A 57671-nucleotide genomic window follows, 5' to 3' on the forward strand; every position below is an offset into this window, starting at 1 on the left:
CATTCCCAGTCGCTCCTGTTGCTCCGGTGGAACCCGTCGCCCCAGCATTCCCAGTCGCTCCTGTGGCTCCAGTAGAGCCCGTCGCCCCAGCACCCCCAGTCGCTCCCGTTGCTCCGGTGGAACCCGTCGCCCCAGCATTCCCAGTCGCTCCCGTAGCTCCGGTGGAGCCCGTCGCCCCAGCATTCCCAGTCGCTCCTGTTGCTCCGGTGGAACCCGTCGCCCCAGCATTCCCAGTCGCTCCTGTGGCTCCAGTAGAGCCCGTCGCCCCAGCACCCCCAGTCGCTCCCGTTGCTCCGGTGGAACCCGTCGCCCCAGCATTCCCAGTCGCTCCCGTAGCTCCGGTGGAGCCCGTCGCCCCAGCATTCCCAGTCGCTCCTGTTGCTCCGGTGGAACCCGTCGCCCCAACATCTCCAGTCGCTCCTGTTGCTCCAGTAGAACCCGTCGCCCCAGTTGGTCCACTCGCAGGTCCAGTCGCTCCTGTTGCTCCCGTTGGTCCTGTTAATACAGGAGCTGACAAAATGTTATTAAGTTTAGATTCTAAGAGCATCTCCGTTTTGAGGGCCATCTTTAATGTATTTTGTACACTATTATCGATTGATAACAGATCGCTAATCGTTGCTGGTATTGTTAATCCTGGTAAAGTACCAATCGCATATTGTATTTTTTCGGCTTCAGCGTTAATGACATGCCCGAGGCTAAGTTCTTCTATGGCAATTGATGCTAACAATAAGTTTAATGCATCTTCTCTTGATAATGTGATAGTTGGTGTTATGTTTGGAAGATTTGCTTGCGACATATTTAACCACCTACCTCTACGTTTATATTATCTCTCGTAGATTTATCATATGTATTATTATTGGTTAAGTTCGAAATTATTACATATATCCACATTTATCTAATGGCATAAAATATTAATGATATATTAATGTTTAGTGACTTAAATTTCTCAGCTATAAATTTGGTAGCGTTGCCATCAAAGTCACCATAGTACTAGTTACCTCCTCTACTGTAATTGTAGTGATACATCGATTCACTGTACTTAGGGATTTAAAAGAGCTGCTTGCTGAAATCAGGTATTGTTGTTTCACTATGCAGCGAAGGGTTGTAATTACCATTTTGATCAACAGCACGTAATTTAGATTGAGGTGGGTCAGGAACTAGTGGTATGCCAATGGGTGTAAGTTTCTGCATGGTATCAGTGATTCGGTCTTTCTCGCTAGCAGCCATAACAAATGAATTTATAACACAATGTAACTTGCGTGCCATAGATGAGATAGTAATAGTAGTACCTCTAATAGCTTAAGGGAGTATAAATACAGGTAGTCAGCGTATATGTAAATAACGCATTCATCGATGTTGTTAGTTTCCAAGTAAAGTAAGTGATATATCTATACCTTGTTGACTGAAGAAAGAGAACAATAGGATTTGACCACATGACACTAACCTTTATGTAAGTATCTGTACTAAAAGTGCATACTTACATATATATAGTCTTCTCCGTATACTCAAGATGTAATAGTACAAAGGAGGAGAGAATTTATGAAAACGCTAGTTATCGTCACACACCCTAGTATCGAAACATCTATCATTAATAAACGGTGGGTAGAAGAACTTAAAAAATATCCAGAAAAGTATACTGTACACGAACTGCATAAAGTGTACCCTGACGGAAACATCGAAGTTGAAAGGGAACAACAATTAATTGAAGCGCATCATAATCTTGTACTACAGTTTCCAATTTATTGGTCTAACAGCCCTCCTCTACTGAAAAAATGGCTTGATGATGTATTTGCTTATGGTTGGGCATATGGGTCAAATGGAGGCGATAAATTAAAAAATCGCAAAGCTGCTTTAGCTGTATCTGCGGGGATTAAGAAAGAAGATTATCGTGAAGAGGGAAAATATCAGTATACGCTCGCACAGTTATTATCTCCTTTTGAAACTTCTTTCCGCTACTGCAATGCAGACTATCGCTCGTTCTTTGCATTTTATGGAACGGAAAGTTTTGAGCCGCATACTGGCGAATTGGACAAAAGCGCACAAGACTATTTGAATTTTGTTGACAATTTGTAATAAGACAGATTGATCAGGCCACAAAAGGAAGTATATCCTGTTCAAGGAATACTTCTTTTTGCGTGTTTAAAAATACCAATAACTACTGCTGCATATCCTCCTGCTTTGACCATCTGTTATTTTCACCCCACTCACACATCATGTTTAACAAGGGGATAAGTGTTTGCCCCCGTTCTGTTAATGAATATTCCACTTTTGGAGGGATTTGAGGAAATTCCTTACGATTAATAAGCCCATCTGACTCCAGTTCCTTTAACATCATGCTAAGCGTTTTAAAAGAAATAATGCCAATACTTCGCTTCAGCTCATTATGCCGCATAACCTTATTTTCAGCTAACCAATACAAAATGATCATTTTATATTTACCGCCTATTAAGGACAACGTATATCCAAAGCCGGTATTTTTTAATTCTACGCCAGTAGGAACACAGGTATTGCGCACTAGTTCCACCCTCCTTTAAATAAATACATCCTATAAATAAGGTTAAGCTGCAAATGGTTTACATGTGATTCTCAGCTGTATGTTCAAACTTATGTAAAAGATGTGAGAAAGCATCGATGACAAACAAAAATGAACAAACGACCGCTTCCCAGTACAAAACTAGGAAGCAGTCGCAGCCTCAAAAAGTGTTATCGTTGACTATGTTCTATCATAAGCAATCATGCAGAGACATTACATACGATCAAAATGGAATACGTTCTGTATGAATCACATATTGATGTTCAATTGCCCAGGCTGTAAGACCGCTCCAAAAAGTTTCACAGGCTGCTACAATGTTCGCCGGATGTGACAACTCCCCAGACATTACTAGTCTTGCAACGTTGTCGTATCCTGCTGGACGATGAGGTAATTCCATAGATTCAGGCCATACGCTTGCCCCTGTGGAATATGTGTACTGATTGTGCAGTCCGATCAACATGGCTCCGTATTGGGCAAACTGCATGGCCAAGTACGGCAGATAGGTATAGGAACCGTTTGCCTGTGCATTTCTTAGCTTTCCGATAAATTCATACATTTCACCTACAAGAACCTCATTGATTGCCTTTGTGAAGTCTTCCTTTGTTGGCGATTGTGCCGCTTCTTTTAGTAGTGGAAAGAAATCATTTGGATCATAAAGAGAAAGCGGTGCAAAATAACAACCATGTGTCAGCGGCCAGTCACCTTCTACGGTGGAAGCTGCTTCCAACAGGACATTAGAACTAATTACGTTCACTTCAGCTTTCCACGGTCCCGCAGACCATTCATGACTAAATTGTACGTCTTCACTGGATGCCGCTAGTACACAAAACATCTCCACGTCTGAAAATGGCCCGTCTGTCCCACGGGAGACAGATCCGTAGATCCCTATTGCACATATTTGCTCCTGATATGCTTCATGGAGTCTTGTCTCAATTGCCTGACAGGTTAAAAGTCTTTCGCTTCGCGAAATTTCTACAGGTCCATTGCTGTTCATTTGTATAACTCTCCCTTTGATTGATGTGAAGTGAGTGAATACAAACGGATGAATGGAGGATCACGAGCTTAACGGGGAACTTGATCGGGATACATAAACACAACTCCCATCCATCATGTTTCTCGTATTTTACGATGGTCAGCCACTATAAAACAAGCTGGCGCTATCCCTTATAGGCGATAAAACCAGCTTTAAGTGCATTTTTAGAAAACTTTTGTCGTCCAAGATTCGCAGTTCCATGTTTCAGTCACGATATCCCGATAAAATTCAGGCTCATGAGAAATAAGCAGAATGCTGCCTTTGTAAGCTTTGAGGGCACGCTTCAGCTCTTCCTTCGCATCAACATCGAGATGGTTCGTCGGCTCATCCAGTACGAGCAAATTGGTTTCTCTGTTAATGAGCTTGCAGAGGCGAACTTTAGCCTTCTCCCCACCGCTCAGTACAGCAATTTTGCTCTCAATATGCTTCGTCGTAAGGCCACATTTTGCGAGCGCTGCACGTACCTCGAACTGGGAGAAGGAAGGGAACTCGTTCCAGATTTCTTCGATGCACGTGTTATAGTTCGTATCTTTTATTTCTTGTTCAAAATAACCGATATCCAGATTGTCTCCGCGCTCAACAGCACCCGAGATCGCTGGAAGCTCACCTAGAATACTGCGCAGCAGCGTCGTCTTCCCGATTCCGTTCGCCCCAACAAAAGCAATCTTCTGGCCCCGCTCCATACGGAGATTCAAAGGTCTTGACAACGGTTCATCGTAACCAATGACGAGATCTTTTGTTTCAAATACGAGCTTGCTTGAAGCACGTGAATCCTTGAAATTGAACTGCGGCTGTGGCTTTTCCTTCGCTAGCTCAATGACTTCCATTTTATCGAGCTTCTTCTGTCTGGACATCGCCATGTTGCGTGTCGCTACACTTGCCTTGTTACGAGCAACGAAGTCTTTCAGATCAGAAATTTCCTGCTGCTGACGTTTATAAGCAGACTCCAGCTGCTGCTTCTTCATTTCATACACTTGCTGGAACTTATCATAATCACCAACGTAACGGTTCAGCTCTTGGTTTTCCATATGATAAATCAAGTTAATAACGTTGTTCAAAAATGGAATATCGTGCGAAATGAGAATAAAGGCGTTCTCATAAGCTTGCAAATAACGCTTTAGCCATTCGATATGTTGCTCATCGAGATAGTTAGTGGGCTCGTCCAATAATAAGATGTCCGGCTTTTCCAACAGCAGCTTTGCCAGCAGCACCTTGGTGCGTTGACCGCCACTCAGGTCATTTACGTCTTTGTCCAGACCAATATCATTCAGTCCGAGTCCACGAGCCGTTTCTTCGACTTTGGCATCAATCAGATAGAAGTCTTGATTCGTTAACGTATCTTGAATTGTACCTACATCCTCTAGCAGCTTCTCCAGCTCTTCGGGCGTGACATCCCCCATCTTGCCGTACATGTCGTTCATTTCTTGTTCCAGGTCAAATAAATATTGGAAGGCACCTCTCAAAACATCACGGATCGTCAAGCCCTTGCTTAACACGGCGTGCTGATCCAGGTAACCAACCCGCATGCGCTTGGACCATTCCACCTTGCCCTCATCAGGTTGCAGCTTCCCAGTAATAATATTCATAAATGTGGACTTGCCCTCGCCGTTGGCGCCAATTAATCCAATGTGCTCGCCCTTTAGCAAGCGGAAAGACACGTCCTTAAAGATTGCACGGTCTCCGAAGCCGTGACTTAGTCGTTCTACGTTTAATATGCTCATTCATGACACCTTTTCTTTTATACTTTGTACTAGAACATTATAAACGTTGGAGAGACTAGAACTCAATGCTTGCTTTGGCGATGACTGCGTTTATTTCGATTACTACGCACACTTTTCTATGTCCCGTATCTCTTGGACAATGCCTCCCCCTTTTTACCAATGCCTTATTTATAACGCTCAAACAACTGCCTTAAAATCCTATTTATCTTTGTCGAGAACAGCACTTGCACCGACCACATGATTAGATTTGCTTCCATATATGTTATTAAAAGTTAGGCTCTTTTCGTAGATATTGTTGCTTTACATATGACGAATTTTTAGTTGTAGTAAAGTACATTTGAAACTAAAGGGTTACGTATTCGTATAAGATTTTATGAACTAGAAGGGGGTTGCAAAATGGACTATACTGAAATTTATAACGAGAAACTCATTGCCACAGTAAAAGAAAAATTGAATTCCATAGGTGAGATTAAAACGGTGAAGTTTTTAAGAAAAGAAACAGGTATGTCATTGATTGAGGCAAAAAAATTTGTAGATGCTTTTAAAGCATAAGCATTACTTAGAGTAAATCACTATCCTGTGGCTCTTTTGTATGCACTTCTTAGCATTTCACAGAAAAGGAACAGTTCTGTTCACATGAACAGACTGCTCCTTTTTTAAGAAGTTGTTTCATAGCTTAATTAGACCTGTTGTCCCCCAATCATTGTCCATAGTACTTCATATTTCTCATTGAGGAGAACAAAATCAGCATCATAGCCGACTTCAATTTTCCCTTTATGTGATAAATCTAAAATACGAGCAGGCGATGTTGAAGCCATTTGTACAGCATCTGTAAAGGATATTCCATTCTCTACGGTTAGTCGCAACGCTTCATTCATCGTTACCGTGCTCGATGCCAAAGTGCCGTCCGATAGTCTTGCAATTCCATCGGATACAGTGACATGGTGGCCGCCAAACCAATATTCGCCATCACCCATTCCCATCGCTTGCAGCGCATCTGTAATCAGCACCATCCCTTCCGGTCCTTTGATGCGATGCATCAGGCGGATGATTGCAGGATGAAGATGGACTTCGTCAACAATCGCTTGCAGACTTACGTGCGGTTCCTCGAATGCGGCAACGATCAGACCAGGGTCCCGGTGATGAATAGGTCTCATACCATTAAAGCAATGTGTCACATGACTCGCGCCTGCCCCAAATGCTTCCTTTGCTTCCTCATACGTGGCGTCAGAATGCGCAGCGGCAATTACAACTCCTTGCTCCTTCAAGTAAGAAATAAGCTCTAAACCACCCGGCAGTTCTGGCGCAATCGTCACCATTTTTATAAGCGAACCTGCTTCACGGAAAATAAGCTTCATTTCATCCAAGTCAGGATGACGAAGATACTTCTCATTTTGCATCCCTTTACGTCGCGGGTTCAAATAGGGTCCTTCCAAGTGAATGCCGGCGATCTTCGCCCCTCGCTCACGGCCGACCACCGATTTCACGCTGCGAATCATGTTCAGTAGATCATCCATCGTGGAACTTACAGTTGTTGCTAAAAATGAAGTGCACCCAGTTGCAGCACACGTAAGAGATACCTCTTGAATGCTTTCTTCTGTGCCATCCATCATATCGTAGCCATTGGCTCCATGAATATGAACATCTATCATCCCGGGGATGAGCCACATCCCTTTACCATCTATCCGTTCATATTCCTCGTCGAATGGCAAAGTTTCTTGTGTCTCAATACGCTCTATCTTCCCATCTGTAACCCTAACTGTAGCGGAAGACAGGATTTGATGTGGGAGCAATACGTTAACGTGGTGAATGATTTTGTTGTTCATCTCTATTCATCTCCATCCTTAGAATTAGGGATTGTACATTCAATCAGTGTAATATTTTTCTGATCTAATACTTCTCTCATCTCATTGGAAATAGACTGATCTGTCACGATAATATCCACGTAATCAAAGTCTAGCTTAAATCTTGACTTTGCCACGAATTTCGTATGATCCACCATGAGGATCACTTGATCTGACTGCTTGGCCATTTCCTTCTTCACTCGAACATCATCTTCATAGGGAAAATAGAGTCCGTCTTGCTGAATCGCTGTTGCTCCGATATACGCCTTATCTGCACGAATTTCACCAATTTTATCGATAACAGAAGGACCATATAATAATCGGTTTTGGGTATGCAGATAGCCGCCAAGTACATAAATGCTCAAGTCATCTCGTTTGGAGAGAATACTCACATTATCAATTGAATGTGTAACAGCGGTAATCTGCTTCGCCTGAATATGTTCCGCTACAAATTGGACAGTTGTTGATACGTCCAAAAATACGGTCTCATGATCCTGAATCAGCTTAGCTCCAAGCTTGCCGATAGCGTCTTTACTGCCAGATTCCTCTATTAGACGATCCTGATAGGATGACAGTTCCTTCTGAAGCGTGGGAAGGGCTACTCCACCATGCGTCCGAACGACGACTCCTTCTTGAACCAGTTTGACTATATCTCTTCGGGCTGTGTCTCTGGATACTTGGAATATCGAGCATATTTCTGCAACACTCATTGAATGATGTTGCTTTAAGTAATCAAGAATGTTTAATAATCTAGCTTCTTGAAACAAATGGGATGCACCTCCTCGTTAAGTGTGCTACTTAATATAATAAGTATATATAAGTAATTAAATAATTACAATAAGCACTTATAAGTAATTAAACACTCTGAATCGACATTATGATGCTCCCATCTGCATGACAACGACAAATAACTTCAGCAGCAATAACCTCAGCAGCTTGGAGGCGCTAAGGTTACTGCTGAGTTCAAGGTAAGAGGCCAGCTTTCGTGTATTAATTCACGGGAACTGGATTAACAGGCACTTCGATGTCTCCAACTGCTGCGTTAGTGCTGACGAGAACAGGCTCCGAATTATTTCGAACACCGGCTGCCTTTATAACAAATTGATAGCTTTTGCTTGAATCAACGTTTTTTACTGTATATTTGTAGTCGCTTTGACCTGCAACTGCTGGAATATAAACACTCCAGTGTTTGTTCACTTTATCATCGTGCTCATAAATCCTGAATCCTCTGACAGATTCTGTCGCACTTGAGGGCGATTTCCATGAAATAACGGCTGTGCCACCGCTTTCAACCTTGACTTTAGCTTGCTCCACCTTATTAGGCTTAATGTCAGTTCGTTTGATGCTGTACTCATCGTATTTCTTCACGCCTTCTCCTTTTGCCGCCGTATAGGACGTAAATTTGAGTATGTCATTTGTGATCGAGACATCGGTGAACATTTTTTTAAACGGCTGCGCATTAATAACGGCAAAATAATCGTTATACCCAGGATATTTCTCATAAAATTTCCCGCCAACAGAGTTTGTCATTAGATACACCGTTCCCTGAGGATTAACGACATTCCCTTGGGCATCTTTTGCGACGTTTTTAATCGGCTTATCGTTCAGCATTTGATAAGATCTCATATACATGTGGTCATGTGCTTCAAATACGATATCTATACCCATCTCATCAAACACAGGTATCAAGTATTTCTTATAAAATTGGATGCGACTGTCTTCCCACTGTCCTGCGTTGTCACCTGAGGAATACGGACCTTTATGAAAAGATACGAATTTCCACTTCTTATCCGTTTTTGCGACTTGATTCCTCATCCAATCCAGTTGAGCATTAAATTCAGGATCTACCCATTCCAGTTCCCCTTTTTTATTGAGTGCTCCTTCGAACTGGGAGTTAAATTGCATAAAGAGCGCATCCCCATATTCAAAAGCGTAAACAGAACCTTCATGAGTGCCTGTAACTACACTTTTTGGTAAATTGAAATGATTGTAAAAGTTGTTGTTGTCTGTTGTTTCATCACCATCGTAGTCTTTCACTTCATGTCCACCCAGCACGGGAACAAACGGAACTTGAGCAAATTCTCGATGTGGAACGCCTAGAAACCATTGCCATTGAGTTTCCAAGTCCCCATTATCGACGAGATCTCCGGTTAAAATAAAAAACTTCGGATCGCCAATATGGTCTATCGCTTTCCAGAATGTATCTTGCCACAGCTCAAAAGTAGATTTGCTAGAGCCTTGCGAGTCGGAGCCGACAACAAAGCGAAAATCGGTATAATTCGCTTGATCGGTCGTAAATGAACCAATAGGACCCCAACCATCAGCATCACCGTTACCTACACGGTACTTATACGACGTACCTGGCTTGAGCTGATTAGCAATGACTTTATGGCTTGCAAATTTTTCTTTTTTCTTCGTAGATCGATCTCCTTTTACCATAAATGTCTCAACAATTGTGGAGCTTCCCGTATACACTTTTGCTTTCGTTTCTGGGAATATATCATTTACTACGTCCGTGGCCTCAACAACTTGCACTTTTGTCCCTGTGACGTTTGTCGATGTGTACCATGCAAAGGCTAAACTTGTTTTGGGGTCGCCGTTAAATGTCATATTTACTAGCTGGGGTGTTTTTTGAGAAATTAGCGTTTTGCGTTCACCTTTCACCACAATATCTCTTATTCTGCTAGAGCCCGTGCTCCCGATTGAACTGCCTCCTGACACGCTCGTATTAGAGGTTAATATCCAGCGAACATATAAGCGCTCTTGATCATTGGCTTCGTTAGGTAGTGCCGTATCTACTAGTGAAGCTGCGCTATTGTAATCGGTTCCAAGTAGAAGCGTACCTTTATTCACGTCTTTCCAATTTGTTGCATCTGTACTGATTTGGACTTTAAAATCTCGTGGCCCTGTTGAGGAGGATTTTTGTTGTGAGGATAACGTAATTTGTTCTAGCCCTTTAGTGGAAAGCGTGGCAACCCATGCTTTTTTGTCTTTACCATTGTTCCAGCCTTGATAACGAATACTTTTCTCAGTTTCATCCAAAGTAAACCCTTGTCTTGTACTACCCCCAATCTCTTGAACGATCGTGGAGGCATCTTTATAGAGTCCAGCTGTGGCATTAAACACTCCAGGGTCGTTTTTAATTCCCGTAAAATCCCACTTAGCTGCAATTTCAGCAGCAGCCACCGCTGGCTGATCTTCCACTTCCTCCGCAAACGCTAACGGGTTGAATAACAACACAAACATTAACAACATGGCAACTGATCGATAGCATTGCTTGTGCCAAGCATAATTAATTTGCATTTTTTCCCTACTTTCCTCATAAAATATAAATTTTCATTCAAAGTGATGGTATCACACTATTATGTTATGCCTAATCTATTTACTTAAACTATAAATTTTAGATTAAGAAAAGCGGAATAATAACGAACAGTAAGAACCGCAAACACGAAGTAAACCAACGTATAGATCGTCATGGCAATAGCTGCGGGAATGGAAATGTCTGATAACGTCAGCGCTGAGACTGTTTTTACGGCAAAGAAGGAATGTACAAGCCCGATTACAAGCGGTATTGCAAACACAAATAGCTGTTTGCGGATAATGCCACTTATCATTTCACGTTCCCCGAATCCGAGCTGCCGTAGAATCGTATAGCAATTCCTCTCCTGCTCCGCCTCTGCCATCTGTTTGAAATACAAGATGCTGCCTGTCGCGGTCATAAAAACAAGTCCAAGAAAGCCTGCAATAAAGAGGGTGAGTCCAAATTTTAGATGAGCGTCCTTATAATACGCGTAGAAACTCGGTCTATACTTGTCTGCTTTAATATATCTCTCATAGTAATCAGAAGCCGCTGCGCGATCACTCATAAGCGCAATCTGATAAGTATCAATATGAACAATTTCCTGTTCTGGAACAATAGGTATCAGCTGGCGAATATCTGCTAGCGTCGCCTCGGAGACGATCAATTGACTGCCCTGCACGTTAAAGTTCATCATATAACGATTAATGCCTTCGCTCACATTTATTAGGGCGTAACCCCCGTATGTTCCCAAATAAGCTACCTGCGGAAAATTAAAATTTCGCTCCGTGCTTAATAGTTTCCTGAGGCCACTATACCAGATGGCCTCACCTTGCCCCGGTACAACAATATCGGCACCACTTGCTTGCAGTTGTTCTGCTGCAAGCAGCAATATGCTGTGTCTATCCTCCGTCCCTGTTCCAAATCTACCTGTTAGTCGAACAGCCTCAATTGGTTGATGTACAAATGTAAGGCCAGCCGACTCCAACTCAGCACGAAACGAATTTGCATCGTGCTCATTATTTTCAAAAATAAAATCGTATGGCAGCATAGCTCGAGCCTCACTCTCGGCTGAGTAGTAAAGCGAGTAAGCGATTGCTACCATTGTCAATGTCATGGCAGACAAAACCGTAATCAACGTAAGAGATAGCGCATTTGATTTCATCCGATGCATGATCGGTGCCAGTGATAAGCTGTTTTTCAATCCAAGCTGTCCATTCTTAATTCTACGAATCTGGTAGAACAGCCAACCAATCGTTACACGAAATACGAGATAAGTTCCCAGAATGATCGAGGCGAGAATGACCAGTATTTGTAATAGAAATGCTGGGCCGAGCGTTTGATTGGAGAGCAGGTAAGCCGCTACGATCAATACAATTCCGAGCAGTCCCATCATAGAAGACAAAACTGCTCTAGGTCGCACTGGTTGATCGCCTTGACGTTCCCCCTCAAGCAGTTCTATAAGCGCAGTGAAGTAAACTTTGTACAACGTTTGTATTAGTGTAAGGGCGATGAGTATAGTAAACACAATGGCAGTTTGAATTGCTGCTGAGCTGGAGAATGAGATGGTGAGTACATTTTTACTATCAATCAGTTTTAATAGGATGAGTAAAAAAAGTCGTGACACAAGCGCGCCGCTCGTTATCCCGATGAATAGAGCCCCCATCCCAAGTAATACATTTTCCGTTATGAGCAGCAGCCCCACGCTCCTGCGGGTAAGGCCAACAAGCTGATATAATCCGATTTCCCTGCTGCGTCTCATCAGGAAGACGTTGTTTGCATAGATCACGAAAATGATCATAATCGCAACGAGTAAAATGCCTGACACTTTAAGTAACAAAACGAACTCGATATCTTTGAAGGTAGCTGCCATGATTAAAGAATCATTGGCCAAAGTAGCAAACACAAAATATAGGGCAGTACTCATCATAAACGCGAAAAAATATAGATAGTTATGTTTCATATTACTCCGCATACTACGGATGACCAGTTCACGCAGGGTCAACGTGGTCACCCCCGAGCACCGCCTGCACGTTCATAATCTCCGTGTAGAAAGTTTGTCGCGTTTTGCTGCCACGATATAATTCTGAATACACCATACCATCCTTCAAAAACACGACACGACTGCAATAACTCGATGCGATTGGATCATGAGTCACCATTAATATGGTAATGCTGCGCTGGCGATTGAGCTTCTCCATTATCTCTAATAGCGAGGTGGCAGCTCTCGAGTCTAGCGCACCTGTTGGCTCATCCGCAAATAGTAGAGCAGGTTCATGAATCAAAGCTCGTGCTGCAGATGTCCGCTGCCGCTGCCCGCCAGAAATTTCATGGGGGTATTTATGGGCAATTTCTAGGATGCCTAGATCGGATGCTATTTGCTGAAATTTAGCCTCTACTTCTTTTTTCTTCATTTTACCAAGTGATATGGACAGTAGAATGTTTTCTTTCACCGTGAGCATGTCAAGCAAATTGTAATCCTGAAAGATGAATCCAAGCTTATTACATCGGAAAGTGGAGCGTTCAGCGTCTTTCATAGTCGAGATGTCGACATCTTCGACTACTACTTTTCCCGCCGTCGCTTTATCCATTGTCGCCAGCACATTGATCAACGTCGACTTTCCCGACCCTGACGGTCCCATAATACCGACAAATTCGCCTTCCACGATACGTAGATTGATACCCCTGAGTGCCTGCTGAACATTACCCTTGATACCATACGATTTTCGGAGTTGTTGCGCATGCAGCACAGTTTTTTTCATATCACTCTGAATCATTCGCGTTGCCCCCCACTCTGAATCAATATTGATTTAAGTGAACCAGGTCATTTAGACACATTGTCAGCCATATATTGTCGATCCCATAACTGTTATGTCTGAACAGGTTCAAACAGATGATGTGAATAGAACGTCATTCCAATCTTTGTCCCTATGTGGAGATCCGACTGTACTGTTAAGGTAATACCGATTTTGAACGCAACAGCTTGTGCTAAATAGAGCCCCAATCCGGTTGCTGCATTTTGCAATCTTCCGTTTTCCCCCGTAAACCCTTTATCAAAAATTCGAGGCAGGTCATGGGCGGCAATACCCGGCCCTTCATCCTTGATTATTAGTTGGATATGTCCATCTGGCGTGACTGTAGTTGTGATCCATATTGTGCCACCTGTGTAGCTGTATTTAACCGCATTGGTCAGCAATTGCCGAATGATGAAACAGCACCATTTATGGTCTGTCGTAACCAAAGCCTCTTCTCCTTCAATCTCGACGGCTATATTTTTCTCCACACACCAGGGAGCCAGCTCGCGTATTTCCTGGAGAGCAAGCTGCTGAATCCCGATTTGTTCCAATCTATAATCTGACTCTAGCGATGACAAACGTGAAATGTACAACTGTTGGTCAATGAGCAGATGAATGCGGAGCCATTCTGATTCAACTTTACGCAGCTCTGGATGGCTCCTATGCGTATCTATCATCAATTTCATAGCAGTCAGCGGGGCTTTCACTTCATGTACCCAGGCGGCAATATAATCTTTTTCCATAGACTGGGCAGCATGGCTATCTGAAAGTTTACGTGAATACCAGCGACCCACTTCCTGCAAAAGCTGATTTGTAGCTTTTTCGTTGTAGTATTTAGGGGACGGCAACATTTCAATCCAATCTTCATCTATCTGTTGAGCTAGATTTGACATCATCCGCACATATTTCATTTCTTTTCCAAAGCGCCAACCTACAAACACTGTCATGGACAAAATAAGCATCAAGTTTAAATAAAGTATCGATTCAGTTCTGATCGTAATACCATGATCGATCCAAATGAGCAAATCGACGAATAACAAGGAAAGCAGAAAAAAAACAATCCAGCTCGTCCTGTCAGCCAAATATCGGATTAACAAGTTACTTCCCCCTTATTATCGTTGCCGCCATATAGCCAAGTCCTTTCTTCGTGACTATGGCATCCTCCAATTGGAACACCGTTAGCTTTTGGCGCAGCCGAGTAATATTCGCAGTTAACGTATTGTCATTAACGAAACGTTCATCATCCCACAACTTGCGGATTAGTTCATCACGAGATATCACGGTATCCTTCGCCTTGACTAGCAATATGAGTATAAAGAACTCATTCTTAGTTAACACCACGTCCTGTCCATCTTTACGGATCAGCATTCGATTCATATCGATTATGGAGCCATTCCATTCGATCAGATCGATCGCTTCCTCTCCATAAGCATAAGTTCGGCGAAGGATCGCTTGAATTTGGGCCAACAGTACATCCATATGAAACGGCTTTTGAATATAATCGTCAGCCCCCATATTCATCGCCATAATCATATCTAACGGATGATCACGCGATGATAGAAACAGAATCGGCACGTTTGACAACGCCCGAATCTCCCGACACCAATAAAAACCATCGTACATCGGGAGTTGGATATCAATGATGACCAGTTGAGGCTGCGCGTTAATAAAAGTGTGCATGACATCGTCATACCGCTCCGGTCCCATGACGTGAAACGACCATTGCTCCAGCCTCTCTTTTAAGGAGTTGAAAATAGCAGCATCGTCTTCTATAATCAAAATGTTTAAATCCATAACGGTCATCATCCCCTCCTGCGATTGTCGCGCTGATATAAATTTTATAATGATAATCATCCGCGGCTTTCTTTTATCATATCATTCCAATTTCGTATTTAAAAAAGAACATCGCGACTGTATTCCAACACAAAAAGGAGAGGCAGCTGCGCCCCTCTCACTTATGTTTACTCCCTAGTTCGGAAGCAGCATCGTAAATAGCAGCGCTGCCAATTCCTGCTTGTTCAGAGCCCGCTGCGAGTCGTAGTCGATTGTGCCATTTGTTTCGATCACCTCCGGTCCATGCAGCTTCCATTTCACAATAGAACTGACTGCTTCGACAGCCCATTTTGATGTTCCAGGCGCTAATGCAGCCGTAGCATCCGGCACTCGAATATCCGATCCCGCCATTATGCGAAAAACTATAGCGGCTGCCTCTTCTCGGCGAATCGGACGGTCTGGTTCGAACAAGCCATCTTTTGTCCCATTCAACAGACCTGCCTCTGCAGCCCCTTGAATATCTTTTCGATACGGAGAGTGTTCAATATCCTTAAATGAAGACGGGTTGGTGGACTCAGAAATATTCCATATTGCGTTAAAAACATGAATGAAGTCTCCTCGAGTTATGGGCTGCATAGGATGAAACGGCTTAGACAGATCATCTGTTAAGAAACCGAGCGCTTTCAAGCCATGAATGTAACTGTTATAGGGATGATCAACCGATACGTCTGGGAAACCTTGCTGGTTCTCTGCCATTTTAGCAGCATAGCTGAATGGATTCGCATATTTGAGATAAACAATGCGGCCGTTTGCATCCATTTTGAACGCGAGCGGCTTCCCCTGTTCATCCACAAACAATAGATCATCAACCTGCTTCAGCTTTTTATTATGGCTGTAAGGATCACTTACCATGAGTGCACCGTCGCCTGTAACTTCAACTTTGGTCATTAACTTAATTCTCAAGTCGGAATACAGGCCCTCGAACTTGGCAAGTGTGGCTTTGGAATGTGGTTGAAAGCCCATTCTTCCAAATACGGGTTTACGATCAGCATAATAATGATCCATAAAGGCGGCAAATAAATCTTTGCGCACATCTTGATTCGTGTTATAAGAGACGAAGACACCTGTTTTGCGCTCTGGCAGCAGCCACAGCAACGAGCTGAAACCAAGAATATCGCCGCCTTTGGAGATCACTTCTTCGCCGTTTGTACTGGACAGATCTACAGACGACTCAAAGCCGTATGTCATATCTGGCATCTCCGGGTGGATGGCGATGTGGTACGACGACATCGCCTTCACAGATGGAGGCGACAAAATAACAGTACCATCAACAGCCCGGCCATCGTTGAGGAAAGCCCTCATAAATAACGCCATATCAGAGGCTGTCGATATCATACTGCCCTCTGGCCACTCGGTCGGCGACAAATCGTACGCCGGAATGGCGTTATTTCCCATGTCGTAAGATGTTACCATACGTCCGGCCAGATTTTTCGTTAGCTTAAAGCTGCTTGAAGTCATGCCAAGCGGTTGAAATAGATGCTTTTGCATATAGCTTCCAAAGGACTCTCCACTTACTTGCTGCACGATGTATCCTTGCAGCCTCGTGGCGAAATTATCATACATGTATGATGTTCCGGGCTCACGAACGACCGGCGGGAACTGCACGAAAATACTTTCTTTTAGTGAAATCGGCTTCTGAGAAGCATCTGTCAAATAGCTGGCATCTGCAGGTTCACGCACTTCAAATCCAGTCGTATGTGTTAACAGGTTCTCAATCGTGACGGGTGTACGGAATGGATTGGTTACTTTGTAACCATCCAGATACTTTTCAATATTGTCCTGAAGTGAAATCTTCCCCTGCTCGACGAGCTGCATAACGGCGGCTGCCGTGAACACTTTGGATACAGAAGCAATTCGAAAGGTCGATCGACTTGGGTCTACAGGCGACTTCGACCTTTGATCAGTCATACCGTAGCCCTTGGACACAAGCACCTTACCGTCTTGAACAACGGATACTGTAATAGCCCCTGCCTTTCGCTTGATGGCATCCTTTGCAAAAAAAGCGTCCAAAAACGCCTCAACCTCGCTGGCTTCAACTGGCCCACTCGTGTAATTCATCAACGGCACATTATCTGTTAGAAGAAGGGCATTATGGACGTTGGAGGCCATCTGTTTGACGACGTCCGTTCGATTCGCTTCTCGCTGCTTCTGAGCGTACACACTTGTTTCTGCAGCGAGGCTGATCACCAGTACAGTGGTCAGTATACTAAGTACGCGTGGGATTTGATTTCGACGCATCTTCAACTTAAATCCTCTCCTTAATTTCTAAAATTTGAACCCGGTATCCAACAACTTAATGCAAGAGCTACAGCTGCTAGTTAACTAGGATGTGTCGGAATATATTCTATTTAGTGGCAGTTCTTATCCTCTTCTTGTACTTTTATTGTATTGTTTACATAGGCCATCGTCGCTCGATTAAGATGACAAGTAAGAGCGAAAATGTGACATTCTTATCACATTCGATAAACCTGATATCATAGTAGACAATAAAAAATCACCAATCCCAATTACGGTTTTGGTGATTTCTATATGAATGAGTCTGCTGTTAGTGAGTCCTTTATTCGTTGCTGACAAGCTATACATTATAAAATATACGTTCACTAGCAAGAAAAGGAATACAGTAATTTGTACAGAGGCGAGGCATTCGTTCTCGCATCCAGTCATGTAAAGACTCATTACCCATCTGAAAGGCGTAGAACCCAATGATGGAGACTAACATAAAGCCTTCGAGGAGAACGAGTTCATCTGCATTCACACCCGGATGACCATAATATGCTTCGAGAAATACGTCTCTATGCTCAGAAGGAATCATCGAAGCCCCCATCGCAACGTCCAATAAATAATAACCGGGTCCGAAAAAGCCAAAATCTATGAAGCATAACTCCCCTTCGGGAGTTACAATCATATTGCCCATTCCCAAATCACCGTGAACAAGTCCCCATCTATCCGAAGTATTCGCTTGGTTCTCTAACCGCGAGTTTATCAGTTTGACGCTTTCTTCAATGACAGAAACATCTGAAGATGTGAATAACCCTCGATCCAAACCATGTTTGATAGTCCTTACCATCCCATTGTTGTAGGTAATCCCTTGACTGGGACGCTTCTCCAAGCCTTCAAAAGGATATTGACGAAAAAAAGAATGAAGTTCAGCAATTTGGGCGCCTAGCACCTTAACCATTTCCCGATTAGTGATGTCCTGCTTATTAAGATCTCTACCCTCCAGCCATGTCAGCATGGAACAATTAAGCGTCTTTCCTTCATATTCGATCACCGTAATCAAGTCCCCTGCATCATTACGTAATGGCGACTGAACTATCAAGTCACTCCCATTTGACAATTTATCTAGCATTTCCAGCTCACCGAGCAGTCCCTCGTACGTATGCTGCAGTCCTGCCATACCTTCTTTAAATGGTTGATGAATGCGAAGCAAATAGGAGCTCCCGTCGGCAGCATCTATTCTATACGTTCTGTTCTCGTTGTGCCTCAGAAACGTAAATGCAGGTTTGCTTATGCCAAAGCTTCTTATAATCTCATTGAGTTTGTCATTTGTCATAATGCAAATCGTCCTTTCAGTGCGCATGCTAGTATTACTAACTACTCTACCAAAAATAACCTTGCGATGCACAGGGCTATTTCTGAATCTCATTTCAACGCTAGTTAGTAGGTGTAATAAGAGATTAGATAAGAAATTCTCAGAGAATATGCATTGAATAGAGGCTAATTATAAGTTAACATTCTCCATGCAACCTTTTTGAGAATGATAATCAATAACAATAATGTCTGGGGGAAATCATATGTTAAGAAAAAGAGGCAACCTTATTACGCTAATCTTAGCTGTCGTTGTTGCTATGAGTTTGACTGCTTGTAATACAACAAATTCAGTGAAGCAAGAATCAGTCGAACAAAAAAATACCGAAGGACAAGAAGGTACATCTGGCAAGCAAAACGAGCTAGAGACGCGAGTGATAAGTGGAGAATTTGGAGAAGTAACGATCCCCTCTCATCCCAAACGAGTGGCAGGAATCTATGTAGAGGACTATTTGAAAGCCTTGGGTGTAACTCCTGTTGTACAGTGGTACCATCCGAGCTGGGGCAAGCAAGACTATCTTCAGCTAGATGCTCCACCATTCGATATTACTGGCAGCATTGAAGCTCTGCTCGAGCAAAGTCCTGATCTCATTATTCTGGATGGCGGGGCTGATCAAGCCAAGTATGAGCAATATTCAAAAGTAGCTCCTACATATCGCATAAAGGAAGAAGTGCTCGAAGACTCAACAGAAATTTTAAAATCTGTTGCTGATGCTCTAGGAATTCCGGAAAAGGCTGAAAAAGTTATAAAGGAATATAGTCAAAAAGTTGAAGCAAGCAAAGCTAAATTACAGAAAGCTGTAGGTAAAGAGAAAGTGGCTGTTATTCGCTTAAACGTTGCAGACAAAAGTATGGCCCTCTTTGGAGTTAAAAACCGATATACAGGCGTTATTTATAAAGAGTTTGGGCTTGAACCTGTTCCAATGGCAGCTAATATGAAGGACTACCATGTTCTCATCTCTGAGGAAGTTATCCCTCAGCTTGAAGCTGATCATATCATTGTATTCCCCGCTAACGGAACTTGGGATGATGCTGGCAATCAGGAGGCTTATAACAAGCTGAATGGGCCCTTATGGAAGAACATTCCGGCAATTAAGAACGGTAAGGTGTATAAGATGGAGCGCAGCCATTGGCAGTCAGGAGCCATTACAGCCAATTCCATGAAACTAGATGACTTGCTCCGTTATATGGTAAAGTAACCTATTGCCCTATTTAAAGATGGTGTTTAAAAAAGAAAGATTATCAACTTCAGTTGATGAGCTTTCTTTTTTGCTTTACACTAGTATAATTGAAAATAATTCTCAATCAAAGAGGCGAGGAATAGTGAAGCACACACAGCAGTTGCCAACAGCAGACGTTCTTTTTTACTCCCTTAATCAGATAGAACTGCTAAGCAGATCTGCTCACTTTAGTACATTACAAGAAGTTGTTCAGGATTGGACATTGATCATTATAACGCAGGGGAACGGAATTCTATTCGCAGATGGAGCCCGGTTTCCGCTGAAAAAAGGAACGGGTTTTATACTTGTCCCAGGGACAGGCAGTGACATGCGCTGCGATGGAGAAGGACTTACTTTTTATAAGCTCAGCTTTGAAATGATTGGTAAGACTGAATCCGGATATGGCCGTATTCAGTCATCGATCGGCAACAGCTTGGTACAACATGGCATGGTTACCTTTCATCCCTTCTCCCATTGCGCCTTGCTGCTAGAATCTTTATATTTCAATCGCGGCGACAATGGGGACATACAACGATTAACAAGTCATATCCGCTTTCAGGAGCTTCTGCTGCTTTGCCAGCAAAGTAGCGCGGAGAATCAGGACGCCTTGAAGCGAGCTGCCGTAGAGCGTTCCATTGACTTCATCAATCATCACTACAATGAAGTGTTAACAGTAGATCAATTAGCTGCAATGGTGCAAATCAATCGCTCACGTTATACTCAGTTATTTAGGGAAATCACCGGACAACTACCACTTGACTATTTGAATGGTGTACGTATCGAGCGTGCCCAGCAATTGCTGCTGATGAGCGACGACCGGTTGCATGATATAGCACAAACGGTGGGCTACAGCAACGAATACTATTTTAATAGAAGATTTAAGGGAACCGTAGGTGTTACTCCCGGTCAGTATCGTCGTACACATCAAGGTAATATACGCGTGTTTGCCCCATTTCTTGAGGATTATTTGCTTGCTCTTGATATTATTCCAGTTGCCCAATATTCGCATGCTCAGTGGGGAAAGCAAGAATATTTAGGACTTCATCAAGTTCCTCATTTCGATATTTCGTCCGGGCATTGGGCTCAATTGTCTCAATATGAGCCCGATCTTATTTTGCTAGATGAAGGATATCGTCGTTGGAAGCTTGAGGATTGCCGCCATATTGCCCCACTATTTAAGCTTCCATGTATGGCGGAGGACTGGCGAGCAACGCTTAGAACAATAGCCTCTATTTTCGGCAAATCTGGCAAGGTAGACAAGGTAATTCAAAGTTATGAGCAAAAAGCCGCTGCCGCCCGTGAAATACTTCGAAGGTCTGTCTGCCAAGCAACTGTTGCTTGCCTCCGCATATCATCATGCGGAATTTATCTGTATGGAGGTCAACAGCTAGGTTATACAGGTGGTGTCCTTTATAAAGATTTGGGTCTCACACCTCACCCGCTTGTAGATAAGCTGACTGTTGGACAAAGACGAATATCCCTTACAGATGAATGGATCGCTCAGTTGGATGCAGATCACTTGTTTATTACGTTTGATAAACGTGAAGGAGAAGGCAGAGAACTATTGGATACATCTTTGTGGAACCAACTTCCTGCTGTTCAGCAAGGGCATGTATATGAAGTTGATTTTATAGCCTGGATGAATTATGGTGTCTTGTCACACAAACGAAAAATCGATGATGTCTTGGCCGTATTAGCTTAAGTACCAATTTAAAGCCCGCTTCAACAGCGGGCTTACCGTTATCCCCGAACAATCACTTATCTCATTACGCCTCTCGTTCTAGCTATCAAATACATCCCAAGCACTCCCAAGCACAGATACGAAAGCGAACCTTATCATTACTTAGAATTTTCAATATAGAATATGATCAGTATTGTCATGGTTATAAGAAGACTTCACAATATAGACACCAATATACTATAGGGGGGTATGGTATAATTGGGGCGTATTTGATTAAACATCATGCTTAAGGGAGAGATCATCATGGAAATCGCAATCCTGCTTTACGATGGTATTACAGCCTTAGATGCAATTGGCCCATATGAAGTATTTGCTGCAACAATGAAATGTAACGTAAAATTTGTTGCCAAGCAAAAAGGATTCATCAAACTAGATTCAAAAATGGGTGGTTTGTACGCCGATTACAGTTTCTCTGAGGTAAATTCAGTCGATATTCTAGTTGTTCCTGGCTGCAGCCCTCCTAACTATAAAACACCAATTCATGACGAAGAAACATTAAATTGGATTCGTAAAATACATGAAACGACAAAATGGACAACTTCGGTATGTACGGGCTCGCTCATCTTGAGCGCGGCAGGCTTATTGAATGGAGTAAACGCGACAACGCATTGGAGCTCCTTCAACCAGCTTTGTTCTCTTGGAGCCGTTCCAACAGACGAAAGAGTTGTTCGCCATGACAAAATGGTGACCGCAGCGGGTGTTTCATCCGGTATTGATATGGCACTCCAATTAGTATCTTGGGAATTCGGAGATGATCTGGGTAAAGGAGTCCAGTTGATCTTGGAATACGATCCTCAGCCACCATTCGATGCTGGCTCAACGAAGAAAGCACCCGCCCCATTGGTTGAACAGATAGGCGGATTGCTTCAAGAGTTTTCAAAGCGGGAGCCCAATCTATAAGCCACAAAAGTATAGTCTCATTTTGTGGTATACACACTAATAGTAGCTAAATGTGGCTTAAGAAGGAGCGGATATCGTTCCTTCTATTTTCATTTACGGACTTCATTCCAATCCTCAATCGTGGTGGTTTTAATAATCGTATTCAGAGTGTAAACAATTTAGGCCCCTCGACTTCTTTATTTGGTTTACATAATTATATTTATGATGACTAAATTGAGCGTGGATGAACTCTCTTCTTTTGGAGCAAATTAACACAAGGCTATCTGTAACTGTTGTAAGGAGGTTCACATGAGCGTATCCAAGTCGTCCGTTAGCTTTTTACAAGTGTGCATGATCTTACTGTTATCGACCGGCATGTTAAATCATGTCATTATCATCCCGCTTCTGTTACAGCAATCTGGCAGAGACGGATGGTTAAGCATTGTAATGGTCATGGCCCTTAGCTTGCTCTGGATTCCAGTCATTTTGTGGACCATAAAAAAGAAAGGCAAGCAAACTATATATGAATGGTTAAATGTAAAAACAGGCCCTTATGTGGCATGGATAGTCATCCTAATCCTTGTTACGTATTTGCTGACAGTTGCTTTTATCACTTTAAAGGATACTGCAAGTTGGACAACCGTATCGTATTTACCCCGTACCCCGCTATTCGTTATCGTAGTGTCGCTGGCATTTTTGTCCGCAGCCTGTGCTCTTGCAGGTATTCGATCGATTGCCATTTGTTCAGGTATGCTGCTGCCAGTCGTTATCATTTTAGGTTACTTTGTAATGGGAGCCAATATGCAGTATAAAAACTATACGTTGATGTTTCCCGTCCTTGAGAATGGAACTCTTCCCGTCCTTCAAGGAATGATCTTTGGAGGCGCTGGCATGGTTGAACTCATTATGGTACTTTTTCTACAGCATCACATATCTACCAAGATTAACTTTTGGGGGCTGGCCATGTTAGCGATATTTCTAGGTGGGCTAACTATAGGCCCCTATATTGGGGCAATCGCTAACTTTGGCCGGGACACCGCAGTCAGCTTGCGTTTCCCTACATTTGAGCAATGGAGATTGGTTACCGTCGGCAAGTACATTAATCATGTAGACTTTTTCTCCATTTTCCAATGGTTGTCTGGAGCGTTTATTCGTATATCGTTGGCCATGTTCTTGATTTATGATCTCCTACCTTGTCGGAGTAAAGGAGTCAAGGCTGCCGTATGCATAATATCTGTGCTGCTCTTGATTAGTGTAATACAGATTAGTATGAGTGACATGATGTTTCTTACATGGCTGCATGACTACTATTATCCTGTAGTTACTATTGGAGTGCTTGTATGCTCTGGGATCTTTGCACTTATTGCTTGCTTTGCCAACACACCTAAAAGGACTATTTGACATGAATGAGAATCCAACAAATGTACCCAGTGACAGATTGCCGAATCAAGTAAACGAATTAACACCATTAACTATACAGGCCCTAAAGCAACACCTTTTAACATGCTCAGACATCCATTTCCACACGTGCAAGTACAAAACTATGCATGAGGAAATAGAGGTGGTGTTTGCGTGGTGTGAAGGAATGGCTGACTTGCAGCAATTTAATCAGTACATCATACCAAGGTTCAGAGATATTCTACAGTCGGTAAAAGAGGTATCTCATTTAGACGACCATTCAAGCCTGTCATTGATTCCATTAGCTTCATCCTCTGGGTTGTTACAAGCAGAAGCACGTTTATTCGATGGCCACCTTTTGGTGTGCTTCCCTGAGGATGAGTGTTACTATTCAATTGATATTGCCAAGCCGCCTAATCGGGCCCCAGAGGAATCAAGTACAGAAATCTCGATCAAAGGACCAAAGGATGGCTTTACAGAAAGCCTTACGACTAATATTGCACTAGTTCGCAAACGAATGAAGTCCGACAGCTTGAAGGTCGAAAGTCTTACGATAGGCAGACGCACACATACTGACGTTGCATTACTATACATTAAAGATATCGCAAATCCTGAATTAGTCGCCGATGTCAGACAACGGCTTAATCGTCTAGACATTGATGCACTGATTAGCAGCTCGCAGTTAGGTGATGCGATTGGCGATTCTCAGTATGCTCTGTTCCCTCTGCTTGACTACATTGGCAGGCCTGATCATGTCATTCAATCACTTGTCAGAGGACGCTTTATTATTATGGTAGATACGACCCCTATGGCGCTGATCGGTCCAGCTGACCTGATGTTAGTACTAAAATCACCTGAGGATGCGCACTTTCCGTATTACTTCGTTACGTTCCAACGCATGCTGCGACTGGTAGGGCTATTTGTATCTATATTTGTCCCAGGTTTCTGGATCGCGCTAATCGCCTTTAATGTAGAGCAGCTCCCCCTGCCCCTGCTCGCTACCGTCACCAATGCCAGATCAGGATTACCCTTCTCTGCATCCATGGAGCTAGTCTTAATGCTGGGACTATTTGAGATTTTTAGAGAAGCCGGTGTTAGACTGCCCAAAGCCGTTGGCCAGACTGTAGCTGTTGTCGGTGGTCTTATCGTAGGCGACGCTTCCATAAGGGCGGGGCTTGGCTCCCCGACAACCTTAGTTGTAGCTGCCGTCACTGCAGTTGCAACCTTTACTTTGGTGAATCAGTCATTAAGCGGAACGGTGAGCGTAATCAGACTTGGGGTTGTCGTCTTGTCCTCATTTCTTGGGATGTATGGATTCTTTATTGCTATGCTGGCTATATTGCTGTATTTATCAACACTGGAGTCCTTTGGCATTCCATACTTGGCTCCGTTATCTCCACCTTCCTTACACGATATTGCCAAGTCCCTGATTGAGCTGCCCTCTAAATGGAAAAATAGACGACCGGAATATATTTTTCCGCTAGATAAAACACGGGAAGGAGATAAGGGATAATGAATGCGCGTATACCGATTCGATTGCTGCGGGTTGGAAGTTTACTCTTGCTGCTGCTTAGTTTGAGCGGATGCTGGGATTATAAAAATGTGCAGGATAACAACTATGTCACAGCTATTGGTATTGATTTTCAAAATGATAAATACATTGTGTATACGCAATCCCTTGATTTCTCTAATGTAGCCAAGCAAGAAGGTGTTAAGCCTAAAGATAAAGTACCCGTGTGGCTAGGGCGCGGGGAAGGTGTAACGTTAGACGCAGCGATCAATAATATATATAATTCATCACAACTGCCTATTATTTGGGAGCATACGACTGCCATTGTGTTTCACGAACGCGTATTATCACAAAATATGAAAAGCATGATGGATACGATGCTCCGTTATCATGAAATCAGATATTCACCTTGGGTATTTGGTACGCATGTTTCACTTAAGGAGTTGTTTGCAGTCAATAACACTTTTAACTTGGCACCTATCAATTCCCTGCTCCATAATCCGATGGACATGTACGAGCAGCAAGCCTACATCAAGCCTATATCGCTGCGTGAAATGTTAATCGAACTTGTAGAACCTGGAGCAACCTTACTCCTGCCCTCATTGTCCACTAATAACAAACAGTGGTTCAAAGATGTTAAACCTAATGAACAGTATGAAATGGATGGTATATTTGTCATTGAAGACAACACGTATAAAGGATGGTATGCCAAACAGGACAGTCTGGGCTTAAGATGGACGAACTCCAGTGCAGCACGAACGGCATTGGCAATTGGTAGAAATAATAACAAACACGAGGTCTTATTAACGATGGAAACATCGAGATGGGACATTCATGTGCATACCTATGGAAACACGCTCTCCTATAACATCAAAGCTAACATTACCGGCAGTGTTGATGAAATGTTGGCGCCACTGTCAGAGTCTGAAATTCAGGAACTTGCAGAAGCTAAAGTGAAGGCGGAGATTAAGCACACGTTCAAGGTGGGATTGGATCATAATGCGGATTTATATGGTTTGCACCAGTATGTATATCGCCAACAGGTAATGTACTGGAAACGCAAGGATAACGGTAAAAACATTAAACTTTCACCTGATGATTTGGACAATATTCGGATCAATGTCAAGCTTGTTCACGCTGGGATGTCAAAATTAAAACAAAAATAGGTGTTGTTCTAGCTAATCGTCAGGGCTGATGCTTGTCCATCTAATACCATACATGAGTAGTCAGAAAATATAATAACACGTGCATCATTTCCCGCTGCTTATTTCCCAGGCAAGCGCAATAATCGCTAGAAATCAAGTGCATCAGACAGAATGCACGATCATTCTACGACAGCAGTCGCTTTACCAAAATACAGGAAGAACCAAGTCGTAACTTGGCTCTTCCGATGGTCTCTTCGTTGGAAATCAGATGTGTATTTCCCGAAAATGCTATTTAAGAGGCATGCGCTTGCCCAGCCACTTCATTTGATTTGATAACGTCGTGTACTACTTTTTCGCTTCACGAGCGATGTAAAACGTCACACGGTCGCCCTTTTTCACGGCTGTTCCTGCTGCTGGTTCTTGCTTAAACACTTTACCTGCTTCCTGACCTTCCGCATTTTCTTTGACAAAGCTGTATTTCATACCTGCCCCCAATGCCGCCTTCTCTGCTTCAGCTTGCGTCAAGCCGACCAAATTAGGTGCTGATCCACTTGGTGTCGTTGGTTGTGTCGTATTACTATTTGGATCTGTTGGTGCTGTCGGTTCCGCTGGTGCCGTTGGATCAGTCGTGGCTGGTGGTGTAGTCGTTCCAGGGTTGGTGCCTGGGTTAGTTGTCCCATTGGTTCCCCCCTCTGTTGGCTGATCAGTCCCCGCACCTGTACTCGGATTTGTTATACTTGGATCTGTTGTTTGCCCTTGATTTGGCTGCTGTACGCTGCCTTCCCCATTACCATTGCTGCTCGCATCAGTGTCTCCACTCTCTGACGAACCACCTTGATTGGTAGTGCCTGGATCTACTTGTCCTGTTGTGGAGTCTGATCCTGTAGATGATCCATTATCTGTAGAAGAACTATCCCCGTTAGCATTTTGATTCGGTTCAGTGGTTTCTTCTTTTGGTTGCTCAGTATCAATTGGCGTTGTTCCCGCTGTTTCAGATTGGGCAGCTGTATCGTTAGATTTGCTTAAAGAATTAGCCCAAATAATTGCCCCACCAAGCAAACTGACAAATAGTATACAGCCTGCAATAATGAGTGGTGTTTTTAATTTCCGCTTAGGAGCCTGCTGCACACGTTTATCAGGCTGTGCCCGTTCTCGAACGAGTGTTCTTGGTCGTTCTTCCTCTTTTACCGCCTTATAGGTTGTCTCCGGCGTCGGAGGCTCATTGTACACCGTCGCGTCTGCTGCATAAGTATCAGTCGTGGCCGACGACAATGACTCGTAAGCAGGTGGCTGCGGTGTTTGCACCTCATACTGGGCATAACTATCTGTGATTGGCAAATTGGGCTGATTCAAAATTTCGGTAATCGTCGTCATATAACCAAGCACGGACTCATCGTCTTGGTATACCCGTCTAGCCAATGTCAATACCGATTGGCGTTGAGCAGGCAGTTCGTGCTTTAGAGCCGACTGCATTCTGCTTACATAGATGTCGTATTGGCGTGGTGCCAACGCATGAAGCGTACACAATTGGTAAAGTAGTTGAGATAAGCCTGACGTGCCTGTTCGACTGCTTCTTGCTTCGTTCCAGTAATTCATGACGAGTAATTCATTTTGATCTGTAATCCAAAGGTTATCAAAGCTCACAGAGAAAGCCGACGTTCCTAGTCGACCACCCTCCTGAAGCCGTTGACCTGCTAGGAAAACAATCTGGAGTGCTGTCTGCAAAGGCACTGCATGCTTCTCTGCATATTGATACAAAGGCATCCCTTTGTACGCATTAAATACCATAAAAGTATTAGAACCATCTGTACCTGCATTTAACAACTGGAAGAAGGAGCCGCTTGTTGACTGAGCCCATTCAGCTGTAAGCTCTCTAAAGGAATCCTCGGTTGTCGTTGTGCTTAACAATAAAAATATTTCTCTCTGCAGGGATGTATCCTGAGCACGGTACCACGTTCCGTCATCTGATTGCATTATCGTTTGTACTAATTCATATCTGCCATCGATCATTTGATTATTCATGTTTGTCCTCTACTTTCTTGCTTCATTATTTCTAGGAGCAATATACTATGTATGTATATTATTAACCATACGTAAACAAAACTCAAAAGTTGCCCTAAGCTCCTATTTATTAATAATACTCCCGTTTACTAAGGTTTCAATGCTATTCTGTCATTTCCTATATATTGCTACAATTGGGATGTTAGATTTCTTGTCGGACACAAGCTTCGTCTTATTTTATTATCGAATAGCTTTTGTGCTACACTGTAGGTACTCCTATAAGCAAACGTTGGAAGGACGTGTTTCATAATGCAATATCGTGTGTTGGGCAAAACAGGAATGAAAGTATCGGTAATCGGTATGGGGACATGGCAATATGGCGGTGAATGGGGTCATGATTATACACAAACCGAAGTGGATCGTATTTTGAATCAGGCGAAAGAGGTTGGCATTAACTTCATAGACACAGCCGAATGTTATGGTGATCATTTGTCAGAGTCATTAATTGGTGGTTACTTGACGCAACATAATCGTGAGGATTGGATTGTGGCAACTAAGTTCGGTCATCAGTTCCACTCGCACATGAATCGAACAGACAAGTTTGGCGCTAGTGATGTTCTGCAACAATTGGATAGATCATTAACAGCATTAAATACAGAATACATAGATTTATATCAATTCCATTCCGGGAATGATGAGGCTTTTAACGATGATGAACTGTGGACCATGCTTGATAAGCAAGTCCAGGCAGGTAAAATAAGACATATTGGATTATCACTAAACAAGAGCAACAGTATGCATCAGACTGTAAACGCAGCAGAGATTGGAGCAAGCGTCATTCAGGTCGTCTATAATCGGCTGGATCGCCGTCCAGAGCAAGATGTATTTCCTGCCTGCGAAGCAAACCAGTTGGGTGTTCTGGCACGTGTCCCGCTTGCGAGTGGATTTTTGACAGGAAAGTATAAAGCAGGTATGAAATTCGGTGAAAATGATGTCCGTGCGCGCCATAACGGAGTAGAGCTGGATGAAACGTTAAAGCAGGTTGAACTGATTCAACGTAATGAAGTGCCGCATGATGTCGACATAGCACAGTGGGCTTTGGCATGGTGTTTACGCCACCCTGCCGTAACAAGTGTTATTCCTGGCTGCAAAGATGAGACCCAAGTTATTCGTAATGCGCAAGCTGTCGAACTATTGGAATCAACTCATCCCTTGGTGTGGAGTGCAGACTAAGCTCGTATGCCCTTCTTAATGGATGCAATGTCATCGTAATGAGCGAATAAAGAGCAGACTAATTTAAGTTAGTTTGCTCTCTTCTCTCTGTGTGAATATTATATGACCTGCATTATGTAGGTTTACATAATTATATTTATGTTTTTCAAAAGTGCCAGGATAGTAGGGATAAGGATAGCTTTAGTAAATACCCTCTGCATTACATGCAAAAGGTTATTTACTACTCTTATTGGCTGCTGGAGGTTTCCAATCACACGGTTGATCTTGACATGCGCCTGCGGGAACGATGATACGACGAGAAGCAATATAATCATACAGTTTCTCGCCTAAGCCGATCCAGCGGCTAATAACTAGCACGGGCCAAAATATCCATAAGATCGGAATCGCTTTAGAAATAACGATAACAGCATCAATCCCACGATGTAAGCGGTTCGATTCAACCTCTCTAACGTGCATCCTCTGCTCCAACTCAAGTAATGGAATATGTTTCACACTGGATTGGTTAACTGCGATTTCATCTCGAATCGATTGAAACTGGAGCACATGAAAGGAATCGATTGCGATTAACCGCTTACGAATGCCTGTGCATAGTGGACACCAACTGTCATACCATACTTCCAAGTGCTTGCGTTTGCGGGCGTCGAACATCATATTCCCCCCTCTTTACTACAATTGTTTCCTTTATCGTACATCATATTCTATTTTGAAGGATTTAGGAAGTATGCACCCCATCAACAGCATGATGACCTCTTATCTTAAAATAGAAGGACAAACAAAAACCCCCGTATATGGTCGGAGGTTCAACAGCAACAGATATCCAATTCTTCAAACGGTGTGTTCAAATGATGAGCAAATTTCCATTTCAACATGTTACTTTTTTCACAATCTTACGTATAAAAAATAGATTCTTTATGCGTAATACGCTGCTAGCATCTCGCGTGTTTCATTTTGTTTCGTATCTACGTCCACTTGATGATAGTTTGTCCAGCATTGCTTGCACTCTTCCTCTGTTGTGCATAAATGTTTGTCATCACAGTTGTAACATAATTGTAGGAAGTACTGAGTGACCTTGTTTGTATCTTCAAATGTTTTAAATGTTCTCATTGTAATCACTCCTCTTATTTGATGTCTTTACTATATCACAAATTTACGGCATATAATGTGATTAATTTCACATAATAAAAAAATAAATAGAAGAAGCCACTTCTCATCTCTTGATGAGCAGCAGCTTCTTCTCATTAGCTCGATTACAATGTTAATCCCATTAGTCTAAGCGCATTCAATATTTTCAAATGAGCCAACGATCTTCCATCCGTGGAATACGTGGATAGATCCCCGAATGCGTGTCGTAAATTATTTATACTTTGTAGCTGTTCATCCGTGTTAATATACTGAAATGTTATAAGTCTTTCCCTCAGTTTCTCAACAGGATCAACATATTGTGTATTCATTTCCTCAATTAATGCATGCTGCTCTTCCCATGACAAATGCTCAAAGTATTGAGCATTTCCGTGCTTACTGACATATTCTTGTTTAAAATTTTTCAGCAAGGTCAAATATTGTTGCTCCCACTCTTTAAATTTTGGCATTTCTTTCTGAATGTTAGCTTGGAATTCCGTTTTATCTTGCTCCTCCGTTAGTTGTGCTGCGGCTTCATCCAGCTTCTTGTTAATTTTGACGATTAAATTATCCACCTTTAAGCCGGATGACTTAGCTAGATTCGCGAGCATTAGCGCATCGGTATATGAGCGCTTGTCATAGGTAATCTCAGCTGCTGCCTTGTATTGTTGCGGGTTATATGCAATCAATAATGCCAAGGATTTATCGATATCATAAAGCGCCGCGAATCGCTCTCTGAAATCATCCCCATTAAATAATGTTTTGACCATCCAATACATACGTTTATCTAACTTATATAAGGTGTTGGCAACAGACTCTGCCTCTTCTTTCATTTGAATCGAGCCTGTATATGCTGACAAGTCATTTAAATGAACAGCTAATTTCCCTAAAATTTTAGGATCGTTAAAGCTTCCTTTCTGTCTGTACATATCCTTCAAAGCTTTAATCCAGTTGTTAACGGCTGTATCATGAGACTTACTGACATTGCGGAGTTCAGCTTCCGCTTTTGTCAAAGCGGCTTTTTTATTGTTTATATTTTTTTGTTGAGCAGCACTTGCTGCACCAAAATAATAAATACTCACTGGCCGGCCATACATATCATGGCCTGTCCCCGCTTTTATATAGTAGTGATATCCACCAGTATAGTAGTTATTCGTTATTTTTGATCGATCAGGATTTTGTACGATAATGTTACCCTCGGATAATAATTCGGCATAAACATGACTGCTTTGAGCCTCTGTCGTTCCCCACAACTGAACTTTATTTGGACTAACTATAGACCCTCGAACAAAATAAAGATTTTGATTTTTAGCCTGTTCGAATGCATCAAACGCTTTTGAGTACTTTGCATACGCACGATCATACGGTGCCCGTACTTTATTATACGCGTTATCGTAAACCACTTCATTTGGCAGTTCATATGGAATTAGATTATCGTTAAAATCATTTTTGAAGGAAATAGAGGTTTCGAACAGAGTTGTAGCTAGACTCAAAGGGACGCTCACTTGTCCTTCAATCGCTTCACTCGGTGTGTTAATCGTCTTTTCAGTGTTGTCCATTTTTACCGTTTTGGACCCAACTGATAGTTGATACACATGATTGTCATCCTTGAAGGTGATGACTTTGCCAGCCTTATCATATGAAAAGCTCAAATCAAATAGTTTAGCAAAGCTCTGAGCCGTCATATACCATACTTTATTCGTCTCAGACCATTTTAACACTCCATCCATGTAACCTCGCTTCCCATTCCATTCCGCTACACGATACTCATAGATGGACAGTGTTCCTTTTGAGTTTGTGCTGACTGCTGCACTTGCTTGTCCTGTAGCACCAATACTTGATATCAGGATCGATATTGCCAGCATCAAAGTCCATAACCGTGATTTTTTCAAATTTACCCCTCCGTTAATATGTATGTACAACTAGGAATTGTTTCCTATCAATTTTACCATGTTTACAATTTGAGAGGAGTTAATGATTGGAAGACAAGCAAAAAAAGCCTCTCCAAGAGGAGAGACTTCAACAAATTAACACAATTAAATATACAGGTTGTTATATAATTAAGAACAAGACAGCAAACAATGCTGACGTAATTACACCCATTAGCCCCATTGCCAACCCACTAAACGTTCCTTGCTTTTCAGAATCAGCCAAGCATTTAGCTGTTCCAAAGCCATGAGCGGCTGTCCCAAGAGCAATTCCTAACGATACCTCATCTCGTATACCTAACTTCCGCAGAAAGGCTGTACCTACAAGTGCCCCAACAATGCCCGTAAATACCGTAAAGACAGCAGCCAACTCAGGAACAGCGCCAAGTGACTTGGCAATTTCAACTGCAATTGGAGAACTGACCGATTTGGGCAGCATACTCATTGCTATATCTTTGCCTCCGCTAAAAGAGAACATAATGGCAGATACGCTTGCTACCCCGACTATAGAGCCGCACGTTATCGACAACATGACCGCACGAAATTGTTCTTTAATGTGCTGACGGTGTTTATAAATCGGTACACCTAGAGCAATTGTAGCCGGTCCAAGCAGCAATGACAATAGATCTGCCCCTTCTTTGTATTGCTGAAGCGGCAAACCGCTAATTAACAAAAACGATATGAGAACACCGGCGCTTACAATCATCGGATGCATCCATTGGATACGCTGCTGTAGTGCGCGTGCTGCGACGTATACTACAACCGTAATCGTTAAGCCAAACCAAATTTTTTGGAACAAGTCTGCTGCATTCATGCTGCTTCCCCCTTACCAAGCTTGTTGGTTACAGGCTCATTATGATCTGTTGATTGCAGCTTCTTGGCAACGAGGCCTGTCACGTACAGTACCGCCAAAGTGCTGCCGCCGATGCCCACAAATATGCTGAACCAATGGGCTTGAAGCACGGGGAAAAATGCAATAATACCTACTACATAAGGAATAAAAAATAAGAGCATATGTTTTAGAAGGTATTGAGCTGATCGTTCAACCCACTCTAATCGGATGACCTTTAAGCTAAGCGCTGCCAGAAATAATACGAGCCCAAGCACATTCCCTGGCAACGGAATATGCAACGTATTGTGCAGCCATACACCTGCCAAATTAAATCCGACCAAAATTGCGAACCCTAATAGCCCTTCCATGTATAATCACCTTCTGCAAGTTATTATCTAAGCTGTATTTCAACATCATTCAATTGAGAAGTAAGTTATCAGCCATCAGCTAGCGTAAAAAGTTGCGCTAATCGCTATGTCAACCCTGTCTTCATTACTTATTGTAGCACCATCTGTCCCCCGCTCCTACTAGCGAGAAGCGTCGTAATCATGAGATGGAAGCGGTTTTTTCCATGCTAAAGGCCCGGAACCGTGTTTCCGAGCCTTTAAGTGGTATTTTCATGTTTTTTCATTATAGTTTTCAAAACAGCCTTACTTTTTACGTGTTCGTTCGATTTCCAACAAACTTCGCCTATGGGTTCGCTGAAGCCAACGCGTATATCTCCACATTAACGTATTAAGTGACATTCGCTTCGGAAATGCCACATACTGCGACTCCCATTCTTGTTCACTCCAGGTCTGCCAGCGATAACGCTGGTTGTAGAGCAAAAATTGACCGCGCAATCTTCGGTACATGGCGATGGCAGAACGCTCCGTCCATGAATAAGGTGCAAGAGACGTCTCAACGTGTGCGAGCGGAATAAAGCCCGTTTCTAGTACGACTCCTTTATGGCGTGCCCATGTATACAAAGTATGAAGCAAGTGATGATCTCCATTCGTTACTTCGCTTGGTTCATACTGCTTCGCCATACTAGTGCAGCGCATATCCTCAATTACGAGCCGCCCATTATCCGTGTCAAGCAAAACGATCGCATAACCTGTCCATGTGTCATGTGAAGCAGGCTGCAATACAAATAAATAATGTGAGCCATTCATCAAATGTAAGGCACGTGTAAAGCCTTGTACATATTCTGCGTTTACATTTGACCATTTAGCTATGCTGGCTAGCAGATGATTTTGTACAGATTGGTCCAACGGAAAGTCATACCGCTCTACATGACTTCCATCAGGAACTTGTTCTGTGATCGTACCTTCCATTCGGAGGAGCGCACGCTCTCCAATTTTGAAAAAGTCGTTGCCATAGTCGTGCAGAAGTGGCATCCACTCCGAATTGACTTGCGTAAATACGACTTCATATCCGAAACGGTCAGCTTGTGCATACAATTGCTGCATCACTCTGGCTCGATACTTGGCATCTATTTGTGGTAAGCCAAGCACGAGCACTCGCCTACCTCGGATTACAATAGGCAGTTGCATGCCGGGAATGTCTGTTTCGTACATTCGTTTATAAGGTACATGCTCATAGATCCAACCGTTAGGCACAGACTGAAAATAATGGCGATCATAATACGACCATTCACGCCCAAACGGCTCACGATTATGGTGTTCAAATGCTGCCCAACCAATACTATACAGACAAACAAATACAATACCAGCTGTAACGATGGAAATGGCCCATTCGTCTTGTGACAGCAAATAACTGCCAAACTCGATTGAATCGTGCAGGGAACTGAACACCTTGCCAATCATCAAGTACATCCATACGACGATGAGCATAAATAACGTGCTTACAATAGTTGCAGCTTTCGTAATGGGATACCGCAGTCTTGTGAACTGGCTGCGCAGTAAAAAGACAAACAAAAGCATACCAAGCAGCCACAATGTATGTCGAATGCTTGTTCCCAACAAAAACGTAGCAGTCGTACTTATAAGTAACGCAATTAATGTAATATAATAGGCGCGCAGCGTTCTTTCGAATAGCCCTTTTAACATCATCAATATAAGGAAAGCAGACCCGATAATCATACCGTTTACAATCGGATAAGCACTTTGAGAATTTAGCCACGGTATACGGACAAACGATTGTCCTAGCTCAGGTGTTGTAACACCGTACGCCAGCAGAAAGATAGACGTCATAAACAATAAAATAGTGATAGACCAAGCAGATAAACTCATCCAGACGGAGCGTTGTATAAACCAGAATATACTTCCCGATTCAATGTAAGAGCTGAATTTGGGATGATCCTCCCATTTTCTCACGGCCACCCCGCCAAATTCAAATGCAGCAAAGATGAGGCCTAATCCAAAAGGTATAAAATAATAAATAATACGGAATAACAGCAAGCCTGTAAATACCAAATGATCTTCAACGCCAAGTGCTTGCATCCCTATGAGATAAGTAATATCAAATGTACCAAATCCACCGGGAACCATACTGATAATGCCAGCCACAGCACTAACGGTATAGATACCGATTACTTGTATGTAACTTACAGGGACGTTTAAGCACACTAATATTGCGTAAGCAACTGTCCCCGCTGCCAACCATTCTATAAACGACACTAGCGTATAACCAAATGTCAACCCTACATTGGCATGGTGCCGTCCTTTCCAACGTGATAGCAGCAGATATGTCGGAAAAAAAAGGGCAATCCCGATCAGCACGATCCACAGCCAGCCCTTGGCATTTAGCAGCTCTTGTGCCGGAAATACGCCGATAATAACAAGAATAGATAGCAAGGATAGGCCACTGATCATCGAGGGGGCCATCCAGGCAATGGCCAGCAGCAAGCGAGACCTATCTTTAGACACTGATCGATAAAGTACGGTTCGAACCCCAACACCTGCCACTCCGCCAAAGCCAAAAATACCGTTAAATGTGTTGGCTATCCAAGACACACGAAAAATTTTACTCCATCTCATCTTGGCTCTAATTGAGCGCAGCAGCAGCACATCATAGAAAAACATCGTAGAAACCGCTAAAATGCCTAATATCATAAGCCCAGTAAAGTTCTCGCTCGACAACAAGCGAACGGCTTTTAACGACTCCGAGATGGAAAACCGAGACAGCTCTTTCTTACCTTGGACAATAACAAATAAAATAACAGCCAACGGAAATCCGATCTTAAAAGATTTTACGAGCCAACGTTGGCGGAATAGCGCTTGAAGCTTTGACTTCATTGCCTTCATACGCACTCCTCCTTTGGTGAAGCAATAGCCAGTCATTTCTATTGTATTATATAGTTTGGGAACGTTTTGCGTCAGTTATTCATATCACGTCGTCTTTATCCGCTACATCCATGCAGCCAAACGAGACATGGCTTCTTCTTTCTGCTTATCATTGACGTGCGTGTATACTGTTGTGGTTTGAATAGAAGCATGTCCCAACATTTCCTGGACCGTTCGGATATCGGTGCCACTACGCACGAGCATGGTCGCGAACGAATGCCGCAGCTTATGACAGGAATACGATCTGCCCTTTCCTGCATATTTGTTTTGTCCGTCATTCCATGGCATTTGTTCAAATATAAGACTGGCGATAGCTTGAATGTTCCGGATCGAGAGTCTACGTCCCTTCTGAGAAATAAATAACGCATCCTCGCCAGCTCGCCAGGGCTGCAATCGTTCTAGCAGCGATAGTTCAAGCTGCTGTACAACTGGCTCAGGCAGCGGAACGGTTCGCCACTTGCGGCCTTTACCTAACACCTCAATGGTACGACGTTCGCGGTGATAGTCGGAAAGATTAAGTCTATGTACTTCACCGACACGTAAGCCTCCATATGCCATCAGCATTAGAATCGCTATGTTACGGTTGCGATATTTGCCGTCTACTCCTTGAATGAGCTCTCTAATTTGAGGTGGCTCCAAATATACAGGAGCACGTTGTGACTCCGTTTTCGACTTTTTGACTTGCAGCGCTGGATTTACGTCTGTGATCTCTAATTCATTTAACGAGCGATAAAAACTGATAAGCGCACAATGTTTGCGATTGCGTGTTGAATCACTGACACCTGTAGATTTAAGTTGTGCCAAATAGGACAATACTTGCAAATTTTTAACGTCTGTTACTGGTTTGCCGTTTAATGTTTTGAGAAATTGATGCACATCTCCAATATAATTTCGCTGTGTATATGCGGTGTAACCGGCATTTGTCATCCACAGACGAAATGCCATAAGTGATTCTTCATATTTGTCCTCGATTTCTATTCGATTCCAAACGGTAGCGGTCATCAAGAGAATCTCCTTTCCTATCCTGCCATTTCAGCGGCATTTATCGCAAATGGTGCGTATAAAATAACTGCGTATAATCATTATTATACGCAGTTTACGTTTAATGACGCAAATATTGAGCTTCGTTAATAGAATTACACAAGCTTTTGCGGTATTTCGGGTGTAGTTTTCAGGTGTGATCTTTTACACAATTTAATTCTTGACCCCTCTTTCTGTTTCGTTATAATAGAATTAACTCAACTTCCACTCCATTATTTGCCTTTTGTATTTTCCAGCACGCCTTATCCGATTTACCATCACAACTAGACAAGCCTCCACGTAATGTAAGGTATACACCTTTTAACTCTCATCTTTTCACTTTTTCAATGATTCCAATGAAGAGGTCATCAGTACGTGTACAATTCTCACAATTAACGGTTACCTATGCTGCAGATGATCATCACCTAGAGTAGAGCAAGCAATTGTTGTGTTTGTGCGTTTGAGTTGTAAACGCTGTCAATTGAAGGGTGATGTAGTCTTTATATTTAACCGTTTAACTTTTGCGGAGAGATGCACGTGTAATGGAGGAACAACATAACTCAGGTTCAGTTGTTTATGACATGAGGAATAATGCTGTCATGATGAGATTAGCGCTTATATTCTATCATGTACCACGCAGGCAAGAAGGAAGTTGAGGAATAGCAGAAGCCGGAGGTGAGCTTTTAGACGTTACAAGTTGTTTACACAGGAATAACACGCGAAGCATGTTATACACCTAATCTACCCACACTAGGAGGTTCCAATTAATGAATTCATATCGTCTATCGTTACCGAAACTATCTCCACTTGCAGCAGTTGTTATTATGGCATTACTGCTGGCAGCATGTTCTTTTGTATTTGCAAGTAAAGCCTCTGCACATGGTTACATTGAATCTCCGGCAGGCCGCGCATTACAATGCAAGCAAGGCACTAACACAAACTGTGGCGCCATCCAGTATGAGCCACAAAGTATTGAAGCGCCAGGGAACTTCCCTGTTGGCGGTCCTGCTGACGGCCAGATTACAGGTGGCGGCATTTACCCTGAATTGTATGAGCAAACGACTACACGTTGGAACAAAGTAAACTTGAACGGTGGAACAAACACGTTCACTTGGAAGCTGACAGCTAACCATGCAACAAGAGAATGGAAATATTATATTACGAAGGCAAATTGGAATCCAAACCAAGCTTTAAAACGTTCCGATTTGGAGCTGTTCTGCCAAATTAATGACGGCGGTGCAAAACCACCTACTTCCGTCAGCCATCAATGCAACGTTCCAACAGATCGCAGTGGCTACCATCTCATTCTTGGCGTATGGGAAATTGCAGATACACCTAATGCATTCTATCAAGTAATTGATGTAAACTTAACGAATGGAACTGGTACACAGCTGCCTTCAGTTCCAGCGAATGTTGTGTCACCTGCACAAACAGTAAGCAGCATTCAATTAACTTGGTCTGCTTCTACTGCTTCAGCTGGTATTCAAAATTATGAAATTTATCGTAATGGTAACTTAGTAGGAACTTCGACAACAACTTCTTATAACGATACCGGTTTAACAGCAAACACCACATATGTATACACCATTAAAGCAGTTGATACGGCTGGTAACAAGTCTGCTGCCTCTGTCGCTCTTTCTAAGAAGACATTAACGGATGGTGGCACTGCGTACCCAGCTTGGAATGCAGGAACTGTGTACTTGGCTGGCGACAAAGTAAGCTACAACGGCGCTAACTATGAAGCGCGCTGGTGGACGCTAGGCGAAACACCGAGCAGTTCTTCTGCTGTTTGGAAATCTATTAACTAAGTCTCAAGCAAGAAGGACTTGCCAATTGGCAAGTCCTTTTTTTACTTGAGATATAACCTGAGCAAGCAAAGCTTAGAAACTCCACATCAGCTATATCGTTAATGATCTCTCCCAAAGCTGCTAACGCTTAATAGCTTTATGAATCCAGCATTAATACACCATGACCTTCCACTGTCCGCTTGAAGCCAAGCGGCTCCGTTCGTGCCTTTAACTGCTCATAAATTTCCTGTACACTAATGGTTCTTCCAAGCTCACGTTCAAGTTCATTAATAATGAGTGCTGCTGCACCTGTAACATGAGGAACTGCCATAGAGGTTCCTGACATGACCGCATACTTCCCATCGATCCAGGTAGACAAAATCTCATTACCTGGCGCTACCAGATCTACCGTATCGTTAGTATTCGTAAATGGTGCCATATTTAACTCAATATCAATAGCACCAACACATAAAGTTTCGGGATAGGCGCCCGGATAACTAATTTCTATCGTATCCCCGCAATTGTCTCCCTCATTGCCAGCAGAACAGATGATAGCAATGCCAGCAGACACCGCACGTTTAATAGCTTCGTGCAAGGCTACGTTATGGTGTGCCGAGCCGAGTGACATGGAAATAACACGTACTCGCTGCGTACCCTTTCTCCAAGCGATGGCGTAATCCAGAGCAGCTACAACCTGTTGAATTTGTGCCAATCCATCTGAGCCTATTACTTTCAAAATGAGTAAATCTGCTTCAGGAGCAACTCCTGCTACACCATAATTGTCCAAATTGGCGGCTATTGTTCCTGCAATATGAGTGCCATGTCCACTTGTATCTGTGTAATCCTCCACGCCACCGTCTTGCGTAAAATTCCTTCCTGAAACAATTCTGCCAGACAGATCCGGATGATCGACCTGACAGCCAGAATCGAGAATCGCAATGACGATTCCGTCCCCCCGCTGACTTTCTTCCCATACATCAGGCGCTGATATTAACGATACGCCAGGTGGAATCTCCTGTTTATTGTTCGTAATATCTACAATCCGCACAGGAGGCAAAAACATATGTAGATCCATCTCTATTACCCCTTACTGCTAAATCTAGCTAGTTACTCAAGCCTTTAAGCTACGCTAAAGACGACGAGCACTCACTTTTTAAACAAACGCTATAGGCTACGAGTAAACTTTGAATTGGAGTAACCTATCAAATCCGAAACATGACTTAAATAAACCAAATGTTATCATACCATTATTTGCTATATGAATGCCAGAAGCAGCATGTGTATTTATTTTCTCAACATAACAAAAAAAGCCAAGCATTATGCTCGACTTCTCCGTAACGGTTTGTTTAGTTCATTCCTGCCGCATATTTTAACTTTACTGGCATGTTGTGCACACACCGAATATATCGAATGGTTCCCGTACCCGCTCGCATAATGACCGAATGTGTTTCAACCCGTTGACCTGGCAAATGACGTACTCCGTTTAACAAGTCGCTATTGGTTATCCCCGTCGCCGCAAAAATAACATCCCCCGAACCTACAAGGTCTTTCATCGTGAGTAGGGCGTCCGGATTTGGAATACCCATTTTTAAGCAGCGCGCATATTGTTGTTCGTTTTCCACCATAAGTCGGCCTTGCAGCTCGCCACCGAGACATCTCAAAGCTGCTGCTGCCAGTACACCCTCCGGCGCACCTCCTGAACCGACATACATATCCACACCACATTCAGGGATTGCTGATACAATGGCACCAGATACATCACCATGATCGAGTAGTTTGATCCGAACACCATTGTTTCTTAATGCCTGTACTAGGTCGCTATGCCGCTCACGCTGCAAAATCATAACTGTCAGGTCCTCCACAGATTTACCCAGTGCGTATGCTGCTTTTTCCAGTGTCACCTCAATAGGATCATCCAAGCTAACGTGTCCGGCAAGCGCAGGGCCAACTGCGAGCTTCCGCATATACATATCCGGTGCATGCAAAAACTGTCCCTTCTCCGCGATAGCAATAACCGACATTCCATTATTTAACCCGTTTGCGACAACTTCGGTGCCTTCTAATGGATCTACCGCGACATCCACCTCCGGCCCTAAGCGGCTGCCTACCTTTTCACCGATGTAAAGCATCGGGGCTTCATCCATTTCTCCTTCACCAATGACGACGGTGCCATCAATCGGAACCGAGTCGAACATTTCGCGAATTGCACTTGTAGCAGCATGGTCTGCGCTATGCTTGTCACCCCGTCCTATCCATGAGGCTGAAGCTAGGGCACCGGCCTCCGTAACACGCGCGATTTCCAGAGCTAGTTGACGATCCATCTCCAGCTCCCTCCTCTTTTCTCTTATGATATAAAATCCATTACGATGCCAGCCGTTTCTTCAATCGCCTTGTCTGTAATATCAATGACTGGACAACCTAAACGATCAAATAATGAGCGAGCATATTCCAGTTCCTCCACAATACGCTCTAGCGACGCATATCGCACTAATACAGGAAGTCCCATTGACTTTAACCTTTCAGAGCGAATTTTGAGGAGGTGCTCAGCGTTCATCGTTAAACCGATTATTTTATTAGAGGAAATACGGTATAAATGCTCCGGCGGTTGAATTTCAGGAACTACAGGGTAATTCACCACCTTTTTACCTTTATGCGCAAGAAATACACTTAATGGTGTCTTGGACGTTCTGGATACACCAAGCAACACGATGTCCGCCTTAAGTATGGCGTTAAGATCCTTGCCATCGTCACACTTGACGGCAAACTCAACCGCTTCCACCCGTTGAAAATAATCATCATCCAACCGATGGAGCAGTCCTGGCATACGTTTGGGCTGATCAGCAAAAGTGTCCACAAAAGCTTGGATCATAGGCCCCATTACGTCCACAGCACGAACATGCAATCGAATGGCATGCTCCTTAATTGATGCCCGTAATTCAGGTTGAACGAGTGTATAGGCCACAAATCCGCCTGATTGTGCAACCTCTTCCATTACGATACCTAACTCTTCTTCATTACGTACATTCATATGGCGTTTAATTTTAATTTGTGGTGCTTCGAACTGACGAATGGCAGCTCGCACTACCGCTTCCGCTGTCTCTCCTACAGAATCGGATACTACCGTAATCGTATATGACGCCTTGCCCATACACTTCTGTCCTCCCGCTTACTCCTGCTCTACTTTATCGAGCAGCAGCTTGATGATTGTTGTCTTCGTAATCCGGCCAACGACGCTACAGTCCGCTTCTGACGCACCATCCGGGCAAGAAACAACCGGCAAGCTATCAACCTGATGGTGGATCATCCTGCGTGCTGCTTCCAATACAGATTGTTCCGGCGTAATCGTCACAATATTTGGCTGTCGGGTCATCACCATGCTGACCGGCATGGAGGATGCATTGGGGTTACCCAACGTCACTTTGAGCAAATCTTTACGGGAAATAACACCCGCAAGCTTCCCCTCTTCGTCTGTCACGATCAAACTCCCTATATTCTCCAAAAACAAGGTGACTACTGCATCTTGTACAGTTGTCTTTACATCGACCACAATAGGCATGCCTTGAACTTGCCCGACCTTCATATCACGCAGAACGTAGCCATCAGACTCTTTTTTCTCCGCTTTCTCGCCGAGAAAATAGCCCACCTTTGGCTTGGCCGCGATATAATCCAGCATCACGAGTAAGGAAAGGTCCGCACGAATCGTTGGTCTACTGATGGTCAGCATCTCAGCTATTTGTTCCCCTGTAATGGGGGCATGTTTTTTAACGATCTTAATGATCTCTAATTGTCGTGCTGTTAGTTCGATGTTGTATCCCTCCACTTCATGCTATATCTATCTGTTAAAGAAGAGGCACGGACTTATGAGCTACTTCTTTATGACAAGATTATAGCATTCCGGATGGGATATTCGTAACTCTCGATCTGCGCGAGTTAGCGAACATAACACCATCCGGCTGCATGTACAGTACATTTACATACCCATTTAGACCGCTTGTTCTTGAAGTGTCATTTCCCACTGCATCCGTATATGGGCCTGAGCTGCCGCAATGCGAGCAACTGGAAGTCTATATGGCGAGCAGCTTATATAATCCAATCCGACACGTTGACAGAACATAATAGACTCCACATCACCGCCGTGTTCTCCACAAATACTCGTGGTCAGCAAAGGATTTCGGGAACGGCCTTGGATGACGGCCATCTCAATCAGCTTGCCTACCCCTTCAGTATCTAATACTTGAAATGGATTGTGCGGAAGCAGCTTATTCTCTACATAATGGGTTAAAAATTTGCCTTCAGCATCATCTCGGCTGTACCCAAATGTCATCTGGGTTAAGTCGTTAGTACCAAAGGAGAAAAAGTCCGCAGACCGTGCAATCTCACCTGCTGTCAGAGCAGCACGAGGCACTTCAATCATCGTACCTACCTTATATGGACAGTTTCTTCTTTCATGTCCTAACACTTGTTCTGCCACCTGATCAACTAATTTCCGCAGCAGATGTAATTCATTGACATGCCCTACCAGTGGAATCATAACTTGTGGCTGCACCGTGACCCCGTCACATAAACAGCGGAGGGCTGCTTGAAAAATCGCTTCGATTTGCATTTCATATATTTCAGGGAACATAATACCTAATCTACATCCGCGTTGACCTAGCATTGGATTCGTTTCCTGCAATTCGCGGACTCTTCTGATCATCCGTTCTAACTCAGCACGTTCAGCATGGATATCGCTCTCTGAAGTGCGCATTAGCGCTAAACGCGTTGTCAATTCCTCCACATTCGGCAAAAATTCATGCAGTGGTGGATCAAGCAAGCGAATCGTGACGGGGAAGCCATCCATTTCTCGAAACATTTCTTCAAAATCATACCGCTGCATAGGCAACAATCGGTTTAACGCCACTTGCCGATCAATTTCCTTCTCGGCTAAAATCATCTGCTGCACAATCGGAACACGCATTGGAGATAAGAACATATGCTCAGTCCGACACAATCCGATGCCCTCTGCTCCAAACTCCCGCGCTTTACGCGCATCTAGCGGGGAATCCGCATTTGCCATTACCTTCAGGGAACGAATCTGATCTGCCCATTCCAGCATGAGCAGCAGCTCTGGGAAAATGTCCGCTTCTTTTAGCTCCAATTGACCGGGAATAACTTGACCGCTGCCACCATCAAGCGTAAGCCAGTCACCTTCTCGAATAACGATATCGTTGGCGATAAGCTGCTGCTGTTCTTCGTCTATTTTTAGAACTTCACAACCGCACACGCAAGGTTTGCCCATACCACGGGCAACCACTGCTGCATGGCTTGTCATGCCTCCACGGAGCGTTAAAATACCTTCAGCAGCGATAACACCGTGAATATCTTCTGGTGTCGTTTCGAGACGTACGAGAATGACGTCTTTGCCCGCGCGTTTCCATTCTTCAGCAGTGTCTGCATCAAATACGGCTTGCCCACATGCCGCGCCTGGAGAAGCGGGCAGCCCCGTTGCGATCACAACGTGATCAGCAGTAGCTTGCAGGGAACGATGCAATAAATGGTTCAAATGCTGTACATCAATACGCATCAAAGCTTCATCTTTTGTTATCATGCCTTCATTGACGAGGTCAACAGCCACCTTAAGCGCCGCCCTTGCATTACGCTTTGCACTTCGTGTTTGCAAGAAATACAGTTTTTCATCTTCTATAGTAAATTCAATATCTTGAATGTCTCTATAATGTTTTTCAAGCTGTGCCGCACAGGAGGATAGCTCTGCATAAACTTCGGGTAGTGCATCCTGTAGAGCTGCAATCGGTATTGGTGTTCTCGTACCACCGACAACATCTTCACCTTGTGCATTCATTAAAAATTCACCAAACAAAACCTTTTCCCCTGTAGAGGGATTACGAGTAAACAGCACGCCTGTGCCGCTATTGCTCCCCCTATTGCCAAATACCATCGCTTGCACGTTTACGGCCGTTCCCTGATCATCTGGAATGAGATGAACTTTACGATATACTTTCGCCCTTGGACTCGACCAGGATAAAAATACAGCTTCGATTGCGCCTTGCAATTGCTCCCTTACATTTTGCGGAAATGATTTATTCGTGCGCTGCTCAATCAGTCGTTTGAATTTATGAACAAGTGTAACCAACGATTGCTCTGTCAATTGCTGATCGTCTTTACATTGCTGGAGTTGCTTCTCCTCTTGCAGCACACGTTCAAAATGAATGGCCTCGATATCGTAAACAACCGAGCCGTACATTTGGATAAGACGGCGATAACAGTCGTAAGCGAATCTCCGGTTGTTGGTTTGCTGTGCCAATCCTTCTACTGTCGCGTCGTTTAATCCTAAGTTCAAAATGGTATCCATCATACCAGGCATGGACGTGACTGAACCAGAGCGTACCGATACGAGCAGAGGACAGTCTGTACCACCGAACACTCGATTCTGTTCCTTTTCCAGTTCAGCAAGTGCAAGCTCGATCTCATCCCGTAACCCCGAGGGTAGCTGGCGGCTGTTGTTGTAATAATGTCTGCATACGTCTGTTGTGATGGTGAAACCTGGCGGAACAGGAAGTCCCGCCTTTGTCATTTCTGCAAGGTGAGCGCCTTTTCCACCCAGAAGTTCTATATGTTCTTTACCGCCATTTTGGAATGAGCTCACTCTCGATACTGTCAAGCCGAAGCACTCCCCTCTTGTTTACGACAAGCTTCTTTTTCACATACCATATATTTCGTCTTCACACTATTAGTAGGCAATGTATCGATGATGTCGTCGCAATGCCGACAAATTATCGTTCCCAGATCATTCTGTCTCACATAATCAGAAATTAATTCATTGATTTGGTCCCGCACAATAATTCCCCCTTTTCATTTTGGACGAACATATACTTTACAAAATCAGTTACACGGCATGCATAAGCCCATTCGTTGTCGTACCAGGCCAATAGTTTAGCTTGCTGTCCCGCGGTCTGAATCGATAAACCATCTATAATTGCAGATTTGTTATTGCCAATGTAATCGGAAGATACAAGGGGTTCTTCGCTGTATGCTACAAAAGGCCCCAAACCTTCTTGAATCGCATTTGTAAATGCGCGCCGAATGTCCTCTTTTGTTATTTCGCAATGCAATTGTACAGTAAGATCAACCAAGGAAACATTTTGCACCGGCACTCGCAATGAGATACCTTGAATGCTCTCCGCCAGATGCGGAAGAATGTCCTTTAGTGCCTTGCCTACGCCTGTTGATGTCGGAATAATGGAGCTTCCGCACGCTCTTGCTCTGCGCCAGTCTGAGTGGGCATTGTCAAGATGCTTCTGGTCATTCGTATAAGCATGAACTGTCGTCATCCATCCCGACTGTACGCCAAATTCCTGATCCAATACTTGCAAAAGTGGTGCTAAGCAATTAGTCGTACACGATGCAGTGGAAATGAGCGCGTGATGTTCGGGGTCGTAAGTATGTTCATTGACTCCCATCACAATCGTGCAATCCAGTTCTTTTCCCGGTGCCGTTACAACTACCCGCTTAGCACCTGACTGGAGATGTTTTGATGCTTCTGAACGGCTTTTAAATTTGCCTGTTGCATCAACCACAACGTCGATTCCATACGTTTGCCAAGGCAGCAACTCCGGGTTACGTTCATTAACAATAGGAATTCGGTGTCCGCGAATCATGATGGAATGATCATCAAACTTAATGTCCTCGCCCCACCGCCCGTGAATCGAATCATACTTTAATAGATGTGCTAATTGATCGGGTGAACATGAAGAATTAATAAGGCCGATAGAAGTCCCATCTCCATGAATAAACATGCTGCGTATAACCAACCTGCCAATTCTTCCCGTTCCGCTGACACCGAGTCGTTTATGCATATATTGTTAGAACCTCCTTTGCTCTGTTTATATATTACGTCATATTTAACGACATTTCAATAAGTAATACACACTATTTAATAATTTATTTTCGCTTACATGCGATAAAGTGTGTGTTATAGAAATTCAAACGATTATATAGTACACATTATATATAAATGAAATCGATTACATGCCAACATTCCAAAAAGTTTAATCTCAACTGAATGAGTTGGGTTATACAATAGCCAAGATACATAAGACAAACCTTTCTACACATAAAGTAAGGTAAATAGTTCTGCCACAATATGAAATGGAGGAAGCAGCTTATGCCCTTGCCCTGGAAAAAAAGAAATGATGAATTTGTTGTCATTATCGTGCCTGTATCTGCGATTAAACAAATGATTATGATTGACTTTATAGGTAGCTCTGCCTTATTTATCATCATAAAGAAGACGATGTACTCTGATCCAGCCGCTTTTGTCGGCAGCTGGTTATTTCCCCCTTTGGTCAAATTTATTTTAAAAAGGATAGATGCTCAACACCTGCACACAGCAAAAAGGAGACGGCTTATATCCGTCCCCTCTTAGGCTGCTTCATACTCTATTTAATGCTATTTAATTCCCTAATAGTCCTCGTTTAGCACGCCGTTCAATAACGCCGAGACGAACATACAACCCAACCGCCCCGAATGCCAATCCCGTAATTAATCCAATCCAATAACCATAAGCACCTAGAGATGTCCAAGCTGAGAGCGCGAACCCGATAGGCAAGCCAATGACCCAATAAGAGACAAAGGCAACGATAAATACGATGTTAACATCTTTATAACCACGCAACGTTCCTTGAACAGGAGCTGCTATCGCATCTGACAGTTGGAAAAAGATTGCATACATCAAAAAAGTTTCGGTCATCGCCTTGACTGTGGAATCATTAGTGTACATAGCCGCTACATTAGAATGGAATATAACTAGGAATACCGCACAAAGTCCAGCAAGTCCAATGGCTGAAAAGACACCTAATCTAGCATACTGCTTGGCATCCTCATATCGTTTGGCCCCTACTTCAAAGCCGATCATAATCGTTAATGACATCGCAATGCTGAGGGGGAGCATGTACAATAAAGATGCAAAGTTTAATGCTGATTGATGGGAAGCAATCGTAACTGTATCGTATCCGCTCATCAATAGCGTGACCATTGAAAATACACTGACTTCAAAGAAAATCGACAAGCCGATTGGCAAACCAATGCGGAGCACTTCCTTCCATTGCGCAAGAGATACTTTCTCTAATCGTCGAAACATGCCCAAATCCTGCATCATCGTGTTACGCTTCATAAATAGAATAGCCACACTTAAAATGATGATATACGTAATTGCTGTAGCAAATCCAGAGCCAACGCCACCCAATCTTGGCATCCCAAACTTCCCGAAAATAAAAACATAGTTCAACATAACGTTAATCGGAAAAGACAACAGCGTAATAAACATTGTGACACGAGTGAGACCAAGTCCATCAATAGTCGCACGTAAAACTGTATAAATAAATACGGGAATAACACCGATACCGATAGCACTTAGGAACTGCTTAGCGACACGGCTTACCTCTGGCTCAAGTTTCATTCGATCAATCAGAGGATCCACAGCAAAAAAACCTATGATTATAACACCAATACCTATTAAAATCGATAAGTAAGCAGCTTGAATAACGCTTGATGCGATTTTGTCACGCTGCTTTGCTCCCACATATTGGGCCACTATTGGGGTAACCGCTAGAAATATGCCGCTTAGTCCTGTATATATTGGAACCCAATAACTCGTAGCAATGGCGACACCTGCCAAGTTCTCCTTATTAAAATGACCAGACATGACTGTATCAAAGAAAGTCATAAGCTGCAATGCAACTTGAGTCACAAATATAGGAAGTAAAATATAAAGCAACTGCTGGAATTTCTGTTTCTTCGAGTACGTTTGTTTCATGACATGCTTCGCAACCTCTCATCGTAATCTGACTGTACTAAGTGTATACGTTACATCTGGAAAAGGAAACCGTCAAACCTTTTTTGATATGGTAAAATGAAGAGAAGCAATACATGATAAGTAGATAAAGGAGTAAGCTGAAGATGACGATTCAGAAACAAAAAGACCGTGCACTCTTGGAACAGAAGCTTCCAACGATGCCTTGGTATATTCAACAATATATGGAGTACAAGCTGCCTGACTTATCCCCTTCTACTTTGCTCGAATACATACGTGATTATGAGATTTTTCTAGGATGGCTAATTTCCGAAGGGATTAGTGAAGGGCCTTTGCTGAAAGATGTTACTTTGCTGCAACTGGAGACGTTGCGAATGGACCACATTACGGCTTATCGGATTTACTTAACCACCTATAAAAATCAAAAGAACAGCCGTATTACGATATCTCGTAAGCTGTCCTCAATGAGATCGTTATTTCACTACTTAAGCCAGATAGCGGAGGATGAGCATTTGTACCCTCTGCTGAAACGTAACGTAATGGCGAAGATTGAGATTAAACGGGTCCATAAGCCTAAAGATAGCGCTGCAAAGTTAAAAGGAAAGCTATTGGAGGAAGAAGAAATTGAGGCGTTTATACACTATATACGTGAAGGTTATGCTGCAGATGTTGCATCAAACAAGCAAGCATTGTATGCACACCAGTTAAATGCAGCACGAGATGCTGCAATCGCCAGCTTGATCTTAAACTCAGGGCTGCGTGTCAGTGAAGTAGTGAATTTGAATATCGACGACGTTGACATGAATCATAAGCTGATCTATGTTTTCCGTAAAGGTCATAATGATGAGACTTTTAAGACCCCAGTCTATTATCGGGAACGGGCTAAAGATCATCTTGAAGTATACCTGCAACTGCGTAATACCCGTTATCATGCGCCGAAGCGAGAAAAGGCTTTGTTTCTGGCCATTAAAAATGGGGAGCAAGAAGGCAACCGGATGACCAAGCGGGCTATGCAGCAAATGGTGCTCAAATACGCGAAGCGGTTCGGCAAGCCTGCCTTGACAATTCATAAGTTACGCCACTCATTTGCTACTGACTATTATTTGCAAAATGATATTTATAAGACTAAAGAACAGCTAGGACATGCATCAACTGAAACAACTGAAATCTATGCGCATTTGACAGACAAAACAATGTCTGAAGCGATCGATCGGTAGCTAATAGCTAGTTTTATCTATATAGCACATCGTGTAGAGCTTAACGCTGCTCAACCATAAGGACGTTGTTCTCCCCTATTACGTCAGGCCAGTTCATTTACTGGCCTATATGTGGAATTACAGGAACCTCATTTTTATATTAGTTTACATAATTAATATTATGTCATTTTATTTTTGCGTATAAAAAATGCGCTATTCTGATAAACAGATCAGCGCATTTTTACAATTATACGTAAAGTCAGCTACCTTCGTCCACGCCTCGTAATACCACCTTTACCTATTCGGGTTCGGGGTGGTTTTGACTTCTTAATGGTAGGTGACTTGGAATCGTATTTCGATCCCTTGTCTTTGTCTCGTGTGATGGAGCCCTTCGAAGAAGGCGTACGGTTAAATATATTCCCCCCACTGCCCACAGTCGAGTCTTGATTGGAGCCACGGCGGAAGATAGAACCCTTTCGCTCTACCGTAATAGGAGGCGCCTTTTTCTTGTCTTCTTGCGTAGGTGCTCGATACGGTTTAGATGGGGCATATTGCCGTTGTTGTGTATATCCTCGGTATTTGCCCAATCCACTTAATGAATCAAACAATGTATCTACGATCTTGTACTGAATATACATCTCCAGGAAGCTTCGATCGTAATTTTTCTGTACGTATTCTTTGGAATCTACCTCGATCAGCGTATCTTCCGGATTTTCTGTGTCTCGCTGAAGCTGTATGACCTCATCCGGATAAACAAGGAACATTCGCTCCTTATCTTCTTTAGAGATTTGCTCCGGCTTCCTCTTATCAGCAAGTGCAGTGGCAACCGCAGGAACCTCTACTCCAGCTGCGCGGTAAACATAGGAACTGCTGTTGCCCTCTTTTGTTACCGATTCCAGGGGATACGTTTCTGAAATATCCATCTGTCCGCATGCCGTCAATAGGGGAACAATAAAGGTGACGACTAGCAGCCATTTGAGCCAATAAAGAGATTTATTATTCATGTCAGCCCCGATTAAGACTGACGGATGACACGAACGTCAGCAGGTATTACAGATTCACCCTCATATAACTGAAAGCGTCCATCCTGCCACTCAATTCGAAGCCGTTTCCGATTGTCCGATTGATACTCCCATACGTACTGCTCCCCAGGTACGCCAAACGGTGTCTGGCCTTGAACCTGCACGAGGCCGTTATACTGATCTTCCATGTAATACCAGACGCCATCCAGTTCGATCTCGCTGGGTACTTCGTCAACTGCATCTAGTCGTCCGTCAATCGCTTCATATAAGTTATAATTCCATTGCTCTCGTTTCTCTACTTGCAGGTACTGAATACGCGCACCATCACGCAGCGTGAGCCAAATCGTCGAACGTGCTTTCCATTCCGTCCGCCCTATGATTTCATAAGTCATAAGGGATACTTCACATACATCACCTGGCTGCAAACTCATCGGTGTCTTCTCGGGCTTGACCGGTTCCGGTTTCTCCATGAGCTTGCGCACCCTTTTCCATAATCCCATGTGCAGTTGCTCCTTTCATTGCACCCCTAAAAGGGAACATTTCACTCTGTTACAGACAAGCTGCGATAATAAATGCTCCAACTACGTGCAAGGAGCCGGCCAATAACGCATGGGACATCATCCCGTCCTTTGTGCCCGCTTCCAAATTAAGATTAAATGCAACTCGAAGCACGATTCGAACAATGGCCTCAATCAGGAGCAGCATAATAAAGGAAACTACAGACATCAAAAGCGCCTCGCCCAAGCTGTAAGCGACTTTTATCGATGAAGATAAAATGAAGCCTTGCGCAAACAACTTCATAATAAAGCGAGTCGTTACCGCTACGTTACCGTTTTTCATTTCTTGTATATCATTATATTTCGTGAATATAGCATCAATGCACATCAGAATAAATAACAGGACTACACCTGTTCCGGTCCATAGTGCCATAGCCTGAATATTCTGAAAGCTTACATTAAGGATGTCCAAGCTTTCTCCTCCTCTATTTCATTGCGGACATATTGGCGAACGAAGACGCTTGCGGTCAGCAAGCGTCTTCGTTCAGCAGGGCTGTTAAAATCAATTAGCTGCTCGAGCCATCGGATTTCTGCTGTTCCATCTTCTTAATAATAGCAGCGAGTTCATCTTCAACCTGTTGATTTTTGCCAAGTTGAGCGAATTCATCGTCCAAAGAACGGGCATTGCCGCTCAGTTCATTGCTAGCATCTGCTTGCGCTTCCATTTGGAGCATTTTGTCTTCCATACGCTTCAAGCCGGACATTGCCGTATCTGAACTGAAACCAGCCATTGCTTTGTTGATTTCATTTTGTGCTTTAGCAGCATTGTAGCGTGCAACGAGTGTTTCACGCTTATTTTTCATGTCTGTGTACTGCTTACGCATCTCCTCGAGCTTGCCACGAAGGTTGTCTGCTGCTACTTTGTTCTGATCATAACTTGTTTTGAACTCGGTCATCTTCTGCTCAGCGGACTTCTTCTCTTCTAGCGCTCGGCGAGCCAAATCAAGGTTACCTGCACCTACAGCAAGATGAGCCTGTTCCTCACGCTTCTTAACGAGAGCTTCTTGCTCCTCATATTGCTGCTTAAAGCGCTTCTCAATAGCGATCTGTTGAGCAACAGCACGCTCTGCTTCTTCCAAATCTTCTTGCATATCACGAAGATATTGGTCCGTCATTTTAATCGGGTCTTCGGCTTTCTCAATCAAAGCAAATACATTCGACATCGTAACATCTCTTAATCGTTTAAATAGGGACATGGTGTATGGTTCCTCCTCAAGGTTAGCTTCATTAACTTAATGATAATCTATACGTGGAAAGTTATGATCCGTTTCATCCTTTATGCTGAAAAGATATAACATAAACAGGCCGGAAGTTCCGACCTGTTCCTTTATCTTATTCTGTATGATGTAACGCTTCACGCAGCAATCGCCAACATTCATCTACGACGATCTGAATTTGTCCTGCTGTCAGTTGATCATAATGTACGCCCGCTGCAACGGTTACATTACCATTTAGTGCAGCAGCAGCTTCCAAAGCCATCGGAGCAGTCATTATATGCTCCTTATGCCCGGGTACTTGAAGTGTATCCACGTTCCAGCCCGACGCTGCTTCCGACGTTTGGTATGCAACCGATACCGCTCCAATATGATGATGCTCCAGTATTTCTCCACCTGTGAGGGTAATGAGCCAATCTCTGCCCATTCGTTCTATTCGACATTGTATCGAGTTAGCAGGTATCATCCATGCCATCTTATATGATGCCCCTAATCTCGTCCAAACTATTAATGTTCTCGAGTTCCATAAAGCTTTGGATGCCTGCAATCAATTCTTCTCCAGCACGTAGGTTCATGAAGTTATAAGTTCCAATCTGTACGACCGAAGCACCAGCCATAATAAACTCAATGACGTCTGACGCTGATGCAATACCACCCATACCCATTACAGGAATAGTTACTTCCTTTGCCACCTGATGAACCATACGAAGTGCAATTGGCTTGATTGCGGGTCCAGACAGCCCTGCATACATATTATTAAAGACACTTTTACGTTGATAAATGTCGATCTTCATTGCCGAAAATGTATTAACTAAGGAGACACACTCGGCGCCTTCCTCTTGACACATGACAGACATGTCCACAATATTTTCAGCATTTGGTGACAGCTTCACCGCAAGCGGAAGTGATGTGACTTGACGAACTTCGCGAATCACTTCACGTGCAATATTCGTCTTTACACCAAAAGCTATGCCGCCCTCTTTCACGTTAGGACAAGAAATGTTAAGTTCGATCATGTCTACAGCCTTACGATTTTGCTTGCGCCGTTCCTCGGCATCACTTGTTATTTTGAGTGCGCCTAGCACATATTCTTCAATGTTACTTCCACCCAGATTTGCAATCTTAACAGGCTCAATCGTTTCCCAGTACAACATTTCTTCATTTAGAAATGCATCTACTCCCGGGTTCTCCAAGCCGACACTATTAAGCATACCGCCTGATGTTTCAAATACACGCGCTCCTGTATTCCCTGTACGCGGATGCAGCGTTAAGCCTTTGCAAGAGATGCCGCCCAATCGATTAATATCATACAATTTGGCATATTCTTTTCCGAAACCAAATGTTCCAGATGCCATTACAATCGGATTATTAAAATGAATACCTGCTACATTACAAGCTAAGCTCCGCATGCCATTCCACCTCCTTTGCCAAAAATACAGGTCCATCCGAACAAACCTTTTTGTTTCTGTCCTTGTTCATGACTGAACACACATAACATGCGCCGATTCCGCATGCCATTCGTTTCTCAAAAGATACATACACCTTGGTATCGGTATGCTCCATCATAATGGCAACTGCCTTCATCATGCCTAGTGGACCACATACAAGTACGTTGTCATACTTGGATAAGTCTAAATCCTCTAGCAGATTGCCGTTTACCTTCACATAAACTTCATTTGCATATGGCTCGTAAGCCTCGGTCAGATACGACTGTCCTCTAAATCCGAGATAAATATCAGGCTTGTCCAATTGCTTCGCTGTGTACAGCAATGGTGCGATACCAATTCCCCCGCCGATTAATGCTGTTCTCCCTGTAACTTCAGGAAAACCGTTGCCCAATGGGCCTTCCAATTGAATTTGGTCACCTGCACGCAAAGCAGCGAACATGCGAGTACCTTCACCTGCAACCTTGTACAAAAATTGGATGCAGTCTGGTTCAATGTTGCAAATACTAATTGGCCGTGATAAAAGCGGCGCCTGATTCCACGAACGGAGCATGTAGAATTGTCCCATACGCGCAGTGAATCGCCCTTCTACCGTCATCAGGTAAATGCCTTCTGAGATGCATTCGTTAGATACAATTGTATGCACAGTCATACTCCTTTTCGAGGTTTAACAACTATACTATGTCATTATCCCTTCTACGCGACCGTGACAGAGATCACATCTCATTTGAGGTTTTCTTGATGTTTGCGAAAATTTTCAGAATATTAGAAACTTCTGCTAATCGGCGAGATAAATGGTTACCCTTTACAAGCATATTTCCATATGTCGCAGGACATAACAATTACATCTACTACAAGCGGAGAGGGGGATCGAAATGCGTCGATTATGCACAACCGCTGTCTTATCCTTTCTGATTGTAAGCTGTGGCTGCGGGATGCATGGATCTAAAGCAGGTTATCCATTACCAAACATCCCTGAGCAAACTTCCAATCACAGCAGTTCCACATTTGCAACACCTGCCGAAGTGCGATCAAACAGCACGATGCATAACGGGGCAACCTGGCCAACACGCTCACCAGTGGTGAAGGATACACAAAAGCAAAACCTACAGAACCCGAAGGAAAAAGAAAGCCAAAAATTTAAATTCTCTTTTCGAACACAACGTCAAGAGCAGCAGCTTAACCAAATGAAACATTATCGCAGCAGTGTGCAGCACACACAAAAGCAAAAGCAACTGCAAACCAAACAAAATCAACAACAGCAGCAAAAGGCACGTTCAGCTGTAAGTAATCAAAAACAGTATACAGCTCAGCGGAAGTTGTCTATTGCCCAACTGAGAGCCCGTTATCCACATATTTTTAAGCTTAGAGCCAGTAATCAGGACAAAAAGATTGCCTTAACGTTTGACGATGTGCCTGATAACCGTGTCACCCCGCTAGTGCTTGACATATTACGCGATGAAGGTGTTCAGGCGACATTCTTTTTAGTAGGTTACCGTGCCAAGCAGCATCCTGCGCTCGTGAAACGTATTGTCGCTGAAGGACACGTGATCGGCAATCACACGTTCAGCCATCCACTTCTAACGAGATCAAGTACAGAAGCGTTTATTAGTCAGCTCAAGAAGACGGAAGCTATCGTAGAGGGGATAGTCGGTTATAAACCGCGCTTTTTCCGTCCGCCATTTGGCGAAATTTCGGAACAGCAGCTGCAATGGGCAGGTGATAACGGCTATATGGTCGTGAATTGGGACGTTGACTCCAATGATTGGCGGGGTATCCCTTCCACTGTAATGGAACGGAACATTTTAAATGAAGTATCTTCTGGTTCTATTGTGCTACAGCACGCGGGCGGAAGTGGAATGAACGGGTATTTACAAAACACAGTCAAAGCACTCCCCAAAATTATTAAAAAGCTGCGTGCTGAGAAATATAACTTTGTAACCGTTCCTGAACTGTTTCATGATCAAAAGGAGAAGAAAGAACGGTAGATGATGTCAGATGGCACACCTGCTGTAAACATATAAAAACGGCTGATGTCCTTATCCAGGTACATCAGCCGTTTTTATTCCTTATTTTAATACATATACCTGTATATTTTGTACGCCGAACGTACTGCCTGTTTTTTGACTAACAGGAACAAACAAGTCGATCCGACTGCCATTCACCGCGCCTCCAATATCAGACGCCGTTGCGACATATCCACCTTGCGGCAAATGTTTAAACTGATAACCTGTAACAAACAATTTTGTGCCAAGCGGAATTACTTTAGGATCTACAGCAACAGTTCCTAATTTTAAAGGTTTACCAAAATAGTCAACTGCGCCCCATTTCCCGTTTTCACTTGGATGTGCTGTATATGCAGTAGCTTTCACATTTATCTTCTTCTTATACTTTATGTCACGTCCAGCAACAGTAACTACATTACTAGGTACTGGAGTAGCTACGCTTTGCGCCTTTTTCGCTGCTGGCTTGGCTGGAGCTGGTTTGTCAGCTGCAGGAACTTCTTCAGCCTTTGTTTTAGTTGGCTGCTTATCAGCAGGTTGGGCTGTATCGGCCTTTGGAGACGGAATCGATGCAATTTCGACTTTCGCAGCCTTACTCTTCATCACGTCCGGAATTTGAATTTCCAAGCCGCCATATATATTTTTTGGCTTGATCGTCGGATTAGCTGCTAATAGTGCTTC

The 57671-nt window shown here is 43.3% G+C and carries 51 protein-coding genes (1 of these 51 running past the window's edge); 13 read left to right on the forward strand and 38 right to left on the reverse strand.

Going from position 1 to position 57671, the window contains the following annotated elements; all coding sequences use genetic code 11:
• On the reverse strand, positions 1 to 796 hold a 796-nt coding region (locus H509_RS27790; protein WP_169450962.1), incomplete at its 3' end, for a collagen-like triple helix repeat-containing protein.
• A 251-nt stretch (positions 797 to 1047) separates the two neighbouring features.
• Positions 1048 to 1191 (reverse strand): hypothetical protein, encoded by a 144-nt coding sequence (locus H509_RS28220; protein WP_211234357.1) that lies wholly within the window; start codon positions 1189 to 1191, stop codon positions 1048 to 1050.
• Positions 1192 to 1539: 348 nt separating this feature from the next.
• Between H509_RS28220 and H509_RS0118980 the strand changes: the two genes are divergently transcribed.
• Positions 1540 to 2073, forward strand: a complete 534-nt coding sequence (locus tag H509_RS0118980; protein ID WP_028546472.1) for an NAD(P)H-dependent oxidoreductase — start codon at positions 1540 to 1542, stop codon at positions 2071 to 2073.
• Between the two features lie 82 nt (positions 2074 to 2155).
• Here the strand turns inward: H509_RS0118980 and H509_RS0118985 are convergent, their stop codons facing one another.
• From H509_RS0118985 to H509_RS0118995, 3 genes are all read right to left on the reverse strand, one after another.
• A complete protein-coding gene (locus tag H509_RS0118985) occupies positions 2156 to 2515 on the reverse strand; it encodes a winged helix-turn-helix transcriptional regulator (protein ID WP_028546473.1) in 360 nt (119 codons plus the stop codon).
• 241 nt (positions 2516 to 2756) lie between these two features.
• Positions 2757 to 3527: an ANT(4')-I family aminoglycoside nucleotidyltransferase gene (locus H509_RS0118990; RefSeq protein WP_028546474.1), complete on the reverse strand. Its 771-nt coding sequence runs from the start codon at positions 3525 to 3527 to the stop codon at positions 2757 to 2759.
• Positions 3528 to 3730: 203 nt separating this feature from the next.
• Positions 3731 to 5287 carry an ABC-F family ATP-binding cassette domain-containing protein gene (locus H509_RS0118995; RefSeq protein ID WP_028546475.1) on the reverse strand — a complete coding sequence of 519 codons (1557 nt, stop codon included), beginning with the start codon at positions 5285 to 5287 and terminating at the stop codon, positions 3731 to 3733.
• 396 nt (positions 5288 to 5683) lie between these two features.
• Between H509_RS0118995 and H509_RS28040 the strand changes: the two genes are divergently transcribed.
• Positions 5684 to 5839, forward strand: coding sequence for a hypothetical protein (locus H509_RS28040; protein ID WP_169450963.1), 156 nt, complete (start codon positions 5684 to 5686; stop codon positions 5837 to 5839).
• A 128-nt stretch (positions 5840 to 5967) separates the two neighbouring features.
• Here H509_RS28040 and nagA read toward each other — a convergent pair whose 3' ends face one another.
• From nagA to H509_RS0119045, 9 genes are all read right to left on the reverse strand, one after another.
• Positions 5968 to 7113 (reverse strand): N-acetylglucosamine-6-phosphate deacetylase, encoded by a 1146-nt coding sequence (nagA, locus tag H509_RS0119005; protein WP_028546476.1) that lies wholly within the window; start codon positions 7111 to 7113, stop codon positions 5968 to 5970.
• Positions 7114 to 7115: 2 nt separating this feature from the next.
• Positions 7116 to 7898, reverse strand: a complete 783-nt coding sequence (locus H509_RS0119010) for a DeoR/GlpR family DNA-binding transcription regulator (protein WP_028546477.1) — start codon at positions 7896 to 7898, stop codon at positions 7116 to 7118.
• A 223-nt stretch (positions 7899 to 8121) separates the two neighbouring features.
• A complete protein-coding gene (locus H509_RS0119015; protein ID WP_028546478.1) occupies positions 8122 to 10434 on the reverse strand; it encodes a fibronectin type III domain-containing protein in 2313 nt (770 codons plus the stop codon).
• A gap of 83 nt (positions 10435 to 10517) precedes the next feature.
• Positions 10518 to 12443, reverse strand: coding sequence for an FtsX-like permease family protein (locus H509_RS0119020; protein WP_245596188.1), 1926 nt, complete (start codon positions 12441 to 12443; stop codon positions 10518 to 10520).
• Complete coding sequence (locus H509_RS0119025) at positions 12421 to 13206, reverse strand: ABC transporter ATP-binding protein (protein ID WP_028546480.1); 786 nt, start codon at positions 13204 to 13206, stop codon at positions 12421 to 12423. Before H509_RS0119025 ends, H509_RS0119020 begins: the two co-directional genes overlap by 23 nt.
• 92 nt (positions 13207 to 13298) lie before the next feature.
• Positions 13299 to 14321: a sensor histidine kinase gene (locus H509_RS0119030; protein ID WP_028546481.1), complete on the reverse strand. Its 1023-nt coding sequence runs from the start codon at positions 14319 to 14321 to the stop codon at positions 13299 to 13301.
• A 1-nt stretch (position 14322) separates the two neighbouring features.
• On the reverse strand, positions 14323 to 15018 hold the full coding sequence (locus H509_RS0119035) for a response regulator transcription factor (RefSeq protein ID WP_028546482.1): 696 nt from the start codon (positions 15016 to 15018) through the stop codon (positions 14323 to 14325).
• A 174-nt stretch (positions 15019 to 15192) separates the two neighbouring features.
• A complete protein-coding gene (locus tag H509_RS25960) occupies positions 15193 to 17295 on the reverse strand; it encodes a serine hydrolase domain-containing protein (RefSeq protein WP_245596215.1) in 2103 nt (700 codons plus the stop codon).
• Positions 17296 to 17632: 337 nt separating this feature from the next.
• Positions 17633 to 18610, reverse strand: a complete 978-nt coding sequence (locus H509_RS0119045; RefSeq protein WP_028546483.1) for a phosphotransferase enzyme family protein — start codon at positions 18608 to 18610, stop codon at positions 17633 to 17635.
• Positions 18611 to 18851: 241 nt separating this feature from the next.
• Here H509_RS0119045 and H509_RS0119050 point away from each other — a divergent pair, with 241 nt between their 5' ends.
• The 6 genes from H509_RS0119050 to H509_RS0119075 all read left to right on the forward strand — a co-directional run bounded on the left by H509_RS0119050 (position 18852) and on the right by H509_RS0119075 (position 26559).
• Complete coding sequence (locus H509_RS0119050; RefSeq protein WP_028546484.1) at positions 18852 to 19844, forward strand: ABC transporter substrate-binding protein; 993 nt, start codon at positions 18852 to 18854, stop codon at positions 19842 to 19844.
• Positions 19845 to 19968: 124 nt separating this feature from the next.
• Positions 19969 to 21567: a helix-turn-helix domain-containing protein gene (locus H509_RS0119055; RefSeq protein ID WP_245596189.1), complete on the forward strand. Its 1599-nt coding sequence runs from the start codon at positions 19969 to 19971 to the stop codon at positions 21565 to 21567.
• 282 nt (positions 21568 to 21849) lie between these two features.
• On the forward strand, positions 21850 to 22506 hold the full coding sequence (locus H509_RS0119060; protein ID WP_028546486.1) for a DJ-1/PfpI family protein: 657 nt from the start codon (positions 21850 to 21852) through the stop codon (positions 22504 to 22506).
• A gap of 288 nt (positions 22507 to 22794) precedes the next feature.
• Positions 22795 to 23886 carry a GerAB/ArcD/ProY family transporter gene (locus H509_RS0119065; protein WP_028546487.1) on the forward strand — a complete coding sequence of 364 codons (1092 nt, stop codon included), beginning with the start codon at positions 22795 to 22797 and terminating at the stop codon, positions 23884 to 23886.
• A gap of 1 nt (position 23887) precedes the next feature.
• A complete protein-coding gene (locus H509_RS0119070) occupies positions 23888 to 25396 on the forward strand; it encodes a spore germination protein (RefSeq protein ID WP_028546488.1) in 1509 nt (502 codons plus the stop codon).
• Positions 25396 to 26559, forward strand: a complete 1164-nt coding sequence (locus H509_RS0119075; RefSeq protein WP_028546489.1) for a Ger(x)C family spore germination protein — start codon at positions 25396 to 25398, stop codon at positions 26557 to 26559. The genes H509_RS0119070 and H509_RS0119075 overlap by 1 nt, the downstream gene beginning before the upstream one ends.
• A 324-nt stretch (positions 26560 to 26883) precedes the next feature.
• Here H509_RS0119075 and H509_RS0119080 read toward each other — a convergent pair whose 3' ends face one another.
• Entirely contained in the window at positions 26884 to 28560 is a 1677-nt protein-coding gene (locus H509_RS0119080) for a PASTA domain-containing protein (RefSeq protein ID WP_028546490.1), read from the reverse strand.
• A gap of 288 nt (positions 28561 to 28848) precedes the next feature.
• On the opposite strand from H509_RS0119080, the gene H509_RS0119085 reads away from it, so the two are divergent.
• Complete coding sequence (locus H509_RS0119085; protein WP_028546491.1) at positions 28849 to 29772, forward strand: aldo/keto reductase; 924 nt, start codon at positions 28849 to 28851, stop codon at positions 29770 to 29772.
• Positions 29773 to 29985: 213 nt separating this feature from the next.
• Here the strand turns inward: H509_RS0119085 and H509_RS25965 are convergent, their stop codons facing one another.
• The 7 genes from H509_RS25965 to H509_RS0119120 all read right to left on the reverse strand — a co-directional run bounded on the left by H509_RS25965 (position 29986) and on the right by H509_RS0119120 (position 37940).
• Entirely contained in the window at positions 29986 to 30420 is a 435-nt protein-coding gene (locus tag H509_RS25965) for a thiol-disulfide oxidoreductase DCC family protein (protein ID WP_051287404.1), read from the reverse strand.
• Between the two features lie 261 nt (positions 30421 to 30681).
• Complete coding sequence (locus H509_RS0119095; RefSeq protein WP_028546492.1) at positions 30682 to 30876, reverse strand: hypothetical protein; 195 nt, start codon at positions 30874 to 30876, stop codon at positions 30682 to 30684.
• Between the two features lie 143 nt (positions 30877 to 31019).
• Positions 31020 to 32783 (reverse strand): stalk domain-containing protein, encoded by a 1764-nt coding sequence (locus H509_RS0119100; RefSeq protein ID WP_028546493.1) that lies wholly within the window; start codon positions 32781 to 32783, stop codon positions 31020 to 31022.
• Between the two features lie 160 nt (positions 32784 to 32943).
• Entirely contained in the window at positions 32944 to 33633 is a 690-nt protein-coding gene (locus H509_RS0119105) for an LrgB family protein (RefSeq protein WP_028546494.1), read from the reverse strand.
• On the reverse strand, positions 33630 to 34019 hold the full coding sequence (locus H509_RS0119110; RefSeq protein ID WP_028546495.1) for a CidA/LrgA family protein: 390 nt from the start codon (positions 34017 to 34019) through the stop codon (positions 33630 to 33632). The genes H509_RS0119105 and H509_RS0119110 overlap by 4 nt, the downstream gene beginning before the upstream one ends.
• 282 nt (positions 34020 to 34301) lie before the next feature.
• The gene (locus tag H509_RS25970) at positions 34302 to 36899 is read right to left on the reverse strand and encodes a flippase-like domain-containing protein (RefSeq protein ID WP_051287406.1); all 2598 of its coding nucleotides are present in this window, start codon (positions 36897 to 36899) and stop codon (positions 34302 to 34304) included.
• Between the two features lie 102 nt (positions 36900 to 37001).
• A complete protein-coding gene (locus tag H509_RS0119120; protein ID WP_028546496.1) occupies positions 37002 to 37940 on the reverse strand; it encodes a tyrosine-type recombinase/integrase in 939 nt (312 codons plus the stop codon).
• A gap of 785 nt (positions 37941 to 38725) precedes the next feature.
• On the opposite strand from H509_RS0119120, the gene H509_RS0119125 reads away from it, so the two are divergent.
• Positions 38726 to 39766 carry a lytic polysaccharide monooxygenase gene (locus H509_RS0119125; protein ID WP_028546497.1) on the forward strand — a complete coding sequence of 347 codons (1041 nt, stop codon included), beginning with the start codon at positions 38726 to 38728 and terminating at the stop codon, positions 39764 to 39766.
• A 136-nt stretch (positions 39767 to 39902) separates the two neighbouring features.
• Here the strand turns inward: H509_RS0119125 and H509_RS0119130 are convergent, their stop codons facing one another.
• The 7 genes from H509_RS0119130 to gap all read right to left on the reverse strand — a co-directional run bounded on the left by H509_RS0119130 (position 39903) and on the right by gap (position 47598).
• Positions 39903 to 40820, reverse strand: a complete 918-nt coding sequence (locus H509_RS0119130) for a S8 family peptidase (RefSeq protein WP_028546498.1) — start codon at positions 40818 to 40820, stop codon at positions 39903 to 39905.
• Positions 40821 to 41091: 271 nt separating this feature from the next.
• A complete protein-coding gene (gene glpX / locus H509_RS0119135; RefSeq protein ID WP_028546499.1) occupies positions 41092 to 42066 on the reverse strand; it encodes a class II fructose-bisphosphatase in 975 nt (324 codons plus the stop codon).
• Positions 42067 to 42089: 23 nt separating this feature from the next.
• Positions 42090 to 42893 carry a pyruvate, water dikinase regulatory protein gene (locus tag H509_RS0119140; protein WP_028546500.1) on the reverse strand — a complete coding sequence of 268 codons (804 nt, stop codon included), beginning with the start codon at positions 42891 to 42893 and terminating at the stop codon, positions 42090 to 42092.
• 18 nt (positions 42894 to 42911) lie between these two features.
• A complete protein-coding gene (locus tag H509_RS0119145; protein WP_051287408.1) occupies positions 42912 to 43565 on the reverse strand; it encodes a CBS domain-containing protein in 654 nt (217 codons plus the stop codon).
• A 162-nt stretch (positions 43566 to 43727) separates the two neighbouring features.
• Positions 43728 to 46403, reverse strand: coding sequence for a pyruvate, phosphate dikinase (gene ppdK, locus H509_RS25975; protein WP_051287410.1), 2676 nt, complete (start codon positions 46401 to 46403; stop codon positions 43728 to 43730).
• Entirely contained in the window at positions 46400 to 46579 is a 180-nt protein-coding gene (locus H509_RS28810; RefSeq protein WP_036698173.1) for a GapA-binding peptide SR1P, read from the reverse strand. Before H509_RS28810 ends, ppdK begins: the two co-directional genes overlap by 4 nt.
• Entirely contained in the window at positions 46555 to 47598 is a 1044-nt protein-coding gene (gene gap, locus H509_RS0119160) for a type I glyceraldehyde-3-phosphate dehydrogenase (RefSeq protein ID WP_028546502.1), read from the reverse strand. The genes H509_RS28810 and gap overlap by 25 nt, the downstream gene beginning before the upstream one ends.
• Positions 47599 to 47906: 308 nt before the next feature.
• On the opposite strand from gap, the gene H509_RS0119165 reads away from it, so the two are divergent.
• Complete coding sequence (locus H509_RS0119165) at positions 47907 to 48167, forward strand: hypothetical protein (RefSeq protein WP_028546503.1); 261 nt, start codon at positions 47907 to 47909, stop codon at positions 48165 to 48167.
• Between the two features lie 27 nt (positions 48168 to 48194).
• On the opposite strand, the gene H509_RS0119170 is transcribed toward H509_RS0119165, so the two are convergent.
• Positions 48195 to 49556, reverse strand: coding sequence for an MATE family efflux transporter (locus H509_RS0119170; protein ID WP_028546504.1), 1362 nt, complete (start codon positions 49554 to 49556; stop codon positions 48195 to 48197).
• Positions 49557 to 49699: 143 nt separating this feature from the next.
• Between H509_RS0119170 and xerS the strand changes: the two genes are divergently transcribed.
• Complete coding sequence (gene xerS / locus H509_RS0119175; RefSeq protein WP_028546505.1) at positions 49700 to 50770, forward strand: tyrosine recombinase XerS; 1071 nt, start codon at positions 49700 to 49702, stop codon at positions 50768 to 50770.
• 242 nt (positions 50771 to 51012) lie between these two features.
• Here the strand turns inward: xerS and H509_RS0119180 are convergent, their stop codons facing one another.
• The 7 genes from H509_RS0119180 to H509_RS0119210 form a co-directional block, all read right to left on the reverse strand.
• Entirely contained in the window at positions 51013 to 51753 is a 741-nt protein-coding gene (locus H509_RS0119180) for a DUF4247 domain-containing protein (RefSeq protein ID WP_028546506.1), read from the reverse strand.
• A gap of 11 nt (positions 51754 to 51764) precedes the next feature.
• Positions 51765 to 52271, reverse strand: coding sequence for a DUF4178 domain-containing protein (locus H509_RS0119185; RefSeq protein ID WP_028546507.1), 507 nt, complete (start codon positions 52269 to 52271; stop codon positions 51765 to 51767).
• A gap of 49 nt (positions 52272 to 52320) precedes the next feature.
• On the reverse strand, positions 52321 to 52740 hold the full coding sequence (locus H509_RS0119190; protein WP_028546508.1) for a DUF350 domain-containing protein: 420 nt from the start codon (positions 52738 to 52740) through the stop codon (positions 52321 to 52323).
• A 94-nt stretch (positions 52741 to 52834) separates the two neighbouring features.
• Positions 52835 to 53524 (reverse strand): PspA/IM30 family protein, encoded by a 690-nt coding sequence (locus H509_RS0119195; RefSeq protein WP_028546509.1) that lies wholly within the window; start codon positions 53522 to 53524, stop codon positions 52835 to 52837.
• Between the two features lie 136 nt (positions 53525 to 53660).
• Complete coding sequence (gene lpdD / locus H509_RS0119200) at positions 53661 to 54017, reverse strand: prenylated flavin chaperone LpdD (RefSeq protein WP_051287412.1); 357 nt, start codon at positions 54015 to 54017, stop codon at positions 53661 to 53663.
• 1 nt (position 54018) lies between these two features.
• Positions 54019 to 54951, reverse strand: coding sequence for a dihydroorotate dehydrogenase (locus H509_RS0119205; RefSeq protein ID WP_028546511.1), 933 nt, complete (start codon positions 54949 to 54951; stop codon positions 54019 to 54021).
• Positions 54932 to 55633 (reverse strand): dihydroorotate dehydrogenase electron transfer subunit, encoded by a 702-nt coding sequence (locus H509_RS0119210; RefSeq protein WP_028546512.1) that lies wholly within the window; start codon positions 55631 to 55633, stop codon positions 54932 to 54934. The genes H509_RS0119205 and H509_RS0119210 overlap by 20 nt, the downstream gene beginning before the upstream one ends.
• 229 nt (positions 55634 to 55862) lie before the next feature.
• Here H509_RS0119210 and H509_RS25985 point away from each other — a divergent pair, with 229 nt between their 5' ends.
• Positions 55863 to 56975 (forward strand): polysaccharide deacetylase family protein, encoded by a 1113-nt coding sequence (locus tag H509_RS25985; RefSeq protein ID WP_245596190.1) that lies wholly within the window; start codon positions 55863 to 55865, stop codon positions 56973 to 56975.
• Positions 56976 to 57056: 81 nt separating this feature from the next.
• On the opposite strand, the gene H509_RS0119220 is transcribed toward H509_RS25985, so the two are convergent.
• A protein-coding gene (locus H509_RS0119220) for a 3D domain-containing protein (RefSeq protein WP_028546513.1) crosses the window boundary here: on the reverse strand, positions 57057 to 57671 show its 3' portion. Its footprint extends 147 nt past the window's final position; the window shows 615 of its 762 coding nt (coding positions 148-762); its start codon lies beyond the right edge, outside the window; it ends in the stop codon at positions 57057 to 57059.

The organism is Paenibacillus taiwanensis DSM 18679, from assembly GCF_000425125.1.
GTDB classification, from domain to species: Bacteria; Bacillota; Bacilli; order Paenibacillales; family Paenibacillaceae; genus Paenibacillus_B; species Paenibacillus_B taiwanensis.

What these genes read in the sequence shown, in the direction of transcription:
- H509_RS28220 (WP_211234357.1), bottom strand. Translation starts at nt 1,191, where the DNA reads ATGCAGAAACTTACACCCATTGGCATACCACTAGTTCCTGACCCACCT.
- H509_RS0118980 (WP_028546472.1), top strand. Translation starts at nt 1,540, where the DNA reads ATGAAAACGCTAGTTATCGTCACACACCCTAGTATCGAAACATCTATC.
- H509_RS0118990 (WP_028546474.1), bottom strand. Translation starts at nt 3,527, where the DNA reads ATGAACAGCAATGGACCTGTAGAAATTTCGCGAAGCGAAAGACTTTTA.
- H509_RS0118995 (WP_028546475.1), bottom strand. Translation starts at nt 5,287, where the DNA reads ATGAGCATATTAAACGTAGAACGACTAAGTCACGGCTTCGGAGACCGT.
- H509_RS28040 (WP_169450963.1), top strand. Translation starts at nt 5,684, where the DNA reads ATGGACTATACTGAAATTTATAACGAGAAACTCATTGCCACAGTAAAA.
- nagA (WP_028546476.1), bottom strand. Translation starts at nt 7,113, where the DNA reads ATGAACAACAAAATCATTCACCACGTTAACGTATTGCTCCCACATCAA.
- H509_RS0119015 (WP_028546478.1), bottom strand. Translation starts at nt 10,434, where the DNA reads ATGCAAATTAATTATGCTTGGCACAAGCAATGCTATCGATCAGTTGCC.
- H509_RS0119025 (WP_028546480.1), bottom strand. Translation starts at nt 13,206, where the DNA reads ATGATTCAGAGTGATATGAAAAAAACTGTGCTGCATGCGCAACAACTC.
- H509_RS0119035 (WP_028546482.1), bottom strand. Translation starts at nt 15,018, where the DNA reads ATGGATTTAAACATTTTGATTATAGAAGACGATGCTGCTATTTTCAAC.
- H509_RS25960 (WP_245596215.1), bottom strand. Translation starts at nt 17,295, where the DNA reads ATGCGTCGAAATCAAATCCCACGCGTACTTAGTATACTGACCACTGTA.
- H509_RS0119045 (WP_028546483.1), bottom strand. Translation starts at nt 18,610, where the DNA reads ATGACAAATGACAAACTCAATGAGATTATAAGAAGCTTTGGCATAAGC.
- H509_RS0119050 (WP_028546484.1), top strand. Translation starts at nt 18,852, where the DNA reads ATGTTAAGAAAAAGAGGCAACCTTATTACGCTAATCTTAGCTGTCGTT.
- H509_RS0119060 (WP_028546486.1), top strand. Translation starts at nt 21,850, where the DNA reads ATGGAAATCGCAATCCTGCTTTACGATGGTATTACAGCCTTAGATGCA.
- H509_RS0119065 (WP_028546487.1), top strand. Translation starts at nt 22,795, where the DNA reads ATGAGCGTATCCAAGTCGTCCGTTAGCTTTTTACAAGTGTGCATGATC.
- H509_RS0119070 (WP_028546488.1), top strand. Translation starts at nt 23,888, where the DNA reads ATGAATGAGAATCCAACAAATGTACCCAGTGACAGATTGCCGAATCAA.
- H509_RS0119075 (WP_028546489.1), top strand. Translation starts at nt 25,396, where the DNA reads ATGAATGCGCGTATACCGATTCGATTGCTGCGGGTTGGAAGTTTACTC.
- H509_RS0119080 (WP_028546490.1), bottom strand. Translation starts at nt 28,560, where the DNA reads ATGAATAATCAAATGATCGATGGCAGATATGAATTAGTACAAACGATA.
- H509_RS0119085 (WP_028546491.1), top strand. Translation starts at nt 28,849, where the DNA reads ATGCAATATCGTGTGTTGGGCAAAACAGGAATGAAAGTATCGGTAATC.
- H509_RS25965 (WP_051287404.1), bottom strand. Translation starts at nt 30,420, where the DNA reads ATGTTCGACGCCCGCAAACGCAAGCACTTGGAAGTATGGTATGACAGT.
- H509_RS0119095 (WP_028546492.1), bottom strand. Translation starts at nt 30,876, where the DNA reads ATGAGAACATTTAAAACATTTGAAGATACAAACAAGGTCACTCAGTAC.
- H509_RS0119105 (WP_028546494.1), bottom strand. Translation starts at nt 33,633, where the DNA reads ATGAATGCAGCAGACTTGTTCCAAAAAATTTGGTTTGGCTTAACGATT.
- H509_RS0119110 (WP_028546495.1), bottom strand. Translation starts at nt 34,019, where the DNA reads ATGGAAGGGCTATTAGGGTTCGCAATTTTGGTCGGATTTAATTTGGCA.
- H509_RS25970 (WP_051287406.1), bottom strand. Translation starts at nt 36,899, where the DNA reads ATGAAGGCAATGAAGTCAAAGCTTCAAGCGCTATTCCGCCAACGTTGG.
- H509_RS0119120 (WP_028546496.1), bottom strand. Translation starts at nt 37,940, where the DNA reads ATGACCGCTACCGTTTGGAATCGAATAGAAATCGAGGACAAATATGAA.
- H509_RS0119125 (WP_028546497.1), top strand. Translation starts at nt 38,726, where the DNA reads ATGAATTCATATCGTCTATCGTTACCGAAACTATCTCCACTTGCAGCA.
- H509_RS0119130 (WP_028546498.1), bottom strand. Translation starts at nt 40,820, where the DNA reads ATGGATCTACATATGTTTTTGCCTCCTGTGCGGATTGTAGATATTACG.
- glpX (WP_028546499.1), bottom strand. Translation starts at nt 42,066, where the DNA reads ATGGATCGTCAACTAGCTCTGGAAATCGCGCGTGTTACGGAGGCCGGT.
- H509_RS0119140 (WP_028546500.1), bottom strand. Translation starts at nt 42,893, where the DNA reads ATGGGCAAGGCGTCATATACGATTACGGTAGTATCCGATTCTGTAGGA.
- gap (WP_028546502.1), bottom strand. Translation starts at nt 47,598, where the DNA reads ATGCATAAACGACTCGGTGTCAGCGGAACGGGAAGAATTGGCAGGTTG.
- H509_RS0119165 (WP_028546503.1), top strand. Translation starts at nt 47,907, where the DNA reads ATGCCCTTGCCCTGGAAAAAAAGAAATGATGAATTTGTTGTCATTATC.
- H509_RS0119170 (WP_028546504.1), bottom strand. Translation starts at nt 49,556, where the DNA reads ATGAAACAAACGTACTCGAAGAAACAGAAATTCCAGCAGTTGCTTTAT.
- xerS (WP_028546505.1), top strand. Translation starts at nt 49,700, where the DNA reads ATGACGATTCAGAAACAAAAAGACCGTGCACTCTTGGAACAGAAGCTT.
- H509_RS0119180 (WP_028546506.1), bottom strand. Translation starts at nt 51,753, where the DNA reads ATGAATAATAAATCTCTTTATTGGCTCAAATGGCTGCTAGTCGTCACC.
- H509_RS0119185 (WP_028546507.1), bottom strand. Translation starts at nt 52,271, where the DNA reads ATGGGATTATGGAAAAGGGTGCGCAAGCTCATGGAGAAACCGGAACCG.
- H509_RS0119195 (WP_028546509.1), bottom strand. Translation starts at nt 53,524, where the DNA reads ATGTCCCTATTTAAACGATTAAGAGATGTTACGATGTCGAATGTATTT.
- lpdD (WP_051287412.1), bottom strand. Translation starts at nt 54,017, where the DNA reads ATGGCATGGATGATACCTGCTAACTCGATACAATGTCGAATAGAACGA.
- H509_RS0119205 (WP_028546511.1), bottom strand. Translation starts at nt 54,951, where the DNA reads ATGCGGAGCTTAGCTTGTAATGTAGCAGGTATTCATTTTAATAATCCG.
- H509_RS25985 (WP_245596190.1), top strand. Translation starts at nt 55,863, where the DNA reads ATGCGTCGATTATGCACAACCGCTGTCTTATCCTTTCTGATTGTAAGC.